The following is a 56,354-nucleotide window of genomic DNA, read 5'->3' as shown; positions in this document are numbered from 1 at the left end:
GCGGTGTATCAGGCGACGCCGCTCTTCGTCACCGTATTGGCGATTCCGCTGCTGGGCGAGATGGTCGGCTGGCGGCGCGGGATTGCCGTCGGTGTCGGCTTTATTGGCGTACTGCTCGTCTTGCAGCCTGAAGCCGGCGTGTTCACCGCACCGGCGCTGATCGCACTGGCGGGGAGTACGGCTTATGCTCTGATGATGATTGTGACCCGGCAGCTGCGTGCGGCCGGCAGTCTGTCCCTGATCGTCTATCACACCTTGGCTGTCGGCTTGGCCGGATTGCTGACCCTGCCCTGGGGCTGGGCCGAGATCGATCTGTTGCAGACCGCCTATCTGGCGCTGATCGGTGCCGTGGCGACAATCGCCCATATGAGCGTCAATCAGGCGCTGCGGCTGGCTCCCGCCGCCGTCGTCGTGCCCTATACTTATACCTCGCTGCTGTGGGCGATTTTGCTCGGTTGGCTGTTCTTTGCCGACCGGCCGACGCCAGTCATGCTGCTGGGAGCCGGCATCATCGTCGCCAGCGGGTTGTTCGTCTTCTATCGGGAACAGAAAACGCGAATCAGCTTGACGTCCTAGGGAGAAAGACATGGCCGATAACCAGAAAAAGCGGCTGCGCAGCCGTGAGTGGTTCGACAATCCCAACGATCCAGGCATGACGGCGCTGTATCTTGAGCGCTATCTGAATTTTGGCCTCACTTTAAGCGAACTGCGCAGCAACAAGCCGATTATCGGCATCGCGCAATCGGGCAGCGACCTGTCACCCTGCAACCGTCATCATCTCGAACTCGCCGCACGGGTGCGCGATGGCATCCGCGATGCCGGCGGCATTCCGTTCGAGTTTCCCACCCATCCGATCCAGGAAACCGGCAAGCGGCCGACCGCAGCGCTTGATCGCAACTTGCTTTATCTCGGTCTGGTGGAACTGCTCTACGGCTATCCGATCGACGGCGTGGTGCTGACGACCGGCTGTGACAAGACCACCCCGGGCATGCTGATGGCGGCCGCTGCCGTCGATATCCCGGCCATCGTGCTGTCTGGCGGTCCCATGCTGGATGGCTGGTATAACGGCAAGCGCGCCGGCTCGGGCACTGTTGTCTGGTATGCGCGTCAGGAACTCGCGGCCGGACGGATCAATTACGACGAATTCCTGGAGATGGTCGCTTCTTCGGCGCCAAGCCCGGGTCACTGCAATACCATGGGCACAGCACTGTCGATGAACAGCCTGGCCGAAGCGCTTGGCATGTCGCTGCCCGGCTGCGCCTCGATCCCGGCACCCTATCGCGAGCGGGCGCAGATGGCCTACGAAACCGGCCGCCGCGCGGTTGAGATCGTGCATGAAGACCTGCGGCCGTCAAAAATCCTGACCCGCAAGGCCTTCGAAAATGCCATCGTGGCCGCAAGCGCACTGGGTGCCTCCACCAATTGTCCGCCGCACATCAACGCCATCGCGCGCCATATCGGGGTGCCGCTGGAAGACAAGGACTGGGACAAGATCGGCTATCACATTCCGCTGCTCGTGAATTGCATGCCGGCGGGCGAGCATCTGGGCGAAGGCTTCCACCGCGCTGGTGGCGTGCCGGCGGTGCTGCGCGAGCTGCTGGAAGCCGGCAAGCTGCATGCCGACGCCTTGACGGTGAACGGCAAGACAATTGGCGAGAATGTCCGCAATGCCGAATGCAAGGATCGCGACGTGATCCGGCCCTATGCGAATCCGCTGCTGCCGGAGGCCGGATTTGCCGTGCTTTCGGGCAGCCTGTTTGATTCAGCCATTATGAAGACCTCGGTGATCTCGCCCGAATTCCGCGAGCGTTACCTGCGCCGCCCTGGCGACGAGGGTGCTTTTGAAGGCACGGCCATCGTTTTCGAAGGGCCCGAGGATTATCACGCCCGGATCAACGATCCCTCGCTGCCAATCGATGAGAACAGCATCCTGGTGATCCGCAATAGCGGACCGATCGGCTATCCCGGCGGCGCCGAGGTGGTCAACATGCTGCCGCCCGATCGCCTGGTGAAGAAGGGCATCCTGCAACTGCCCTGCATTGGCGATGGGCGCCAGAGCGGCACGTCAGGCAGCCCGTCGATCCTGAATGCCTCGCCCGAGGCGGCGGTCGGCGGCGGGCTGGCGCTGCTGCAGACCGGCGACAAGATTCGCATCGACCTGAATAAGCGCAGCGCCGATATTCTCATTTCCAAAGAGGAACTGGAGCAGCGTCGCAAGGCCTGGACGCCGCCGAAGCTGGTCAACCAGACGCCGTGGCAGGAGTTGCAGCGCAAGTATGTCGGCCAGCTGACGACGGGTGCCTGCCTGGATTTCGCGGTGGATTACCAGCGTATCGCTGAGACCTTCGGGGTTCCCCGGCACAATCACTGACGTACAACAGTCGTCACGCAACGCTGACAGATGGGCGGCGCGATTATCGCGCCGCCTTCACACAGTCACCTGCAGCAGCGGCAAAACCGCCAATTATGGCTTGGCAACATCCCTGACCGATGGCTAAACTGATATATAAGATGTTACACGGGGAGCTGGCGGCGCAGTCATAACGCGAAAACCATAGCGGTCCGGCAGGGAGGACTAGGATGCATAAAGCATTGGGAATGGCATCGGCGGGCGCAATGCGGGCGATCATGCCGCAGGCCTTTGCTCAGGAGGAGCGCATGGTCTGGTGCAACAAAGGCTTTTCCCTGGCCGGAGGCATCGATTTTCGCGCCGCTGGTCAATGGGCCAGTGAAGGCAAGCTTGAGGACACCCGCTACATCGCCGAACCGCTGAAGGGCAACCTGCTGCCTGGCGCGGCCTATCTGCTCGAGCCGGATGCCGGTTGAACTCGCAATGGCCGCTGATCCTGACCATGACCACCTTTGCTTCACCCTATGTGATCTGGGGGATGAAGCGGTATGCTCACAAATTCCCTTATGAACTGGAGCGGAGCCGCGAAGATCGATGGCGCCAATTCGTTCCGGATTATTCGCCTGATCCATTTGCCGCTGATGATGCCGGCGCTGATGGCAATCGGAGCTTATGCCCTGCTGCTTTCCGCAGATCGCGAGATCACGCCGGCGGCGGCGCTGAGGCTCTTCCTGACCACGGACGACACGCCGTTCAATGTCCTCATGGCGACGGGGGCTATCTATGCTTTGCCCCCGGCGGCGGTATACTACATCTTCAAAAGATGCATGGTCCGGGCCCATGGCGGGGCAGTGAGGTCCTAATTATAAAAAACAAGACAGGGAGTAGGGTATGGCAAGTGTGAGCGTGGAGGCAGTGCGCAAGACATACGGCGCTCTTGAAGTGATCCATGGCATCGACATTGCGATTCCAGATGGCGAGTTCGTCGTGCTGGTGGGGCCGTCGGGCTGCGGTAAATCAACCCTGCTGCGGATGATCGCCGGACTGGAGGCGATCTCCGCCGGCACGATCCGGATTGGCGACACCGTGGTGAATGAGATCCCGCCCAAGGATCGCGACATTGCCATGGTGTTTCAGAATTACGCACTGTATCCGCATATGACGGTCCGCGAGAATATGGGCTTCTCGCTGAAGCTTCGGAAAGCCGAGCAGGCGGTGATCAACGAGCGGGTACAGAAGGCCGCTCAGATTCTGGGTCTGACACCGCTCCTGGACCGCTATCCCAAACAGCTTTCGGGCGGTCAGCGCCAGCGCGTCGCCATGGGGCGTGCCATAGTGCGCAACCCGCAGGTCTTCCTGTTCGACGAGCCGCTCAGTAACCTGGATGCCAAGCTGCGCGTCCAGATGCGGACCGAGATCAAGGCGCTGCATCAGCAACTCAAGACCACCTCGATCTACGTGACCCACGATCAGATCGAGGCGATGACCATGGCGGATCGCATCGTCGTCATGCATGACGGCATCGTCGAACAGATCGGCACGCCGCTCGAACTCTATGACAATCCGGCCAATCTTTTCGTGGCCGGGTTCATCGGCTCGCCGGCGATCAATCTGATCCGCGGCGTGCTGCGCCGCAGCGGCAATCGGAACTGGGTGGCAACGGAGGCTGGCATCGATCTGCCACTGGGCGAAGTAACCGCGGGACGGGACGGTCAGGAGGTGGTTTACGGCATCCGGCCAGAGCATCTGACGCCGTCGAATGGCAGCGGCCTTCCGGTCAAGGTTGAAGTCGTCGAGCCGACCGGCGCCAACACCTTCGTCTATGCCGAACTTTCGGGTGCGCAGATTTGCGGTGTCTTTTCCGAACGCCAGGGCTTTACGCCCGGCAGCATGCTGCATCTGTTGCCGCAGCTTGATCGTGTCCATCTGTTCGACGCGGAAACCGGGCAGCGTTTGGTGGCGTAGCCGCTGCGGCGCCTGAGCCATGATCGGCATCGACTGGGGCAGCAGCGGCTTTCGCGCCTATCTGTTCGACGACGATGGCGATATCCTGGAGATACGTCAGGCGCCGCGCGGCATCACCACCCTGCGCCCCGATGATTATGCAGCCGTCCTGCAACAGGAAATCGGCGCGTGGCTTGATCAAGGCAATGAGACGATCCTGCTGTCCGGCATGGTAGGCAGCCGCCAAGGCTGGCGCGAAGCCGGCTATGTCGATTGTCCAGCACGGCTGGAAGACATCCCCGCGAAACTGCTGCCCGTGGAGATCAGCGCCGGGCGCAACGCCTTAATCGTACCCGGCCTTGCCTGCCGCACCGCCGATGGCCTGCCCGACGTCATGCGCGGCGAGGAAATTCAAATCTTTGGCGTCATCGAAGCGGCGGAAACCGGCATGCATTGCCTGCCAGGCACGCATAGTAAGCATGTGACGGTCGAGGAGGGGAGCATCCGTAGCTTCACGACTGCAATGACGGGCGAAGTTTTTGCCTTGATGCGGCGCGAAGGCCTGCTTGCGGCCATGCTGCCGTCTCGGCCCGTCGCCTTCGATGCCGAAGCCTTCCGTGCTGGTGTTGGGCGCTCCGGTCAAGCTGGCGGTTTGCTGCATCATCTGTTCGGCATTCGCACGCGGCGGCTGTTCGACGAGCTTGCCCCTGATGCTGCGCCGGACTATTTCTCAGGTATCGTCATCGGCCACGAGCTTCGTGGCACAAAATGGACCGGCAGCGTTTTTATTGTCGGGGCGCCTGATCTGGCGGAGCGGTATCGGATTGCCTTCGACTGCCTTGGGATCACGGCAAAGATCGCACCGGAACATGCCGCCGCACGCGGACTTCATCGCCTCGGCCGACTGCTGGCAGGAGGACGTCCATGATGAAGGATATGTCGCCATGGCTGAAGAATTGTCCGATGATCGCGATCCTGCGCGGCATCAAGCCGGAAGAGGCGGTCGCGGTTGGCGAAGCCCTCTATGCCGCCGGTTTCCGCGTCATGGAAGTGCCGCTGAACTCGCCGCGTCCTCTGGAAAGCATCGCTGCCCTGGCCAAACGGTTCGGCGATACCGCGCTGATTGGCGCCGGCACCGTGGTCGATCCGATCATGGTCAAGCAGGTGGCGATCGCAGGCGGCCGGATGATCGTCTCGCCCCATGCCGATACCGGTATCGTGCATAAGGCCAAGATCCTCGACATGGTCGCCGTGCCGGGCTTCGCCACGCCGACAGAGGCGTTTGCCATGATTGGTGCTGGCGCAGACGCATTGAAGCTGTTTCCCGCCGAGGCCTTCACCCCCGCCATATTGCGCAGCCTGAAGGCTGTGCTGCCCGAACATATTCCGGTCTTGCCGGTCGGTGGCATCCGGCCGGAGACGATGGCGGAATGGTATGCCGCCGGCGCCGCCGGATTTGGCATCGGCTCCTACCTCTACAAGCCCGGCATGACCCCGGCCGAAGTGGAGGAGAGGGCGCGCAGCCTGGTATCGGGCTGCCGCAGCGCCGTGCCCGCACTCTGTTGCGAACCAGCCCCCGCATAAGACTGGCGCGCGCATAGAAACCGGAGCGCTGTCATGCGAGAATAGGTGCATGACAGAGACGATGCTGGTTTTTGACCGCGCCGCCAAGCGCCGGCAGCGGCAGCGTGCAGCGCTCCATGCGCACGACTACGACTTTTTGCGAGACGCGGTCGCAGACCGACTGCTCGACCGTCTGGACGACATCCGCCGCAGTTTTCCGACCGCTTTGGTGCAAGGCTGCGATGCGGCCTGGCTGATGCGGCGGCTGAATGGCCGCGGCCAGATCGAAACGCTGGTGTCGCTCGACAGCACCGCCGGGCCAGGGCTGCATGTGATTGGCGACGAGGAATTCCTGCCTTTCGGGGCTGGCCGTTTCGACCTGGTGATCGCGCTGCTCAATCTGCACTGGATCAACGATTTGCCCGGGGCGCTGGTCCAGATCCGTCAAAGCCTGAAGCCTGACGGGCTTTTTTTGGGCGCGATGCTGGGCGGTTCCACGCTGACCGAGTTGCGGCAGTCCTGGCTGGCGGCCGAGGCAGAGCTGGAAGGTGGTGCCAGCCCGCGGGTCTCGCCAATGGCTGAAACCCTGGATGGCGCCGCGCTGCTGCAGCGGGCCGGTTTTGCTCTGCCGGTGGCCGATAGCGAGCGCATCACGGTCACCTATGGCGATGCCTTCCGCCTGATGCGCGATCTGCGCGGCATGGGAGAGACCAATGCCACCCGCGATCGCCGCAAGTCTTTCACCCGCCGCGCCACGCTGTTCCGTATGGCGGAGATCTATCAGCAGCGCTTTGCCGGGCCCGATGGCCGCATCCCGGCAACCTTCGAGATCGTCACCCTGACAGGCTGGCACCCGCACGAAAGTCAGCAGAAGCCCCTGCGCCCCGGTCAGGCTGCGCAGCGCCTGGCGGCCGCTTTGGATACGCAGGAATACCGGCTGGGTGACAAGCCGAAGCCGTAGGGTGCGCTATAATCAGCGCTCAGGATCAAAAAGCAGTTCGAGAATCCGTTTCAGCGCCGCATCCGCCGCCTTGCGTGCCGCAGCTTCATTCTCCGCCTCGGCGAGCCAGAGTGCGGCTTCATTCATCGCGCCGGTCAGCAGGTAGGTCAGCGCATCGGCCGAGAGACGCTGCGCTTTCGGCAAGGCTTCCAATGCAGCTTCGATGCCCATCCGCAGCGAGCCGCCGCCATAGCGCGCATCGATCTCGCGCCACCGTTTCCAGCCCAGCACAGAAGGCGCGTCAATGAGGAATATCTGCCGCGCCGCCGGTTCCAGGCAGGCATCGAGGAAGGCAGTGGTGCCTTTTATCAAGGCCTCTGCCGGGGTCTTCGCTTGGCCGGCGGCGGCCTCGATGGCGTTCAGCACTTCCTGCGCCACGCTTTCCACCACCGCTTCGAACAAGGCGCGCTTGTCGGTGAAGTGATAGTAGAGGGCGCCGCGGGTCACCCCGGCCTCGGCCACGACCTCCTCGGTCCCCGTCTCCGCATAGCCTTTGGCCGCAAAAAGCCGCCGCGCTGTCGCCAGCAGGGCGGCGCGGGTGATTGCATGCTTCTCGGCTTTGCTCTGTCGCCTTTTCTCTTGCATACATACAGCCTGTATGTTTGTATAACGCCAAGCCCGGCCCGGCAAGCCCGAATCGCCGAACTGCCTGATCAGGGCCGGATGATGCCGAAAGGAGGCCCGCGATGAAACTGACCCAGTATTACCCGGTCATCTGCACCCAGGACGTGGCCGCCACGCGGGCTTTCTATGAGCAGCATTTCAACTTTGCCCCGGCCTTCGAGAGCGACTGGTATGTCCATCTCACCAGCAAGGTGGATCCAAACACCCATCTCGCCGTGCTGGATTGCCGTCACGAGACGATTCCGGAGGGATATCGCAAGCCGGCCCAGGGCGTGCTGATCAATTTCGAGGTCGAGGATGTCGACGCGGAATACAGCCGGGCGAAGGATGCAGGCCTCAATATCCGCTTGGATCTCCGCGATGAGGCTTTCGGCCAGCGCCACTTCATCGTCGCCGATCCGAACGGCATTCTGATCGATGTGATCAAGCCGATCCCGCCTTCCGCGGAATTCGCCGCTCAGTTCAGGGAGGGAGTGCTGGAACGCGACCTGAACTAATCGAGCAGGTCGCGCAGCATCGCCACCAGCGGCTTATCGGCTGGCGGCATTTCAAGCTGGTTCATCTTGATCGGCCGCACCCATTTCATCGCTTGGCCTTCGCGCGGCTGCGGCTGGCCGGCCCAGCGGCGGCAGACATAGAGCGGCATCAGCAGATGAAAGCTTTCATAGGCGTGGCTGGCGAAGGCAAATGGCGCCAGGCAGGCAGCACTGATGTCGAGATGCAGTTCTTCATGCAGCTCGCGGATCAGCGCAGCTTCCGGCGTTTCGTTGGGTTCGACCTTGCCGCCGGGAAACTCCCACATCCCGGCCAAGGCTTTGCCTTCCGGGCGCTGGGTCAGCAGCACCCGGCCATCGGCATCGACCAACGCAACCGCCACCACCAGCACGACCGGCTTCGGTGCCAGCAATGCCGCGGCATCACCGGGGCACAGGTCGTCCTTGATGGGATCAGCTCCGGTAGTCGGCATTGATGTCGATATATCCATGCGTCAGGTCGCAGGTCCAAACCTTGGCCGTGCCCTTGGCCACGCCCACATCGACGCTGATCTGCACGTCGCGGCCTTTGAAATGCTTGGTCGCATAGGCCTCGTCGTGATCGGGCCGCACCATGCCATTGCGGGTCACTGGCTTGCCGCCGATCTTGATCACCAGCTTGTCGCGATTGGCGGGCTCAGCCGATTTGCCGACCGCCATGATGATGCGTCCCCAATTGGCATCGCCGCCGGCAATTGCGGTCTTCACCAGCGGTGAATTGGCAATCGCGCGCGCGATGACGCGGGCGGATGCATCGTTCTTGGCGCCGGTCACTTCGATGGTCACCAGCTTCTGCGCGCCTTCGCCGTCGCGGGCGATAAGCTGCGCCAGTTCTGCCATGACCTCGGTGAGGGCGCGGCGGAAATCCGCCAGGCGCCTATCGGTTGCCTTGGTATAGGGCGTGTTGCCGGCCTGTCCGGTAGCGAAGAGCAGCACCGTGTCCGACGTCGAGGTATCGCCATCGACGGTCAGGCAATTGAAACTCTGGTTGTTCGACGCCTTCAGCAGGGCCTGCAAGGTATCGGCCGGCAGCCTGGCATCGGTCACCAGGAAGGCCAGCATGGTGGCCATGTCCGGCGCGATCATCCCCGATCCCTTGGCAAAGCCATTGATCGTCACCGGCTTGCCGTCGATCTTGCAGCGCGCGGTGGCGAGCTTGGGGAAGGTGTCGGTGGTCATGATCGCCTTGGCGGCGGCCAGCCAGTTATCGTCGCTCAGTGCCTTCTTCATCTTCGGCATCTTGGCAACGATCTTCTCGGCCGGCAGGATCTGGCCAATCACGCCGGTGGAGGCGAGATAGACTTCCGCCGACTTGCAGCCGAGCGTCTTCGCCGCGCCGTCCGCGGTCAGCTTCACTGCCCGCTGGCCGGCCTTGCCGGTGAACACGTTCGAAATGCCGGCATTGACGACCAGGGCCCGCGCCTTACCGTTCGGCAGGATCTTGCGGCACCAATCCACCGGCGCGCCCGGCATCGAGGATCGGGTGAAGACGCCCGCCACCGTGGTGCCGGCAGCAAACTCAACCATCAGCAGATCGTCGCGGCCCTTGTAGCGCATGCCGCTCAAGGCGGTGGCAAGACGGGCGCCGGCGATCGGCGGCAGTTTCGGAAGCTTCTTGGGCGCCAGCGGCGAAACGGAATGCGCAGCCATGGTGTAATCTCGACTTCGTCTACGTCTTCTTGGTCTATTTCTTCTTGGGTGCGGCTTCCGCCGGTGCGATGGTCGGCAGTTGCCCCGCAGGCGGCTGCCAGTCGTATTTCTCGATCTTAGCGGACTTGCGCAGCTCTTCCACCGTCTGCTCGACCACTTCGTTGCTCATGATCTCATAGACCTGCTCGCGTACGTCTTCAAAGCGCGGCGGCTCGGCCTTGCGGCGGGCTTCCACCTTGATCACATGCCAGCCGAACTGGCTCTTCACCGGCTTCTCGCTCACTTGGCCTGGCTGCAGCGCAAAGGCGGCCTCGGCGAATTCCGGCACCATCTTGTCTTTGGTGAAAAAGCCAAGATCGCCGCCGGTGGTCGCCGTCGGGCCGATCGAGCGCTTCTTGGAGACTTCAGTGAAGTCCACGCCCTTCTTCACTTCGTCGAGGGCGGCCTGCGCATCGGCCTCGGTAGCCGTAAGGATATGGCGCGCATGAACCTCTTCCTGCGGCGGCTGGGCCTTGATGAGTTCTTCGTAGCGCGCCTTCAGCTTGGGCTCGGTCAAAGCGGTCTTCATCTGGCGGTCCAGATAGGCCTGCTGCAGCACCTGTTCGCGCGCGGCCTGCAACTGGCTTTTCACCGCCGGATCATCGGCCAGCTTGGCCTTCTCGGCGGCTTCGCCCAGCAGCTTGCGGGCGGTCAGCTCGTTGATGATGCCAGGCACGAGCTGCTCAAGCGGGATCTGGTTCATCGGTGCCGGCAACTGGTTGTAGAAGTCGATCACTGCTGAACGGGTGATGGGCTGGCCGTTGACGCGCGCCACCACGGGATCGTTGCCGACGGCCTTGTTGGCCGGCTGGGCATGGGCAATCGACAATTGGCTGGTGGCCGCAATGGCGGCTGCCAGGAGGATGGAACGAATGGGATGGATCACGGATGGCTCGCGCAGTTGTTCAGGGCTGCCGAGCATACGCTTTTTCCATAGCGCGACAAGCGGCGGTCAGGCGTTCCTGACGGCGATATCGTCCAATTCCCGGCGCAGTTCCTCGATCAGCTCGCGGCTGACGGCCAGATTGGCCGCCTCGCGATCCAGGATCATGCGGAAAGCCTTCAGCTTCAGCGCCTGGCGGTCGATCTGCACTTCCGCCTCCCGGCCCACCGCGGCGTCGTAGACGATGTCGATCAGCCGGTCGGCGGCATGCAGCCGGCCCCAGAGATAATCGTTCTCGCGATGCGCCCGGCTGAAAAAGCCGCCGAACCGTCCAAGATGAATACCCTTCAGGGTATTCTCGCGGCGGATCGCCACCGCATCCTCGGGGCTGATGCGGTCGATGCGGATTTCGTTGAACTCGCCCAGATCGCGCCAATTGGTGATCGTGAAGGTCAGCACGTCCCAGAAGGGGAAGCCGATATAGCTGACCAGCAGGTCGCGCCGCGCCAGGATGCTCCAGTCTTCCGGCTGCATGTTGGCGAACAGGGCATCGAGCTGGCCAGTGGTGCTGTCCAGATTGATGTCCTTCGCCAGGGCATCGATCAGCGCATCGATGTCGCGCAAATGGCCTGAGGCAAAAGCAGCAGCCTCCGCCGCCAGCCGCTCGGGTGTCTGCGGCGCGATAGGGCGAAAGAACAAGGCCGTTGCCTGTGCCTTGGTGCTGTCCGAGAAGCCGTTGCCGTTATCGAAGCGCCGCAGCGCATCCAGCGCATCATAAAGCGAGCGCTTGAGCGCATCGAGTTTCGCGGCCTCCAGGCCCTTGTGTTCCGGATCGCCCAGCTTGCCGTAAAGCTGGTTGAGGCGCTGCAGCAGGAAACGCAGGCGGCGCTGCCGGAACGCCACATCGAAGCGCAGCAGGAAACGCACCCAGGGGGGCAGCTGATCGACGGGCGTTCCCGGCGGCGCGCGCTCGAAACGGACCGCCGTGTGGCAGACCTGGCGGTCCTCCGCCCAGCGCAGCAAGACCTGCCGCGTCCATTGCGCCTCGGTGGAATGCTCTCCGAAATGACAGGCAGAGCAGACCAGCTTGGTCACAAAGTCCAGCACCGCGCCCAGCTTGAGGCGGACATAGCCTTCATAGGCAAAGCCGGCTTCCTGGACGGCGCGTTCGCTGGCGTGGATGCGCCATAGCCGGATTTCCGACTCGCTCAGCGGCGCATCCAGATTCTGCGGCGCGCTTTCCGCCACCAGTTGCGCGATCTGCGGCTGGGTGGCGTCGATCACGCTGCGCAAATGGCGAACCCGCTCGTTGAAGCGGTTCGCCCAGATCAGTTCGTCGGCGATCGGCTCGTTGCGCGGAATGTCGCTCAGCGCGCCTTTGAGGACGCGGAAGAAACCCGGCACGCGGCCCGTCGGCGGCGGGGCTGGCCGCAGGGGCTGCGGGTCGATATAGACGAGGCGGCGGTCGACCTGGCGATAGGCGGGCCGTCCGCGGATCGCTTTCATCGCGGCAGCAAACGGCTTGTTCGCCAGCACGCCGCCGTCGAGGAAGGAGGTATTCTCCGGATCGAGCTCGGCGCGGATATAGTCGCGGAAATTCTTTTCCACGAATTTCTGCTTCCGCTCCCACTGGCGGCCCTGTTCATCCAGCAGGCGATCGATGTCGCTCAGCTGCGTGGGTGGAAAAGCGCCGGGGAAAGCCGAGGTGGCGCGGCCTGCAAAAGCCAGCGCCGGGGCATCGGCACGGGTGAAATCCGAATCCTCTTCGCCATTCGGCCAGCGCCGGTAGGAGAAGCGCAGCAAATGGCGATGCTCGCGGTCATGCACCAAAGGTGGATCGTGGATCGGGATATGCTTCAGATAGCCGTAGAAGTCGGTAAGCGTAACGAACAGATCCAGCGTAAGCTGGCTCGGCATCAGCGACTGGCCCGGCTTCTGCGGATCGCCCATGGCCTCCAGCCCCGCCAGCAATTGCCGCGACAGATGCTGGCCGTCGAAAGGCGGCTCGAACCAGCGCGAGCGGGTGAATAGCGAGATCTTGTCGCGCACCTCCCGGTCCAGCAGCACGCGCCCCAGTTTCGAGCGTGATGCCAGCCACAGAAGCGGCCGCATGTACATCTTGCTGAGCTGGCCGGCCTTCTTTTCCGGATCGAGCAGACGCGACACATCCGCCTCGCGCAGCCACAAGTCCCGGAAATGATCGATGCGCAGGTCATGGGCCAGCGCCCGGGCAAGGATGATGCCGTTGATGCCGCCGGCCGAGGCGCCGGACACGACATCGACCACCACCCGCAGGTCGACATACCGGCCGAGTTCCTTCAGCAGCTCGAAATAGGCGTGTTCGCTGTCGTATTCGGTATCGCCCGGGCGGATGTTGTCGCCAAAGCGCGCAGCCTCGCGCGCCGGGCCTTTGGGGATGTCGTGGTAGGCTTTCGAGGCGCGGACCAGCTTCAAGACTTCCTTGACCACGCCATGCATATAAATGGCGAGGGATACGCCGCCGAAACAGACCAGCGCCAGGCGTAACTCTTTCTCCTGCACGCTCTGCCTCCCCCCCAAAATGCCGCGACGAGTCTGCCGCCTGCGGCGGCCCGGCTCAAGTATTCGCCATGAGCTTTAGCGATTAGCGCTGACAAATCACCCGTTTCCGTGTCGTCAGCCTAGTCAGTCGTGCGCCCGGTCACAGTCCAAGCGCCTTGCCGATCCTCTTTCAGCGTCGTACACCGGGCGGGCTATGTCCGATTTTGAGCAGCAAGCAGCGGCGATTGCCGTCGACCGTGCCGGCCATGAACTCCGCCGCGGCCGGCCCATTTTGTTGACCCTGGGGCAGGAGCGGGCCTTGGTCCTGGCGGCCGAAACGCTGACCGAGCCGGTCCTGGCGCAATGCGCTGCGCTCAGCGCCGATGCAGCCCTGGTGTTGACCGCCTCGCGTGCGGCCGTGCTGCATATCGGGCCGACCGGTCATGACCCCATTCTTTTGCCGCTGGCAGATCTGCCGGCTCCACCGGAAGAGCGCGCCACGCTGATCCGCGATCTCGCTGATGCCAGCCGCGATCTGGCGGCGCCGCTGCGCGGTCCGTTCACGCGGATCAAGGCCGCGCCGCCCGAAAGCGCCGCTGTGGCAATCAAGCTGGCCAAGACCGCCTTCCTGCTGCCGGCGGTGGTGCATGTTCCGCTCGCCGCCGAGGCAGCCTTGCCGCCCGGCATGCTCGAAGTACCCGCTGCCGCTGTGCAGAGCTATGACCGCATCGCTGCCGAGACGCTGGTTCCGATCAGTCAGGCACGTTTGCCGGTCGCCGATGCGGAAAACGCGCGGCTTTATGCTTTCCGTCCCGCCGATGGCCGGCAGGAGCATTTCGCGCTGGTGATCGGCGAGCCTGACCCGACTGCGCCGGTTCTCGTCCGGCTGCATTCCGAATGCTTCACTGGCGATCTGCTCGGCAGCCTGCGCTGCGATTGCGGCGAGCAGTTGCGCGGCGCCGTGCGCACGATCAACCAAGCTGGTGCTGGCATTTTGCTTTATCTGGCGCAGGAAGGCCGCGGCATCGGGCTGGTCAACAAGCTCCGTGCCTATCAGTTGCAGGACCAGGGCTTCGATACGGTTGAAGCCAATCAGCGGCTCGGCTTCGATGCCGACGAGCGGTGGTTCCTGCCCGCGGCCAACATGCTGCGGAGGCTCGGTTTCACCCGGGTGCGGCTGCTGACCAACAACCCGGAAAAGGTCAAAGGCCTGGCTGCCTGCGGCATCGAGGTGGTCGAGCGGGTCGCCCATAAATTTCCCCCCAATGCCCATAACGAGGCCTATCTGGCGGCCAAGCGGAAGAAGTCGGGCCACTATCTGTAAGTACCCGGCAGGATTTGCCCAGCTTCCCGGATCTCGCAATATTAACGTATTGATTTATATGGGCTGATTTCTGGCCCGTGGCTTGCACCGCCCTGGTCCGTAACGACCAAGGCGGTGCTGTCTTGAACGATCTGGTGCTCGATTTTCCCCGGCAGACAAGCCGGTTGCCGACCGAACAGGCGACGGCAGCCGAGGGGAAGGCGCGTGCATCGGACGGCCTGTTTGGCAAGGACGGTTTCTCGTTCTGGGATTTCCTCGACATCATCAACCCGCTTCAGCATATCCCGGTGGTCTCGACCGTTTATCGGGCGATCACGGGCGATACCATCGATCCGGGCGCCCGGATCGCCGGTGGTGGCCTGTTCGGCGGACCTATCGGCGTCGCCATCTCGCTGATCGGCGCGATGGTGGAGGAAAGCACCGGCAAGGATCCCGGCGAACATGCGCTGGCCATGCTGGGCATTGATATCGGTCCGACGGACAAATCCGAACCGGCTGTCCAGGTGGCCGAAGCGCCGCCGACAGATCGGGTGCCGCCTGAGCTGACCGCGGCGATTCAGCCGCCGTTGCCGCAAAGCGACATGAAACTCACCGTCCGGCGCCGCGAGGAAGAAGGTGAGTCCGAGCAGCGCAGGCGCGGCGAAGAGATGGCCAATGAGACGGCCGAGATCGAGTCTCAGCACAGAAAGTCCCGGCGCCGGGCCAATAGCGATGCCGCGCAATTGACCGATCCCTCCGCGATCCTGGCCGCGCATGCGCGCCGCTTGCAGGGGAATGTCGCCCCAGCCAAGGCCACGCCGGCTGTTGCTTCGGATACCGCCGACGGCCGCACCTGGTTTGCGGCTTTCCCGCAAGGCGGCGGAACCATAACCCGCGGCGTCGGCACCCAGCCGGTCACCCGCCAGCATGCGGTCAGCAAGTTTGGCATCCACGCTGCTCCGGCCGCGCAAGGTACGGCTCGCCGCGGTGAAACGCCGAGTTCCGCCGAATGGGCCGAGCGTGCCGCCGCTGCCTATCAGAAATATTTCGACATGCAGCAGCAGCGCGAACGCCGCTCCGGCACGGCTTCTCAGGTGGATCAGCGCTACTAAGGCTTGCGCTGAGGCGGCGAATCCCGCTTCATCGCATCATGATCGATATCCTGGTGACCTCCGACGGCTGGCTGCGCTTCGGCGGATTGCGCTTTCGTTGCGCGCTGGGCAAAGGCGGCTGCAAGCCCGAGGCGGATAAGCGCGAAGGCGATGGCGCCACCCCGCTGGGACGTTATCCTTTGCGGCAGGTCATGTATCGTCCTGACCGGTTGCAGGCGCCGGCAACACGATTGCCGATCCGTCCACTCGATCCGCTCGATGGCTGGTGCGACGATCCGGCCGATCCCGCCTATAACCGGCCCGTGAAGCTGCCTTATGCCGCAAGCCATGAGAAGCTTTGGCGAAAGGATCACGTCTACGACATCATCGTCGAACTGGGCCATAACGACGATCCTCCGATTCCGGGCCTGGGCAGCGCCATTTTCATGCATGTCGCGCGGCCGGATTACACCGGCACAGAAGGCTGTATAGCCTTGGCGCTGCCCGATCTGCAGGCATTGCTGGCGGCGGTGCCGGCCAGGGCCGCCGTGCAAATCCTTCGGGCGTGATCAGCCGCTGCGCTTGACCGAGATCAAGGCGCTATAGGGCCGGACAAGAGCCTTATTCTGCGACGCCGACCTCTGCTATAGATCGGCGAACAAAAGCCGCAGAAGCAGAAAGCGGCGTTAGTCGGGAGGAACACATGGCAAGCCAGTATGATCAGGTTTATGCCGCCGCTATGGCGGACCCGGAAAAATTCTGGGCCGACGCGGCCAGTCAGCTGCATTGGTACAAGACCTGGGACCAGGTGCTGGATGCCGGCTCGCCGCCGTTTTACCGGTGGTTCGTCGGGGCCGAGACGAATACCTGCTATAATGCGCTGGACCGGCATATCGAGGCAGGCCATGGCGACCGTGCGGCGCTGATCTACGATTCGCCGGTTACCGACACGATCCGCACCTACAGCAACACCGAGTTGCGCGATGCCGTCGCCAAGCTGGCGGGCGCGATGAAGGCGCGCGGCGTGACCAAGGGCGATCGCGTGATCATCTACATGGCGATGACGCCGGAAGCGGTGATGGCGATGCTGGCCTGCGCCCGCATCGGCGCCATCCACTCGGTGGTATTCGGCGGTTTCGCGCCACGCGAACTCGCCACCCGCATCGACGATTGCAAGCCGAAGATGGTGATCGCGTCGTCCTGTGGTCTCGAGCCGGGGCGTGTCGTCGAATACAAGCCGCTGCTCGATCAGGCCATCGCCATAGCGACGCATAAGCCGGAATGCTGCTTCATTTTCCAGCGCCCGATGTATCAGGCGCCGCTGCAAGAAGGCCGCGATTTCGATTTCGCGTCGGAGGTTGAGAAGGCCGCTCCGGCCGATTGCGTTCCGGTTGCCGCTACCGATCCGCTTTACATCCTCTACACCTCCGGCACCACGGGTGTGCCGAAGGGCGTTGTGCGCCACAACGGCGGCCATATGGTGGCGCTGCATTGGTCGATGAAGAACGTCTATGGCATGAAGCCGGGCGAGGTCTATTGGGCGGCTTCCGATGTCGGCTGGGTGGTTGGTCACTCCTACATCGTCTATGCGCCGCTGCTCTACGGCTGCACGACGGTGCTGTACGAAGGCAAGCCGGTCGGCACGCCGGATGCCGGCGCCTATTGGCGCGTGATCGAACAGCATAAGGTCGCGGCCTTGTTCACGGCGCCGACCGCCTTCCGTGCGATCAAGAAGGAAGATCCGAAGGCCGAACTGCTGAAGAAATACGATCTCACTCAGTTCCGGACGCTGTTTCTGGCCGGCGAGCGCGCCGATCCCGATACCGTGCGCTGGGCGGAAGACAATCTGAAGCGGCCGGTGATCGATCACTGGTGGCAGACCGAAACCGGCTGGCCGATTGCCGCGAACTGCACGGGCATCGAGCTTCTGCCGGTCAAGCATGGCTCGCCGACCAAGATCGTGCCTGGCTACGATGTCCGCATCCTCGATGATGATGGCCAGCCGGTGAAGCCGGGCGATATCGGCAATATCGTCATCAAGCTGCCGCTGCCGCCGGGCTGCCTGCCGACCTTGTGGAACAACGACGAGGGCTTCAAGAAGAGCTACCTCACGCGTTTCCCCGGCTATTACAACACCGGCGATGCGGGCTACATCGATGAGGACGGCTATATCTTCATCATGAGCCGCACCGACGACATCATCAATGTCGCCGGGCACCGGTTGTCCACCGGCGGCATGGAGGAAGTGCTGGCCTCGCATCCCGATGTGGCCGAATGCGCCGTGGTTGGCGTCGCCGATCAGCTCAAGGGGCAGGTGCCGCTCGGCTTCGTGGTGCTCAAGGCCGGCGTGTCGCGGCCGGAAGATCAGATCGTGCAGGAACTGGTCCAGCTCGTCCGCGAGAAAATCGGTCCCGTGGCAGCATTCAAGCAGGCCGTGGTGGTGAAACGGTTGCCGAAAACGCGCTCCGGCAAGATACTGCGCGGCACCATGCAGAAGATCGCCGACGCGCAAGAGTATCGCATGCCCGCCACCATCGATGATCCCGCCATCCTGAGCGAGATCGGCGAGGCGCTGAAGCCGCTCGGCTATGCCAAGCGGCCGTAAATAGTGGCGGTTCAGCGCCTGCGTGACTGGCTTGCGGCTTTCGCGGTCTACCGCGATCGCCGCGTGCTGGCCATCGCGGTCCTCGGCTTCGCGTCGGGACTGCCTCTGGCGCTGACCGGCCAGACCCTGCAGGCCTGGCTCACCGAATCGGGCGCGTCCCTGCAATCGATCGGCCTGTTCGCGCTTGTCGGCGTACCCTACACGCTGAAATTCCTCTGGGCGCCTTTGGTCGACCGGCTGCCTTTGCCGGGGCTGACGCGTCTGTTCGGCCGTCGCCGCGGCTGGCTGATCTTCTCGCAAGCCTTGCTGATGCTGGCGATTGCCGGACTGGCGGTCAGCAATCCAGGCGAGGCGCTGATGCTGACGGCGCTTTGCGCGGTCGGTGTTGCCTTCATGTCGGCCACGCAGGATATTGTGATCGATGCCTGGCGCGTGGAAATCCTGGAAGAGCGCCAGTTGGCCGCCGGCGCTGCCGCCATCGTCTTCGGCTATCGCATCGGCATGCTGGTCTCCTCGGCCGGCGCGCTGTATCTCGCGACGCTTCTCGACTGGTCGCTGGTCTATTTCGCGATGGCGGCATTGCTGGTGATCGGCGCGGTCACTGTTCTGCTGGTGGGAGAGCCGGCCGCCAAGCCGCGCGGCGATGCCGAGCGGCGCTTTGCCGAGGCCGAGGCTTGGCTGGCGGAACGTCCGCATCTGTCGGGCGCTGTCGCCAGGGTGATGGCCTGGCTTTATGCCAGCGTCGCCGGGCCGTTGCTGCAATTCATGACGCGCAAGGGCTGGGTCGGCATCCTGTTGTTCGTGATGCTGTTCAAGCTGGGTGACAGCCTGGCCGGCGTGCTGGCCACCAGCTTCTATCTGAATATCGGCTTCACCAAGGCGGAGATCGCCGAGGTCAGCAAGCTTTACGGCTTCGTCGCCACCATGGCGGGCCTGTTTTTGGGCGGCTGGCTGATGCAGGCGGTCGGGCTGTATCGCTCGCTATGGGTCTGCGGCATCCTGCAGATGATCTCCAACCTTCTGTTTGCCGTGCTGGCGATGCAGGGCAACGACCTGTGGTTCCTGGCGCTCACGGTGGGCGTGGAAAACCTCGCCGGCGGCATGGGCACGGCGGCTTTGGTGGCTTATCTCTCGGCGCTTTGCGATGTTGCCTACACGGCGACGCAATATGCGCTGTTGTCCTCTCTGACGGCGGTGGCGCGGACGGTGCTGTCGTCCTATGCCGGCTTCATCGCCGAGCCGCTGGGCTGGCCGCTTTTCTTTGTCGCCACCACTATCGCGGCGATCCCGGGACTGCTTCTGCTGGCCTGGCTGACGCGGCGTGGGGCGGCGACACGGGTAGCTGAAACGCGCCCCGGCCAGACGCTTCTGGCGGAAGACTGACATTATACGGATTAAAACTGTCCTCGCGCCGTCAATCGGTTATGTGACAGGCGTCGCCCCATATCTTGGGGTGAGAGCTGGACTTTACTCGCTAGATATTTTATTGCGGACGAGATTTAGCAAATCTGTCATATATTTGACACCTTTGCTACACAGTGTATGGCCATAGTCGGAGCATGAACATGCAACTGCCCCTCTCCGTTCCTTCGGCTGTACCTGCGTCCCGTTTGCCACGGAGTGGCTGGCAGTGCGTGTCCGCCGATGGACGCTTCGAGGTGCGGCTGACCCGGAGCCCCGAAGACATCGCGGCCGCGCAGCGTCTTCGGTACCAGGTCTTCTACGAGGAAATGGCGGCGAAGCCTTCGCCTGAGATGGCGCGGCTGGGCCTTGACTTCGACCAGTTCGACACGCTGTGCGACCACCTGATGGTCTTCGACCGCTCGCGTCCCGATGGCGACCGGGCGGTTGGCACCTACCGCCTGCTGCGCCGCAGCGTGGCGGAGATGCATGGCGGTTTCTATTCGGCCTCCGAATACGATCTGCAGCCGATGCTGGATTATGTCGGTGCCAGCGGCGGCCTGCTGGAGCTTGGCCGTTCCTGCGTGCACCGCGACTATCGCACCAATGCGACAATCCAGCTGCTGTGGCGCGGCATCTCCACTTACGTCGCCGACCATGGCATCAGCTTCATGTTCGGCTGCGCCTCCTTCCCGGGCACCGATCCGCAGGAGCATGCGCTGGGCCTAAGCTATCTCCATGCTCATCACCTGCCGCCGGAAGAGTGGCGCGTGCGCGCGCTGCCCGAGCGGTATCAGCCGATGAACCTTCTGCCGCCCGACCAGATCAACCTGCGCGCCGCGCTGCATGCGCTGCCGCCGCTGATCAAGGCCTACCTGCGGCTTGGCGCCTATATCGGCGATGGCGCGGTGGTCGATATGCAATTCGGCACCACGGATGTGTTCATCCTGCTGCCGGTGGAGCGGATCGCGCCGAAATACCATAACCGTTTCTCGCCCGACGAAGGCCTGGTGCAGACCGAATACCACGCCTGAACGTCCGGGCTTTTCAGCCTCGCCGTCTTACGCGTAACATTCTTCCCGAGGAAACGAAAAACCCGGGAAGACGATGAATATCGCGTATCTTTTGCATCGCGCGGCCAAGACCTGGGCTGAGCGCCCGGCGCTGTCGGTCGGCCGCGACATTCGCCTCTCATACGGTCAGATGGGCCAGCGCGTGCCGAAACTGGCGGGCGGCCTGATCGCAGCGGCCAACCTTCAGCCCGGCGACCGCGTCGCACTGTTTCTGAAGAACACGCCCGAATACTGGGAGCTGCTGTTTGCGGTCTGGCATGCGGGGCTGGCGGCGGTGCCGATCAATGCCAAGCTGCATGCGCGCGAGACGGCCTGGATCATCGAAAACTCTGAAGCCAAGCTGGCCATCGTATCAGCAGAACTGGCCGAGGATCTCCTGCCGCTGACAAAGGACATCAAGACACTGCAGCGCGTGATCGTGATGGGCGAGCGCGATTACGCCAAGCTTTATGAGGCAGACGCAGTTCCGTTCAACGACGGGATCAGCCCTGATGCGCTGGCCTGGCTGTTTTATACTTCAGGCACCACGGGGCGGCCCAAAGGCGCGATGCTGACGCATCGCAATCTGTGGTCGGCGACGATGAACTATTTCGCCGATGTGGACCGCGTCGATCCCACCGACTGCATCATCCATTGCGCCGCGATCAGCCATGGCTCGGGGCTGTATGGCCTGCCGCATGTCGCGCGCGGCGCCAATCAGATCGTGCCCGATAGCGGCGGCTTCGATCCGGCCGAAACTTTGGACCTGATCGCGCATTGGAGGCATTGCAGCTTCTTCTTCGCGCCGACCATGGTGCATCGTCTGATCCATGCGCCGCAGATCGCAACGGCCAAGACCGACAACCTGAAAACCATCGTCTATGGCGGCGGGCCGATGTATGTCGCCGATCTGGTGGATGCGATGAACGTGCTGGGGCCGAAGCTGGCGCAGATCTACGGCCAGGGCGAGGCGCCGATGACCATCACCGGCATGGACAAGCAGATGCATCTCGATGACGGGCATCCGCGCTATCGCGAGCGGCTGGGCTCGGCCGGCGTGGCGCGTACGGATGTGGAAGTGCGCGTGGTCGACGCCGACGACAGGCCTTTGCCGCCGGGGGAGATCGGCGAGGTGATCTGCCGCGGGCCTGTGGTGATGGCGGGCTACTGGAAGAACCCGGAAGCGACCGCGCAGACCTTGCGCAATGGCTGGCTGCATACCGGCGATATGGGCAGCTTCGACGAAGATGGTTGGCTGACGCTGAAGGATCGCTCGAAGGACATGATCATTTCGGGCGGCAGCAACATCTATCCGCGTGAGGTGGAGGAAGTGCTGCTGCAGCATCCCGATGTCAGCGAGGTCTCCGTCGTCGGCAAGCCGCATCCCGACTGGGGCGAGGAGGTAGTCGCCTTCGTGGTGCCGCGCAACGGCGCGGCGCTGACGCCGCAGATGCTGGACAGGCTTTGCCTGGACAACATCGCGCGCTTCAAGCGGCCGAAGCAGTACCGCTTCATCGACGCTCTGCCGAAGAACAATTACGGCAAGGTGCTGAAGACGGAGTTGCGCGCGGCGCTGCAGAAAGAAGGGGTGTAAGACGCCAGACGTCATGCCCGTGCTTGGCCCGGGCATCTCCCGCCGATTTGCGAAAGGCCCGCGGACCAAGCCCGAGCATGACGATCAGGTCAGGAGCCGATCCCTGGCGCGCCTTTCGAGGTGGAATACTCGAAATGAAGCGGCTTGCCCTGCAGCATGGGATAGATCGCATGCGCGGCGGAGGCCGCTTCGGCAAAGCCGGTGAGGATCAGCTTCAGCTTGCCGGGATAGGTCGCCACGTCGCCGATGGCGAAGATGCCGCTTTTGCTGGTCTGGCAGGTGGACGGATCGACCGGCAGGTGATGCAGCGCCAGCTCCATGCCCCAGTTCGCGATCGGCCCAAGATCGCTTTTCAGCCCGAAGAAGGCGAGCAGCGCATCGGCCTCCAGCCGCTTCACGTCGCCATCCAGCGATCTGACGATCACGGCGCTGAGCGTCGCGCCATCGCCGTCCAGCGCGTCGAGCTGATAGGGCACGACGATATCGAGGCCCTGGCCGTTCAGCGCGCGCAGGCGGCTGACGTTTTCCGGCGCGGCGCGGAACTGGTCGCGCCGATGCACGAAATCGATATGCGCGGCCACGCCATGCAGCGCCAGCGCCCAGTCGACGGCGGAATCGCCGCCGCCGGCGATGACGATACGCTTGCCCCGGAAATCCTCGGCGCGGCGCACCAGGTAATGCACGCCGGTACCGTCCCTGCGGCCTTCATAGGCTTCAATGCCGGCAAGCGGCGGGCGGTTGGGCCCGAAGGCGCCGGCGCCGGCGGCGATGATCACCGCGCGCGCCTCGATTACGGTGCCTTTTGAGGTCGTGAGGCGGAAATTCCCCGCTTCGCCTTCCAGCTTCTCGACGCGCTGCCCCAGATGGAAAACCGGGTGCATGGGGGCGATTTGCTGCTCAAGCTGCGCGATCAGCTCGGCGCCGGAGATCCGGGGGAAGCCGGGAATGTCGTAGATTGGCTTTTCTGGATAAAGCGCGCTGCATTGCCCGCCGATGGCGTCCAGCGCATCGATCACATGGCAGCGCAGGCCGACCATCCCGCATTCAAAAACGGCAAACAGGCCGACCGGCCCGGCGCCGATCACGGCAATATCGGTTTGATGGCTCATGCGTGAGACTCAACTGACGGAAGGGGCGGGTTTTTGTAGCGGCTTCACCCGGCAAGAGCCAGTCATGGGGCCAGACATGGAGGGCAGGCATGGGGGCTGTTTCATGCCGGCCGGTTAGGCCCCGGCGACCGCCTTGGCTTAAGTTATTGATATATCTTGTATGTCCCGGCCATGGGAGCCATTCGGTGCCACTGAAGGCGAGCTGGCGGCAGTTCCGAGCCAGTTTGAGTCCGATTCAGGCCAACTGAGGCCAATTTCCCGGCCCGCTGTTCAATCGGTAGTTGTTGCCAGATTGGCGATGTCCGACAGCCGGAGAGGAGGTAAGAATGCGGCCTCTAATGACGCTACCGCCCACCGCTTGGCGAAGTGGTTTTCGTTCGCACAGAAAGCGCCTTCGGCGCGGAAGGAGATGCGAAAACCGAAGCACGGATTGCCAGGCTCATTGAGAATGGTGGAGGCCGCATGGAAAACGATCCAACATAGGCATGAACGATACTGACGACCAGGAACCAGGATGACCGCCTATCATTTTTATGAACCGCGCCTCGGCCATGGCCTGAAGCACGATCCGCTCAACATGATCGTGGCACCGCGGCCGATCGGCTGGATCTCATCGCTTTCGGCCAAGGGTGTGCGCAATCTTGCACCCTACAGCTTCTTCAATCTCTTCAATTACAAGCCGCCGATCATCGGCTTTTCCTCCATCGGCTGGAAGGACAGCATTGCCAATGTAGCCGAAACCAGGGAATTCGGCTGGAGCCTGGCGACGCGCAGCCTGGCTGAGCAAATGAATGCCAGCTGCGCCGAAGTCGGCCCTGAGGTGGACGAGTTCGCCCTGGCCAAGCTGACGCCAGCGCCGTCCAGGCTGATCAAGGCACCGCGCGTCGCCGAAAGTCCTGTCTCGTTCGAATGCAGGCTGACGCAGCTCATCAAGCTGCAGACTGCCGAGGGCGGCGAGATCGAGACCTGGGTCGCCTTCGGCGAGGTGGTTGCCGTCTATATCGACAAAAGCCTTTTGAAGGACGGCATCTACGACACCGTCGCGGCCGATCCGATTTCACGCGGTGGCGGGCCGGCGGATTACTTCACCATCACCGAGGCCAATCGTTTCCAGATGTACCGGCCAGGCGCGAAAGTTGCGGCGGAGTAGCGACGTGCGCGGCGGGGCGGCGTTTGGCTTTGGCCGGATAACGGCGTGTCATAATGGCGATAACCTGTCCCGTCATCCCGGGTCTGCGGTGCGCCATTGCATGCTGCGCGCCCGGGATGACGAGGAGGGAATGGATGCGTGCGGGGTAACGGCTATGCCGTTTTCTTCGTGGTCTTCTTCACACTTTTCTTCTTCACATTCTTGCTCGGCACCTTCGCCGCCGGCTTAACCCGCCGTGCCGTCTCCTTCAGTTCGATCCAGACCGGCGCGTGGTCGCTGGCTCTTTCCCAGCCGCGCACTTTGCGGTCCACGCCGGCGGCTGTAAGGCGGCGTGCGACTTTCGGGCTGAGCAGGAAATGGTCGATGCGCAGGCCGGCATTGCGCGGCCAGGCATTCCGGAAATAGTCCCAGAAGGTATAGATGCGCTCATCCGGATGCAGCTTGCGGATCGCGTCGGTCCAGCCCTGGCCGACAAGCTTATGGAAGGCGGCACGGCTTTCCGGGCGGAACAGCGCATCGTCCAGCCAGCGTTCGGGCTTGTAGACGTCGAGCTCCGTCGGCATCACGTTGTAGTCGCCGGCCAGGATCACCGGCAGGCCGGACTCCATCAGCGTCGCCGCATAGGCCGTGAGCCGCCGAAACCAGTCGAGCTTGTAGTCGAATTTCGGCCCCGGGGCCGGATTGCCGTTGGGCAGATAGAGGCAGCCGATCAAAAGGCCGTTGACCGCCGCCTCGATATAGCGGCTCTGGACATCGTCAACGAACTTGCCGCCTTTGATGCGCGGCAGGCCACGGCGGGTTTCTTCCGGTGTTGCGTCGCGCTGCAGGATGGCGACGCCGTTCCAGCTCTTCTGGCCCAGCCAGATCGCGCCATAGCCCGCCTTTTCGATGGCGGCCAGCGGGAATTTCTCCTGCGGCGCTTTCAGTTCCTGCAGACAGGCAACATCGGGCGCGATTTCCTCCAGCCAGCGCAACAGCACCGGCAGGCGGCCATTGATGCCGTTGACGTTGAAGCTGGCGATGCGCATCGCTGCGGCAGGCGATTGATCAGTTGCGGAAGCTGGGATCGATGCGGTCGAGCTTGCGCAGCAGGGCGGGCCAGGCGAGCGCGCCACCCAGGCCTCGGGTCACCTGCTTGGCCTGCGCCATGATGCCGTCGACGATCGGCTGCGGCACATGCTGCAGCCTGCCGCCGCCCGCCTGCGCTGCGATCTGCATCGCGCAGGCGCGCTCCAGGGTGTAGATGTTGAGGAAGGCATCAGCGACCGTCGGCCCCAGCGCGAGCGTGCCGTGATTGCGCAGCAGCATCACATTGCTGCGGCCCAGATGCGCCACCAGGCGCTGCTTCTCCTCCGGGTTCAGCGCCACGCCTTCGTAATCGTGATAGCTGATCTGCGCGAGCGGAAACAGTGCGGTCTGGCTGATTGGCAGCAGGCCATCCTCCTGGGCGGAGACGGCAACGCCCGCCGTGGTGTGCAGATGGATGACGCAGCCTGCATCGGGGCGCGCCTCGTGCACGGCGCTGTGGATGGTGAAGCCGGCGGGGTTGATCGCGTCCGGCTCGTCGTCGATCACCGTGCCGTCGAGGCCGACCTTCACCAGGCTCGAGGCGGTGATCTCTTCGAACATCAGGCCATAGCGGTTGACCAGGAAATGATCGTGGCTGCCGGGCACGCGGGCGGAGATATGGGTGAAGATCAGATCGTCCCAGCCATAAAGCGCCACCAGGCGATAGCAGGCGGCGAGATCGATGCGAGTCTGCCACTCGGCCTCCGAGCAGCTGTTGCGGCGATCAAGCTGAATGACATTCTCCGCCATGGCGATCCTCCCTTTGTCTTATGGGAGGATGATAGGGCGGGAGGAGGGCGGAGTCTGCGATATTTTGAGGGGGGAGCTCCTCACCGCTAAACGTCATGCCGCGGCGGAAACATATCTCAGGCGGCGGCATGACGTTTTGAAACCGGCAGGTGTGGCGATCCCAGCCTTACGCGGCCTTGTTGGCGCGGAGCTTGTTCTGCAACAGCGCCGCGAGACGTTCGATGCCTTCCCTGATCCGCGCGGGCTCGCCCAGCGAGAACGAAAGCCGCGCGGTATTCTTCTTCGGCTCGTTGGCATAGAAGGCGGAGCCGGGGACGAAGGCGACCTCGGTATCCTTGATCGCTTCCTCCAGAAGCTGGGTGCCGTCGATGCCTTCGGGGAATTCCAGCCAGATGAACATGCCGCCATCGGGCCGGGTGAAGCTGACTTCCTTGGGGAAGCTCTGCTCCAGCGCCGCCAGCATGGCGTCGCGGCGCTCCTTGTAGACCTTGCGCAGCTTGACCACCTGGCTGGCATGCGAGGATTTCGCCAGCTCGCAGGCGATCATCTGGTTGATGGTGCTGCAATGCAGATCAGAAGCCTGCTTGACCAGCACCAGCTTATTGATCAGCGCCGGATCGGCGGCAATCCAGCCGATGCGCAGGGCGGGGGTGAGGATCTTCGACAGGCTGCCGACATAGATCACCAGGCGGCGCTGATCGGCGCCCGGCTGCTTCAGATACTCGGCCTCCAGAGCCGAGAAGCTGGGGATGCGGGGATTCTCGTAGCGCAGCTCCTCATAGGGGCTGTCTTCCACGATGTAGACGCCGTACTGATGCGCGAGCTTCAGGATCGCCTGGCGGCGTGCCAGCGAAGTGGTGACGCCGGCCGGATTGCAGAAGTCCGGGGTCAGATAGAAGAATTTCGGCTTCTCTTTGAAGACGGCTTCGAGCTCGTCGAGCAGCACGCCTTCATCGTCCATCGGCACCGAATGGAAGCGCGGGCGATAGGTGCCGAAGACCTGGATGGCGCCGAGATAGCTCGGCGCCGACATCACCACGCCATCGCCTTCCTCGATAAAGGCGCGGCCAAGGAAATCCAGCGCCTGCTGGGCGCCGGAGGTGATCAGGATCTCTTCCGGCCTGGCGGCGATGCCATGGCCTGCGAGATAGCCCTGGATCCACTCGCGCAGCGGCGGATAGCCTTCGCTGATCGAATACTGGAACGCGACCTGCGCAGCAGAGGGATCGCGCAGCAGGGCCTCGTAGGACTTGGTGATGGCGTCCAGCGGGAACATCGCCGGATCGGGGATGCCGCCGGCGAAGGATATGATCTCCGGCCTGGCGATGAGTTTGAGCAATTCGCGGATTTCCGAGGCGCGCAGCTCGGCAACGCCTTGCGCGAGGCCGGGAAGAGAAGAATCGGACATGATATGAGCTCGGGGCTATCTCAAACGAGTGCCGCCCAGCTTAGCGCAGCCGGGCGGCAGGGGGAAAGCATAGAGACGGAAGCGTTACCGGAATACTACCGGAACGGCGCCGTCAGGAATTCGGCGTAAACAGGATTTTTCCCTTGCGGCCTTCGCGGGCGGCATGGCTGAGCGCCTCCTTGTAGCGCTCCAGCGGATAGGTCGCCTCCACCGCCACATGGATGGTGCCGTCGGCCACCAGCCTGGTCAGCTCGGCATAGGTCTGCTGCAATTCCTGCGGCGCGGCGGTGGCAAACCAGCGCGCCAGCCAGAAGCCGCGCAGCGCGACGTCACGGAACACCGTCTCGGCCGCATCGACCATGCAGGGCTGGCCGGACAGGAGGCCGTAATTGACGATCACGCCGCCATTGGCCAGGGCATGGCCGATGCGGCGCGTGCCCTCGCCGCCGATGGCGTCGATGCCGAGCCTGGGCGCCGCATCCTTGCCGGTGATCGCCTTGACGCGCTGGCCAAGATCGGGGCCATCGACCAGCACCTCGTCGGCGCCCTGCTGCTTCAGCTCGTCGATCAGTGACGCGCGGCGGACGATGTTGAGGCTGCGCAGGCCGAATTTCTTGGCCAGCACGATGACATTGTGGCCAACGCCGGAATTGGCGGCATTCTGGATCACCCAGTCGCCGGGTTTCAGATCGATGAAGCTTTTCAGCATCAGCAGCGCTGTGGCGGGATTGACCGTCAGCATGGCGAGCTGCAGCGGATCGGCCTTGGGCAGCGCAAACAGCTTCGCCGCCTTGGCTTTGACCTGCTTGCGCCAGTTGCCGCGGCCGGCAAAGAGCAGCAGCACGCGGTCGCCGGCCTTCAGATGCGACACGCCGGGGCCAAGCTGGCGCACGATGCCAACGCCTTCGCCGCCGCCGATGGCGGGCAGGGGCGGCGGCTCCACGCCGTAGCGGCCTTCAAGCTGCAAGAGATCGGCCGGGTTGATCGCGCAAGCCTCGACATCGATCAGCACTTCGCCCTCGCCGGGCTGGCCCGGATCAGGGAGATCGACCAGTTCGGCCGCCTCCCAGGGTTTGCCGAAACGGGCATATTGGATCGCTTTCACCATGATTGTTTCCTCTCAAATGGCGCGGCCTAGATGGACCGGCCGGCCTTTTCCCAATAGGGCGCGCGGAGCTTGCGCTTGAAAATCTTGCCGGAATCCTCGCGCGGCAGGCTGGAGACCACCTCAACGATCTTCGGCACCTTATACTTGGCGACATGCTGGGCCAGGAAGCTGCGCACCGCATCGGGCGAGGGCGCAGCGGCCATGTCGTCGGGCTCGATATAGGCGCAGAGGCTTTCGCCGAATTCGTCATCGGGAATGCCGAAGACGGCGCAGTCCTTCACGCCCGGCATGCCGATCAGCACGGCCTCAATCTCGGCCGGGTAGATGTTGACCCCGCCGGAGATCACCATGTCGCGCTTGCGGTCGCAGAGATAGACGAAGCCCTCCGCATCGACATAGCCGACATCGCCGACCGTCACCAGTTCGCCGCGCGCCACTTCGCGGCGCTTGTCGTCGAGCTTGTTGTAGGTGAAATCGGGGATGTAGGGCGCGCGGATGTAAAGCTCGCCGATCTCGCCCGGCGGCAATTCGCGGCCGTCATCGCCGAAGGCCTTCACGGTGCAGCCCGGCAGGATGCGGCCGACGCTGCCGGGTTTCCGGAGCGCATCGGCAGCCGACAGCCACACGGCAATGCCGGTTTCGGTGGAGCCGTAATATTCGTTGATCACCGGTCCCCACCAGTCGATCATCGCAAGCTTCACGTCACGCGGACACGGCGCTGCGCCATGCACGACGTTGCGCAGGCTGCTGAGATCGTATTTGCGCTTTACGGCTTCGGGCAGCTTCAGCAGCCGCACGAACATGGTCGGCACGATGTGCATGTGGGTGATGCGGTGCCGCTCGATCATCGCCAGCATGTCTTCCGCATCGAAGCGCGGCTGCAAAACGATGGTCGCGCCCTGGCGCGCCGCCATCATGCCGTAGGAATTCGGCGCCGAGTGATACATCGGGCCGTTCATCAGGATGACTTTTTCCTCCTGCGGATCGAGACCAAAATAGGTGGAGGCGGCGACAATATTGCCGGCGGCCTGCTCGGGTGTGGGCGCTGCGCGGCGCACGCCTTTCGGCCGGCCGGTGGTGCCGGAGGTGTAGATCATCGCGTTGCGCGGCGGCGGCGTATCCTCGCGCAGGGGCGTCTGCGCCAGCAGCCAGTCTTCCCATTGCGTCAGCTTTGCGGCCTCGGGCGGCAGGATGTCCGCCACGCCATAGGCGGCGGCAATCTCCGGCGGTGTCGGCACGATGAAGACGCGCACGTTCTCCGGCACGATGCCGGCAATGCGCGGCCACAGATCGCCGTGCACGACGAGAACCTTGGCCTCGCTATCCTGCAGGATATAGGCGGTTTCCTCGGCAGTGAAATGCCAGTTGATCGGCGTGGCATAGGCGCCGGCAAGGCCCGCGCCCAGAGATGCCTCGAAGAAGGCGAAATCGTTGCGCATGTAGAGCGCAACCACATCGCCGATGCCAATGCCAAGCGCACGGAAGCCGCCTGCGGCTTTCGCCGCCCGTTCCTGCAGCGCAGCCTGCGACAGCCGGCGGTCGCCGGAGATGAGCGCGGACATGTCCGGGTCCGGTTATTCGGCGGCGAGACTGGCCGGCAGCGCCGTCAGCTTGGCGCGGGCGGCGTCGTATTCGCGCTTCAGACGGGCAACCAGTTCCGAAACGCTGGGGATGTCATGGATGCTGCCCACGCCCTGGCCGGCGCCCCAGATGTCGCGCCAGATCTTTGACTTCGAGCTGCCGCCCGAGCCGAAGCTCATGGTGCTCTTGTCGGCTTCCGGCAGGTTGTCGGGATCGAGACCGGCCTTGGCGATGGAGGGCTTGAGGTAATTGCCATGCACGCCGGTGAACAGCGAGGAGTAGACGATATCGCTGGCGGAGGTGTCGACCAGCATCTGCTTGTATTCCGGCTGGGCGTTGGCTTCCTTGGTGGCGATGAAACGCGTGCCCATATAGGCGAAATCGGCGCCCATCGCCTGGGCAGCCAGAATCTGGTTGCCGTTGGTGATCGAGCCTGACAGCACAACCGGGCCGTCGAAGAACTGCCGCACCTCCGAGACCAGGGCAAAGGGGCTGAGCGTGCCGGCATGACCGCCAGCGCCGGCGCAAACGAGGATCAGGCCATCAACGCCGGCTTCCAGCGCCTTCTTGGCATGGCGGATGTTGATCACGTCATGCAGCACGATGCCGCCATAGGAATGAATCGCCCCCACCACTTCGTCCGGCGCGCGCAGGGAGGTAATCACGATCGGCACCTTGTATTTGACGCAGACTTCCACGTCGTGCTTCAGGCGGTCGTTGGAGTGATGCACGATCTGGTTGACGGCAACGGGCGCCACCGGCTTGTCGGGATTCTGCGCGCGGTATTCGTCCAGTTCAGTGGTGATGCGCTTCAGCCATTCCTCCAGCATCTCGGCCGGGCGGGCATTCAGCGCCGGAAAGGAGCCGACGATGCCGGCCTTGCATTGCGCGATCACCAGTTCGGGGCCGGAGACGATGAACATCGGCGAAGCGATGACCGGCAGGCTGAGTTTCCCCTTCAGGACGGCAGGTATGGACATGGACGTTTCCTTTCGTTTCTAACTTTATGCGCGTTTGCGTCGGCGCATTGGTTTCGCGTCGGCCTTGGGCGCTGCGCCCTTGGCCAGAAGGCGCATGGCAGCCCGGTAAAGATCGTGAAAATCCAGCCTGGCATCGATCCGGCCGGCCAATTTCAGCATGATCAGGCCGTGGGTGGTAGCCCAGAAGACGTGGCCGAGAATTTCCGGATCACCTTCCAATTCGCCTTCGGCCACCAGGTCTTCGATATAGGCGGTCATGGTGCGGCGCGAGCGGGCCTGCGCCTTTGCGAGTTCCGGAAAACGCTGTGGATCGGTTTCCGCGGCGTCATTCATCAGGCGATAGCTGTCGGGATTTTCCAGGGCAAAGCGGATATAGGCTTCACCCACGGCGCGACCGCGCTGACGTGCATTGCCCTTCGAGCGAAGCGCTGCCTCCAGGCTTTCGGCGAAGCGGTTATGAGCTGCCGTGCGCACGGTGGCGACGATCTCGTCCTTGTCGCGGAAATAGCGGTAAGGGGTCATGGCGCTGCAGCCGAGATCCTCGGCCAACTGGCGCAGCGAAACGCCCTCGACGCCGTATTGGGCAAAGCGCCGCTCGGCTGCCGCGCAGAGCTTGGCGCGGAAGGCATCGATCTCGGCCTGGGAGAGCGTCTTCGGCATTAATATACACTGTAAATAAAAGACGCCGCCTTACAAGCCCCATTTTCAGCGGCACCAAAATCAGCGGTTTCCGGCCAGAGCCGTCAGTCCAAGGATTTCCCGCAGCGCACCAAGGCCTTGGATGGTCACAGAACAAGTCCGGGCACGGATGCTATTTTCTACGAACTTCTCGATCCGCTTGTCCAACAATGCTCTGCTTCCATGAAACGAAGCGATATGGCCTGCGCGCGACAGAAGGGCAGTGGCCCCGCCCGCCAAACCTACCCGCTTAACCCACGCGCGATGGGCCAGTCACAGGGCTTGTCTGCAGCCCCTTCTTATCTCTCCTTGGGTGAGGTTGATGAAATCCTTCGGACTTGGCATGGCGCTAGGTGTGGCCGCAGTGATCGGTGGCTTGGGCATATTCTATGGCGGGTTGGCGGCATTTTTCCCCGAGCATTTCCCGGCCCCGCCGATCTCACGCTTTGCGGCGCTGGATGAGAAGCTGCGTTTCCACCGTGAACATCCCGATTTTCAGCCGACTCTGATCAGCGTCGGTTCCTCCGTTGCCTGGCGCCAGATCGCCGGCGACATCTATGCTGAATATGCGGGCGGAAAAACGCGGTTTCTCGATGCCAGCATCGTGCATCTGAAAATCCATCAGACCCGCGCGATGCTGGATTTCTACCTCGATCATTTCCAGCAGGTGGATCATATCGTCATGATCACCAGCCTGCCGGATTACGAAAACTGCACGACCGAGCCGCGGGAATTGTTCAACGCCTCCGAGGCGGCGGCCTATGCCTTCGGACAATGGCCTGCGGCGTATTTCTATCTGCGCTATTTCGCGCCGCGGCGTTTCGTCCAAACCGCGCTGTCGCGGGAGGCGAAGACGCAACCCTTCCTGGGCGACATGTATATCGACGACTGGGGTTCCGGTCCGCTGCAAGTTCCGGACAGCATGAAGCGGGGCCTGCGGTACGGCACTATCGAGGTCGACAAGGCCTGCGTGCAGGAACTTGGCAGGCTGATCGGCGATGTCGCGGAACGCGGCAAGCACCTGACCATCGTTTTTCCGCCGATCCATCCGGAATACCGGAAGCAATATCCTCAATCGATAAAAACCCTGTCGCAGATCATTCAGCATGCGCGCGAGGTTGGCGCCCGCCATGGCGCGCGCGTCATCGACCTGCATGCCGACGATGCCTATGGGGACAAGGATTATTTCGACGCGCTGCACTTGCAGTATCCCGCGGTGCGGCGGCTATCGGCGCAGGTGGTCGAGCGGCTGGGGCAGCGGTCGGTCGCGGGCAAGTTTGCCGTCAGACATCCGCAAGATGGCCGGTTGCAGGACAGCCGGCTGCAAGACGGGCGGCCGCAGGATGGCCTGGGGAGCGGCAGGACGGTGATGGAATAGATTGCAGGCAAGCCATAGCCGCCCGGCAAGGCATTACCGGGAGACGCATTACCTGCTATTGACGGCCTGTTATTCGCAGTTGGGCGGTTCGATGACAGGCCGATTACCGGAAAGTAATTCAGTGCGCGCGCCGTTCTGATGTCTGATCCCAGTTCTTCGTTTCGAGTAGATCAATGTTCAAGTGGCGCCCCACGATGCCCCAGCCCAACGCGTCCGAGCTGACCGTAGCCCATCCAAAGCTGCAGGCTCTGCATCGCTTCTGGGAGGAGAAACGCAGCGGCCGCCCTGCGCCGTCACGCGCTGAGCTTGCCGTCGAGGAGCTTCGCCCCTGGCTGGGTCATCTCATGCTGCTGGATTGCATTGCCGGCGACGATTTCCGCTACCGCGTTTACGGGACCGATCTGGTCAGCCTGTTCGGCTTCGACCTGACCGGCATGACCACCTTGGAAGCCATTACGCTGGTGGGCGAGAAGCCGCTGCTGGAATACCGCCAGGTGCGGTCCGGCGTTGCGCCGCTTGGCGTGTCGCGCCAATCGCCATCGGCCCGGAAATACCTGACGGTGGACAAACTGGCCCTGCCGCTGATGGAGAACGGCGAGGTCAACAAGATTCTCGCCGCGATCTACCCGACAATCGGCGCGTAGGCTGGGCTTCCTAATACGGCGTCACGGCTTTCAGCAGCGCTTCCTCCAGCTCGCGGCGCAGATCGCTGGGCGGACCCTTGTCGAGAATGCCGAGCCAGACCTGACCTTTTTCTTCCCAGGCGCTGGCGCGGATCGGAGATGCCGGCGGTGCGGCGACCGGCAGCGGATCGCTGGCCGGCGGCGTGATGGTCGCGGTGGTAACCCCGCCGATCTCTGAAATCCGGCCCAGACTGCCGAGCTTCTCCCGTTTGACGATGGCGGCAAAGCGTTCGAAAGCCTGGCTGGCCGGATAGGGGCTCTGGCGGGCGCGCAAATCCTTGCCCGGTGGCGGTCCCAGCCGCTGGTCATAGGCGCCGGCGATGCGCCGCGCCAGCATGGTCAGATCCAGCCCTTCCTTGTTGGCCAGCAAAACGACGTCGAGCCGATCCTCTGGCGCCGTGAAGCGGCTGAGAAACGCGGAGTGACCGCTGGTACTACCGGCCGCGTACATCAGGCCTTTGCGGCCGGGAAAGCGCCAGGGACCATTGACCGGCAGGCTGCGCCCATCGGGCAGCAGCACGGGGCTGAGCAGCGCGCCGCGCAAATCCGCATCCTTGATCAGCATGTCGCTGCTCAAGGCCATGGCCCAGCGGCCAAGATCGGCAACAGTCGCGAAGATGCCGCCGCTGCCCGGGCGGGCAGATGGCGGCGCAAGACCGGCCGGCGCGCCGTCACGATAGCCGGTGGCGCGGCGTTCGGTGATATCGCCGCGAAGCTCATCGGCGAAGACGATGTCGCGTAAGCCCAAAGGTTCGAACTGATAGCGGCGCAGGAAATCATGGAAGGGCATGCCGCTTGCCTGTTCGACGATCATGGCCAGCAGCAGGTAGTCGGTGGCGCTTCTGGCGACATCCATGCCGGGCTTGAATGCGAAAGGCTTGGCGGCGACAAGCGCGATCAGATCTGCCGGCGTTGCCGCGCGAATCGGGTCGTAATCCGCCTCACGCATGTAATCTGGCAGGCCCGAGGCATGTGCCAGCAGGGCATGGATGCTGAGCGGCTGCCAGGTCTTGGGCAGGTCGGATAGATGCTTGCCCAGCGTGTCTTCCAGTTTGAGCTTGCCGGATTCGATCAGCTGCATCACAGCAACCGCCGTGAAGGCTTCCGCCATCGGGCCAATATCAAACAGGCTGTCTATGCCGGTGAGCGTCTTGTTGTCGTCATCAGCCAGGCCGTAGGCGGAAAGCCGTGTCATGTGGGAGCCTTGCAGAACCGCCAGCACCATGCCGGGTACCATGTTCTCGGCCATGTAGTCGGCGATCATTGCATCGACGGTCTGGCCGCCGAAACTGAGATCGGGATTGCCGCGCTGGGCGAAGGCTGGCGTGACGATACAGAACAGGGCAATGAACCCGAGCAACGGAACGATAACTAAACGCAGCATTGCAGACATCCTCCCATCACCAGCATAAGCAGGCTGCGGTGGTCGAACTGTGACAATGCGGATAAAGGAGCAGCAGCCTTCAGCGGCCCGATGGGCGAAGGCCTTTGCGGTATTCAGAAGGACTGACACCGGTGGCACGGCGGAACAGCCGCGCAAAATGGCTGGGGCTGGAAAAGCCGACAAGCAGACTGAGTTCGGTGACAGCGATATCGCCTTCGGCCAGCAATTGCCGCGCTCGCGCAATGCGACGGCTGGTGATGAAGTCCAAAGGCGTCTGGCTGATCGTGGCCTGCAGGGCGCGATGGAAATGGCCGACCGACAGGCCTGCAATGGCGGCCAGATCGCCAACCTGAATCGGCTTGTCGAGATGAGCCTCGACGTAATCGGCGATGCGGCGCAGGCGCCAGGGCGGCAGCTTCCAGGATGCGGGATTGCGCAAGGCGCCATGGGGAAAGGCGCGGCCCTGGCCGTAGCGCGTCATCAGATGCCGGGCCAGCGCGAGGGTCATTGCATCGGCATAAGAAGCATCAATGCTGTCGCTCTCCTGTCGCAACTGGGCGAAGGAAGTCAGCATGCCGAAAATCAGCGGATCGCGTACATTCGTGAAGGCCGGGATCTCGATAACGCCGTCACCTTCCGCGTTCAGGATGGACAGGTCCAGCAGATCGGGCCTGAGAGATATCGAGGCCCATTCGCTTTGCACGTTCTGCAGCATGACGTGGCGGCTGCAGCCAGCAGGAATGAAGGACACTGCACCGGCGAAGTCCTCGCCGTCATAACGATGGCCGCATTCCGTTGCGACCTGGCAGCGCCGCGCGCCGCCGGACAGCGTCACCAGGATGAGGTGATGGTTGATGGCGATGCGGCCTCCGGCTTCCTTCGCGAAGGGACGACGCGCCATGTCGAAGCGGCCGCTGGACCAGGCAAAGCTCTGCCAGGCGACGGGCAGCGGATCGATCCTGCGTCCCTGAAGAATATGCCCGTGTTCCTGCATATGTCTGTCCCATCAGGAGCCGCACCCCGATCAGACTATCGCAAGGGGGCACGCGGGGGCAGTGATCCCAGTCACATCTGCCGCTCTCTGCAGTTTTGATCAGGAATGCGCTCATCCGGTCAGGATCGCGCGCGCATCCGATGTGCGGCTTGTCTATCGTTCCCGCGCATCGCAGCAGGCCAAGAGGGATAAGAGCCATGCAGAGAGAGCGTTTTTTGACTAACCGGCGGAAGCTGATGCAGGGCGCCTTGGGCCTTGGCGTGACGGCGGCCATGCCGGGCTTGCTGGCCGGCGCGGCCCGCGCGCAGCAGCAATCAGGCATCATCACGCGCACCATCCCCCGTACCAATGAGGCTTTGCCGGCGGTGGGGCTTGGCACGTTCCTCGTTTTCGATGTCATCCCCGGGCAGAAGCGAGATCATCTGCGCGAAGTCATGCGCCGCTTCTTCGATGGCGGCGGGCGGGTGATCGACACCTCGCCGCTCTATGGCACCGGCGAAATCACCGTTGGCGACCATGCCGCCGCACTCGGTATCAGCGATCAGCTTTTCATCGCCAACAAGATCTGGTCAACCGGCGAATATCTGATGGATGAAAGCCATGCGCGGCGCAGCCTGCAGCAATCCGAAAACAGATTGTGGCGCGAGCGCATCGACCTGATGCAGGTGCACAGCCTGGTGAATGTCGATGTCATGGTGCCGTATTTGCGCGCCTGGAAAAAGGAGGGCCGCATCCGCTATCTCGGCGTGACGCATTTCGAGAATGCCTATATGGAGCCGCTGACCAATTGGGTGGAGCGCGGCAACCTTGACTTCGTGCAGGTCAACTACTCGATCTTCAACCGGCAGGCCGAGCAGCGGCTGCTGCCGATGGCGGCCGAGCGCGGCACGGCGGTGCTGACCAACATGCCATTCGAGAAGTCACGGCTGTTCAAGGTGGTGGAGGGGCGTCCGCTGCCTGATTTTGCCCGCGAGATCGGTGCCGAGACCTGGGCGCAGTTCTTCCTCAAATGGGTGATCTCGCATCCCGCCGTCACCTGCGCCCTGCCGGCGACGTCGAATCCCGATCATGCGGCGGAAAATATCGCAGTGCTGCGCGGGCCGCTGCCCGATCGCGAAATGCGGGCCCGTATGGTGCGGCATATGGAAAGCATCCCCGGCTTCGACAAGATCGCGGAAATGCCCTGGTATCCCGACAAGCGCTATCCCGGCACGATCGCGCGCGGTCAGGCCGAATTGCGGGCGAGGACTTAAAAACTAGCGAGCGAAGGCCATGCGGCGGTAGCTGAGCGCTTCCGCTACATGCGGGCGACGGATGACCTCGCTGTTGTCGAGATCGGCAAGCGTCCGCGCAACACGCAGCACGCGGTGATAGCCCCGCGCGGTCAGATGCATGGCGCTGGCGGCTTGCAGCAGCAGGTCGCGGCCGCCAGTATCGGGTATTGCGACCTGTTCGAGGATTTCACCATCGGCCTCGGCATTGGTGCGGATGCGGCCATCGGCCACCGCGGCATAGCGTTCGCGCTGGATCGCGCGCGCCTTGGCGACACGGGCGGCGACTTCGGCGCTGCCCTCGCGCGGGGCTGGTGCTGCGAGATCGCTGGCGCTGACGGCGGGCACTTCGAGCGTGATGTCGATGCGGTCGAGCAAAGGGCCGGAGAGACGCGCCTGATATTCGCCGGCGCATTTCGGTGCGCGGGCGCAGGCCAGCGCCGGATCACCGAGATGGCCGCAGCGGCAGGGATTCATCGCCGCGACGAGCTGCACGCGGGCGGGATAGGTGACATGCGCGTTGGCCTGCGCCACCACGGCCATGCCGGTTTCCAGTGGCTGGCGCAGGCTGTCGAGCGCCTGGCGATTGAATTCCGGCAGTTCATCAAGGAACAGCACGCCGAGATGCGCGAGACTGACCTCGCCTGGCCTGGCGCGCAGCCCGCCGCCGACCAAGGCCGCCATCGAGGCGGAATGGTGCGGCGCGCGGAAAGGCCGGCGTCGCATCAACCGCCCGTCGCCAAGCTGCCCCGCCAGCGAGGCGATCATGCTGGCTTCCAAAATCTCGGCCGAATCCAGCGGCGGCAGAATCCCGGGCAGGCATTGCGCCAGCATCAATCTGCCGGCGCCTGGCGGAGTGATGAAAAGAAGATTGTGGCTGCCGGCCGCGGCGACTTCCAATGCGCGCTTGGCGCTTTCCTGTCCCTTGATGTCGCGCAGATCGGGCAGCGTTTCGGTATCATCTTCGGCGATGCGCGCCACCGGTGGCGAGAGCGCCTGCGCGCCCTTGAAGTGATTGATCAGCGACAGCAGCGAAGGCGCGGCCAGCACGCGGCTGGCATCGCCGGCCCAAGCCGCTTCGCCGCCGCAGGCCGCCGGGCAGATCAGGCCGCGATCCTGTTCATGCGCAGCCAGCGCAGCGGGCAGGATGCCGGCAACGGCGCCGATGGCGCCATCCAACTCCAGTTCGCCCAGAGCAACGAAATCGTCCAGCGCATCCGGAGGCAGCACGCCCATGGCTGCCAGCAGCGCCAGCGCGATCGGCAAATCGAAATGACTGCCTTCCTTCGGAAGATCGGCCGGCGCGAGATTGGCGATGATGCGTTTCGGAGGAAGCGACAGGCCGATGGCGTCCAAGGCGGCGCGCACGCGCTCCCGGCTTTCGCCGACCGCCTTATCCGGCAAGCCCACCACGGCAAAGGCCGGAAGGCCGTTTGCCAGATGGACCTGCACCTCGACGGGCATCACTTCGATGCCCTGAAACGCCACCGTTCTGCAGCGCGCGACCATGGCTCCCATCTGCCTGCCAGGTTTTCATTTCGATCCCTACGCCGCCCGAAAGCGGAAAGCAATATTGCAGAGGGATCCAGGCAATAAGATTATTCTTGCATGCAGGGTATGTGTTCAGCGCGAAAGAAACGGAATCATGCGCGCCGCCAATCCGTCGCGCCGGATCACCGCATGCCACAGCACAGCAAAAACATGCAGCACCAGCGTGAAGAGGAAGATCATGGCGACGGTTTCATGGATCTCCTCCATGCCTTCATGCAGCCAGTCCGTTGGGGCAAGCGACGGTAGAGTGAACAAGCCCAGCACTGAGAAGTCGCGGTTGCCTGTCGTAACGGCAACCAGGCCCGTAACCGGCATGATCAGCATGGCAGCGTAAAGAACGATATGCGCCAGTTTGGCCAGCATCGCCTCCATGGGCGGCATGTTGCGCGGCAGAGGCGGTGCGCCGGTCCAGCGGGCGAGCAAGCGCGCAATGATCAGGACAGCGATGCTCAACCCGAAGAGCACATGCCAGCCCATGACAGTCACCTTGGCCGGTCCGCGCGGCATGTCATCCATTACCTGAGCAAGAACAAAGGCTGTGATCATGGCGATGGCCATCAGCCAATGCAGGGCAATCATAAGCACAGAATAGCGTTGCATTTGCGACTCCCTTGCAGCAGCAGACTGGTTGCGTCTTCTGCTGCTGTGCAAGTCTTGCACGCATGCGGCTTTTGCTCTCTGCGCCAGATCAACGAAGACGCAGATCGTGCGCGACGGATTGCCGCTGCCTCGCTTTGTCGCTTCGTCTGACGATGGCTTGTCAGCTTTCGCGATCTGGGATAGATCTTCCGGCGCACCCTTTGGGGAGTAGCCGCCCGCCTGGCTTGGGAGAGCCGTGAGCGGGGGAGGCGTCAACAGACTAGGCGTCGGGCGACCAGCCCTGCCGCCTTGGCGCCTCCGGGCTTGGAGCGGGATCTCCAGCGCTTGGCGAGACCTTAGGCTTGTACTCTCGACACCCGGGCCGGGCGGCGAGGGGCACGCCTTTGGTATGTCGCCGTCCGGCCCCGCGAGTTATTCCCTTGCTCACGTCCTTTCTGACCACGACCGGCCTGGTCGCCATCGCCGAGATCGGCGACAAGACGCAACTGCTCAGCCTGCTTCTGGCGGCGCGGTTCCGCCGACCACTGCCGATCCTTGCCGCGATTTTAGTGGCGACGGTTGCCAATCACCTGCTGGCGGCTGCGCTGGGCGTCTGGCTCGACGATCTGCTGGGCGACGAAGTGCTGCGCTGGGCGCTCGGCGCGTCCTTCATCGCCATGGCGGTCTGGACATTGATTCCCGACAAGCTGGATGGCGAGGCCGTGACCTTCCAGAAATGGGGCGCTTTCTTCACCACCCTGGTCGCCTTCTTCATTGCCGAGATCGGCGACAAGACCCAGCTTGCCACCACGGCCCTGGCGGCTCGTTACAGCTCGGTCGTGCTGATCACCATGGGCAGCACCCTGGGCCTGTTCCTGGCCAATGCCCCGGTCGTGTTCCTGGGCGACAAGCTGGTGGCGCGCCTGCCGATGACCCTGGTGCGGCGGATCGCCGCGGTTTTCTTCCTGATCCTGGGAATCCTGAGCTTTCTGGGGTGGTGACGAAAGGCGGGCCGCATGAATAATAGAGGGTGATTCCACTCCCTGTTGCGCCATGCCACCGGTCAACGGAAAAACCTACACCAAGGCGGAGATCGAAACGCTGCTGGTCGCGCTCGAGCGGCAGACCAAGCGCGCGCGCAAGATGGCTGAAGATGCCATCGAGCGCATCACCCATTCGGCCTTCGAACCTTATTACGAATATCGACAGGCGCTGACCGAGATCGAAGGCGTGCTGGTGCTGATCGAGGATCGCATGCAGCATGCCGAACCCGGCGTGCTGGCGCAGCTTAAGGATTACCACAGCCAGCTCATCATCGATCTGCTGCGCATGAAGATCGATGTGGTGCTGCAGGTATTTCCAGCACTGGAAGTGACGAACGCGCTGCCGATCGGCGTGCAGCAGGTGTTTCTGGCGACGATCTGGGAATTGAAGGAAACGGTCGAGCGGATCGACTGCGAGCATATCGAGGGCGTGCTGGACAATGATGCCCGCAAGCGGCTGACGGTGGCAGAGAACATTCTGCGCGAGGTTTCCGAACGTGCCCCGGCGCTGATGGAACTGGCCGAGCAGCAGGCCAAAATTGCCTGAACCCGAACGCCGGGGCCGACGTTATCTTAAAGACGTTATCTTTAAATTCGCCCGCTGCGGCGAATTGACCATTGCACTCCCCCAGTGAGTCCGAGTAGAAGGGCGGCGGGACACGCCCCCCCAACGGGGCGCAACTATCTGGAAGGATAGCAGACATGGCTAAGCCTGCTGCGCGGCCGAAATCCGCGCATTTTTCATCCGGCCCCTGCGCCAAGCGCCCCGGCTGGACCCCCGAAATCCTCAAAAACGCTCTGGTTGGCCGTTCGCACCGCTCGAAGGAGGGCAAGGCGCGCCTGGCCGAGGCGATCGAGCTGCATCGCAAGCTGCTCGGCATTCCCGCCGACTACAAGATCGGCATCGTGCCGGCTTCCGACACTGGCGCCGTTGAAATGGCGCTGTGGTCGCTGCTTGGCGCCCGCGGCGTCGATGTGCTGGCCTGGGAAAGCTTCGGCTCCGGCTGGGCCTCCGACATCAACAAGGAGCTCAAGCTCAAGGATGTCCGTACCCTCAAGGCGGGCTATGGCGAGATCGTCGATCTGAAGCAGGTCGACTGGTCGCGCGACGTGGTCTTCACCTGGAACGGCACGACCTCGGGCGTGAAGGTGCCCAACGGCGACTGGATTGCCGACAATCGCGAGGGCCTCGCGATCTGTGACGCCACCTCTGCCGTCTTCGCGATGGAGCTGCCCTGGTCGAAGCTCGATGTCGTCACCTGGTCGTGGCAGAAGGCGACCGGCGGCGAGGCCGCGCATGGCATGCTGGTGCTGAGCCCGCGCGCCGTGCAGCGCCTGGAAACCTACACGCCGTCCTGGCCGCTGCCGAAGATCTTCCGTCTGGCCAAGGACGGCAAGCTGATCGAAGGCATCTTCAAGGGCGAGACGATCAACACGCCGTCCATGCTCTGCGTCGAAGACATCATCGACGCGCTGAAATGGGGCGAAAGCGTCGGCGGCCTGCAGGGAATGATCAAGCGCTCGCAAGCCAATCTGGCGGCCTTGACCAAGTGGGCCGAGAAGACCGACTGGGTGGATTTCCTCGCCAGCGATCCGGCGATCCGCTCGAATACCTCAATCTGCCTCAAGGTGGTCGATCCCTGGTTCACCGCGCTGAGCCCGAAGGACCAGGAAGCCGCCGCCAAGCAGATCGCCGCCATCCTGGAAAAGGAAGGCGTGGCGATGGATATCGGCGCCTATCGCGACGCGCCGCCGGGCCTGCGCATCTGGGGTGGCGCCACGGTCGAGACTTCGGATATCGAAGCGCTCTGCCCCTGGCTGGACTGGGCCTTCAACGAAGTGAAGGCCAACTACAAGCCGGCTGCAGCCTGACATTGCTTTGACGGGCGCGCATGGTCGCGCCCGTTTCTTCCATTTTCCGAAATTCGAGGATCATCATGGTCAAGGTTCTGATCTCTGACGAACTGAGCCCCGCCGCTGTCGAAATCTTCAAGAACCGCGGCGTCGAGGTCGATATCAAGACGGGCCTGAAGCCCGAAGAGCTGATCGCCATCATCGGCGAGTATGACGGCCTGGCGATCCGCTCCGCCACCAAGGTCACGGCCAAGGTGCTCGAAGCGGCGAAGAAACTGAAGGTCGTCGGCCGCGCCGGCATCGGCGTCGACAACGTCGACATCCCGGCGGCCACGGCGCGTGGCGTCTGCGTGATGAACACGCCGTTCGGCAATTCGATCACCACGGCCGAGCATGCGATCGCCATGATGATGGCGCTGGCCCGCGAGATTCCGCAGGCCGACCGTTCGACCCAGGCCGGCAAGTGGGAAAAGAACCGCTTCATGGGCGTCGAGCTTTACGGCAAGACGCTGGGGCTGATCGGCTGCGGCAATATCGGCTCGATCGTCGCCGACCGCGCCGTCGGCCTGAAGATGAAGGTGATCGGCTATGACCCGTTCCTGACGCCGGAACGCGCGACGTCGCTCGGCATCGAGAAGGTCGAGCTGGACGACCTGCTGGCGCGGGCCGATTTCATCAGCCTGCATACGCCGCTGACCGAGCAGACCCGCAACATCCTGGATGCCAAGGCCCTGGCGAAGACCAAGAAGGGCGTGCGCATCATCAACTGCGCCCGCGGCGGCCTGGTCGACGAAGCGGCTCTGAAGGAGGCACTGGATTCCGGTCATGTCGCCGGCGCTGCCTTCGACGTTTTCGTCACCGAGCCGGCGAAGGAAAACGTGCTGTTCAACCATCCCAAGTTCATCGCCACGCCGCATCTCGGCGCCTCCACGACGGAGGCGCAGGAGAATGTCGCGCTGCAGGTGGCCGAGCAGATTTCCGATTATCTGCTGACCGGTGCGGTGACCAACGCGCTGAACATGCCGTCGGTCTCGGCGGAGGATGCGCCGAAGCTGAAGCCCTACATGAAGCTGGCCGAGCAGCTTGGCAGCTTCCTTGGCCAGCTTGCGGAAGCGAGCCTGACCAAGGTCATCGTCGAATATGAAGGCCATGTCGCGACCCTGAACACGCGGCCGCTGACCGCCATCGTGCTGGAAGGCCTGCTGCGCCGCCAGCTCGACAGCGTCAACATGGTCAATGCACCGCTGGTCGCCAAGGAGCGCAACATCGAGGTCTCCGAGGTCAAGCATGAGCGCGAAGGCGATTACGCCACGCTGATGCGCGTCACCATCCATGCCGACAAGGTGCGCCATCTGTCGGGCACCCTGTTCGCCAACAAGAAGCCGCGCGTGGTGGAGATCAAGGGCATCGACATCGATGCCGAGCTTGGCCCCAACATGCTGTACGTCACCAACGAGGACAAGCCGGGCTTCATCGGCCGTCTGGGCAGCCTGCTGGGCGATGCAGGTATCAACATCGCTACCTTCCATCTGGGGCGCGCCGCTCAGGGGCAGGAGGCGATCTGCCTGGTCGAGGTGGACGGCCCGATCCCCGATGATGTCGCCGCGAAGGTCAAGCAGATCCCCGGCGTGCGTCAGGCCACCCCGCTGACCTTCTGAAGGTTCGGCGTTTCAGGATTGGTTTGATTCTGCACTTTACCCAGGCCGGGCGAGCCGCTTAACTGGCGGTGACCCGAGATGAGGAGCGTTGTCATGGCCCGCTCGGCCTATTTCTCTCTGGCGCGTCTTGTTCTCATGCTGGCCCTGCCGCTGATGCTGGCGGCCTGCGGCCCGCCATCGACGGACGAGGCCTTGCGCAAATCGGAAGGCGCGAGAACCAAGGGTGAGCTGGAAAAGGCTCTGGGACGGCCCACCGAAATCCAGAAACTCGGTCCGATCGAGCAATGGACCTATAAGACCAGCGATGGCTCCGTCACTTTCGTCATTGCCGGCGAAACCGTGACGCTTGCGTCGGGCGGCACAACGAAGAAGAACTGAAGTCCTGCCGATGAGATGCCCGGGGAGATGCTCCGGGCCTGGCCCGGGCATGACGTTTATTTTCAGATCGGATAGAGTCTCAGGCCGGATAGCTGCGTCCGCCGAAGATGGCGCTGCCGACCCGCACATGGGTGGCGCCAAGCTGCACGGCTGTTTCGAAATCGCCGCTCATGCCCATGCTGAGCTGATCAAGGCCATTGCGCTTGGCGATCTTGTTCAGCAGCGCGAAATGCGGCGAAGGCTCTTCCGCGGCCGGCGGGATGCACATCAAGCCGACGATCGGCAGTTTCAGGCGGTCGCGGCAATCGGCGATGAAGGCATCGGCCTCCTGCGGCGCACAGCCGGCTTTCTGCTCCTCCTCGCCGGTATTGACCTGGATGAAGCAGGGCAGACGCCGGCCCGATTTCGCAAACTCCTTGGCCAGTTCCTCGGCGAGCTTCGGCCGGTCCACGGTATGGATCACGTCGAAATGCGCCACCGCCTGCTTGACCTTGTTGGTCTGCAGCGGGCCGATCAGATGCAGCACCAGATCGCGATAGCGCTCGCGCAGGGCCGGATATTTCGCCATGCCTTCCTGGACGCGGTTTTCGCCGAAATGGCGCTGGCCGGCCGACAGGGCAGCCTCGACAGCCTCGGCCGGGAAAGTCTTCGCCACGGCGATCAGGGTGACGGATTCGGGCGCGCGCTTGACCTCGGCGGCGGCCGTCGCAATGCTCTGGCGCACCGCGGCGAGATTGGCGGCAATGTGAAAGGCTTCCGGGGCGGCGTCGGTCATGGCACGGTCAAGCTATGCTACGGAAACAGACCCGCACGCTAGCAATCCGTCCCGCGATGCGAAAGCCTTCCCGGCCGCCGCCGGTTCCGCTGCCCTTCGTGTGGCTGGTCACGGATGCGAAACGGCTGCCCGATCCGCTGCCATCCGTGCTGCGGCTGCCGCGCGGCAGCGGCGTGCTGCTGCGGCATTACGAATGGCCGTTTGCCAGGCGTCTTGCGCTGGCAAGGCAGTTGCGGGTGATCTGCCGCGAACGCGGCCTTGTGCTGCTGGTGGCGGGCGATGCCCACCTGGCGCTGGCTTGCGGCGCGGATGGCCTGCATCTGCCGCAGGGCCTGCTGGCGAAGGCGGTGGGCGTGAAGCGACGATATCCCGGATGGCTGGTGACAGCGGCGGCGCATGACGCCGCGGCGATTGCTCAGGCCGCGCGCAATAATGTGGATGCCGTACTGATCTCGCCGGTCTTTGCCACCGCGAGCCATCCTGGCGCGACGGGGCTAGGCGTGGTGCGGTTTGCCGCCTTGGCGGTGGCGGCGCGGCGCTGGGGCCTGGGTGTCTATGCTCTGGGCGGGGTCGATGCGGCAAGCAGCCGGCGCATCGCGCATGTCCCTAAAAACGGAACCGCCGCCATCCGGGGGATGGCGGCGGTCTGAACGCTTGCTCTATTCAGAGATTAGAAGCTGTAGCCGTAGCTCAGCGAGAAGACGGCGGCCGGGCGGCAGCCATCGTCGCACTGGCTGCTGCTGATGTTGTTGTCGACGTACTGGACGCCGGCGGTGAAGCCCCAGTAGGAGGCGAACAGGCCGACATTCCAGTCGACATAGTCCTTCAGGCCGAACTTGTCGTTGTCGTCGACATACTGCTTGCCGATATTGGCGACGAGCTGCGGCTCGAACTGGGTGACCGGCAACGGAACCGTCACACCGGCGGTGATGTAGTAGGCATCGCCGCTGTCATACGGGAATTCCGGGCTGTAGTAGACGCCGGCGGTCGGGATGACGAAGCCAAGATCATAGCTGCCGACCAGCTTGAACTCGGTATAGTTCAGGTCCTCGCCGGCCGGCTTGTCGGCATAGAGGTACTGGATGATGCCCAGGTCGAGGCCGAGCTTGTCGTAGGTGGCGCGGATACCGGCGGTCAGGTCGACCTCGGCGTCGGTGCCATTGTTGAAGTCGACAGTGCTGCCCCAGACGCCGGCATAGAGGGCGTAGGTGTCGTTGATCGCGTAGCCGAGCTCAGCGCCAGCCTGGACAGCCGGGTTGTCGTCGCTCTGGCTGATGCCGCGGAAGAAATACTCAGACACCACGCCAGCGGTCACGTCCAGGCTGAACGGGCTCTTGTCCTGCGCCAGGGCCGGGGTGGCCATCAGTGCGGCTGCCATCGCGGCGCCGAACACAACTTTCTTCATGGGGAGTACCTCCAAAATGAAATCCCGACGGGAGATAAGCAGTCCCGCCATTCTGTTACAAACGGTTCTATAACATAATGAAACCAGAAGTTGGCGAGTGTGGCTCTTCGGTTACACTCCTGTAATGATCCGGGCAGACTGCGTAAAAACTGTGCAGGTCGCGCGCTTCCCATCAGCCTTGATGAAGGGTGGTGAGCCGTGAGAAACCATCCAAAAAAACCAGTGCCGAGGAACGCTCATGAAGGATTCTCAACCCCCGGTTTTGACCGAATCGCCCAAGCCTGAGCTGCGCATCATCCGCCTGAACAACCCGGCAAAGCGCAACGCCCTGTCGCTGGATCTGCGGGCGGCGCTGATCGCCGCCGTGAAAGACGCCATGGCCGATGATGCCGTCCGCGCCCTGGTGCTGACCGGCAGCGGCGGCGCCTTCTGTGCCGGCGGCGACATTTCGTCCATGCACAATGTCGCCGGCGTGGCCGGCCGGCAGCGGCTGGCAAACCTGCATGAGCTGGTCCGCCTGATGGTCGCCGGGCCGAAGCCGGTGATCGCCGCCGTGGAGGGCTACGCCTATGGCGCGGGGATGTCGCTGGCGCTGCTCTGTGATCAGGTGGTTACCGCCAGCGACGCCAAGTTCTGCTGCTCCTTCAACAAGGTCGGCCTGATGCCCGACATGGCGGCGCTGTGGACGGTGCCGCAGCGGGTCAATGCCGGCTGGACGCGGCGTCTGCTGATGCTGGCCGAAGAGATCGACGGCGAAACGGCAGGGCGGATCGGCCTTGCCGACCAAGTGGTCGCACCGGGTGAGGCTCTGGGCGCGGCGCTTGCGCTGGCAGATCGTTTCGCCTCGCTGGCGCCTTTGCCGGTCGGCTTCATCAAGTCGACGCTCGCCCGCGGCCCGCAGCCGCTGGAGGCTTTGCTGGCCCAGGAGGCGGATGGCCAGGCGCTGCTGTTCAACAGCGCGGATTTCGCCGAAGGCCGGGATGCGTTCCTGGAAAAGCGGCAACCGGTCTTCAAGGGGCGGTGAAACGGGGCGCTGAAGGGGGAGGCGCTGAAATAGCCGTTGACGCCGCGTCAGCCATGCGCAGCATCTGCCCGGCTGCTTGCGGCGGTTTTCAACGCTCCGTAGACTGCACACCGAAAGCAATACCATTAAGCGTTCCGTGGGAGGAAAGACATGCAGGGCCTGATACAGGACCGTCAGCTTCTGATTTCATCGTTGATCGAATTTGCCGCGCTGTATCACGGCGACACCGAGATCGTGACGCGCACCGTCGAGGGCCCGATCCATCGCTACACCTATCGCGATCTGCACGACCGCTCCAAGCAGCTGGCCAATGCGCTGACGCGGCTGGGCGTGAAGCATGGCGACCGCATCGGCACGCTGGCCTGGAATACCTATCGTCATTTCGAGCTGTATTACGGCGTCTCCGGCATGGGCGCTGTGCTGCATACGGTGAACCCGCGCTTGTTCCCCGAGCAGATCGACTACATCGTCAATCATGCCGAGGATCAGTATCTCTTCTTCGATCTGACCTTCGTGCCGCTGGTCGAGAAGCTGGCGCCGCAACTCAAGACGGTGAAGGGTTTCGTGCTGATGACCGATGCGGCGCATATGCCCAAGGACAGCAAGATCCCGAACCTGCTCTGCTACGAAGACCTGATCGGCAAGGAAAGCAAGGAATTCACCTGGCCGGAATTCGACGAGCGGACGGCGTCTTCGCTTTGCTACACCTCAGGCACCACCGGCAATCCGAAGGGCGTGCTGTACTCGCATCGCTCGACCGTGCTGCATTCCTATGCCGTCTGCCAGCGCGACGGCCTCAATCTCGGTTCGGCCGATACGGCTCTGGTGATCGTGCCGCTGTTCCACGCTAATGCCTGGGGCGTGCCTTATGGTGCCTGCATGAGCGGCGCCAAGCTGGTCTTCCCCGGCCCGGCGCTGGACGGCAAGAGCGTCTATGAGCTGCTGCGCGACGAGAACTGCAACTTCTCGCTCGGCGTGCCGACGGTCTGGCTTGCCTTCTTCCAGTATATCGACCAGAACGCGGCCTCTTTGGATCTGAAGAAGGACATCAAGCTTGAGCGCTGCGTGATCGGCGGCTCGGCGGCGCCGCGCGCCATGATCGAGCGCTTCGCCAAGCAGTTCGACTGCTTCGTCATCCATGCCTGGGGCATGACCGAGATGTCGCCGCTGGGCACCACCGGCAATCTGCTGAAGAAGCATGCCGGTCTGCCGCTGGAGAAGCGCCTCGACGTGCAGGCCAAGCAGGGCCGCACGGTTTACGGCGTCGAGATCAAGATCACCGACGACGAGGGCAAGGAACTGCCGCGCGATGGCAAGGCCTTCGGCAACGTCAAGGTGCGCGGCCCCTGGATCACGTCAGGCTACTTCAAGGGCGAGGGCGGCAAGATCCTCGACGATGAAGGCTGGTTCACCACCGGCGACGTCGCGACCCTGGACCCCGACGGCTACATGCAGATCACCGACCGTGCCAAGGACGTGATCAAGTCGGGCGGCGAATGGATTTCGTCCATCGATCTGGAAAATGCCGCGGTAGGTCATCCGGCCGTGCAGGAAGCGGCGGTGATCGGCGTTCCGCATGCCAAGTGGCAGGAACGTCCGCTGCTGCTGGTGATCAAGAAGGCCGGCCAGGAAACCACCAAGGAAGAGCTGCTGGCCTTCCTGGAAGGCAAGGTTGCCAAATGGTGGCTGCCGGACGATATCGTCTTCGTCGACGAACTGCCGCACACCGCCACCGGCAAGCTGCTCAAGACCAAGCTGCGCGAGCAGTACAAGGATTACAAGCTGCCGACGCCCGGCGCGTAAGGTCAAACACGCAGAGTTGCGGGCACTGAAACCCGGCGGCGCAGTCCGCCGGGTTTTTTCTTTGCCGGATGTCCAGTGATTGACCTTGGTCAAGGCCATAGTGGGATAGAGTACAGATACTTGAATTGACTGGATTGCCGGTCATTCGTCGCTCCAGAGGCTGATGGAGAACGTCATGAATGCCGTTTCGCGACTGCGACTCATTTTTATCGCCATCATTCTCGTCGTGGCAGCCTCATGGCTTATCAGCATTCCAGCGGAAGCGCTGACTTCCGGTTTCTGGCGGCTGCGCAGCAGCATCGTTTATTTCACCGGCATTCTGGCGATCGGCAGCATGTCGATCGCGGTGATCCTGGCGTCGCGTCCGGTTCAGATTGAATCCATTCTGGGCGGCCTCGATAAATTCTACCGCCTGCATAAATGGCTCGGCATCGCTGGCGCGATATTCGCCATTCTCCACTGGCTGGCCGAGAACGCGCCGCGCTGGGCGGTGCAGCAGGGCTGGCTGGAGCCGCGGCCGCGCTCCACAACGCCGCGCGCCGCGGCGGCAACGGGCTTGGATCCTTTCCGCGATTGGCGCGGCATAGCCGAGGATATCGGCGAGTGGGGTTTTTACGTCCTGCTGGTGCTGGTGGCGCTGGCTTTGTGGAAACGGGTTCCGTATCGCGCGTTCTTTCAGGCCCACCGGCTTTTGTCCGCAACCTATCTGGCGCTGATTTTCCATTCGGTCATCCTGATGGATCGGAGCTACTGGTCGGAGCCTGTGGGATGGCTGCTGGCCGCGCTGATGGGACTTGGCGCAGCGGCAGCATTCATCTCACTGTTCCGCCGCATCGGTGCGGATCGCAAGGCCGCGGGCGTCATCGAGACGCTGCATTATCACGAGGCCAACGGCGTGCTGGATGTCGGAATTCGTCTGGCCACGGCCTGGCCGGGGCACGATGTCGGGCAGTTCGCCTTCGTCAATTTCGGCGGTCCGGAAGGCGCGCATCCATTCACGATCACCTCGGCCTGGCAGCGCGACGGGCGGCTCAGCTTCAGCATCAAGGGTTTGGGCGATTACACGAAGACCCTGCCCAAGCGTCTCTTCGCCGGCCAGAACGTCACCGTTGAAGGCCCCTACGGGCGGTTCAATTTCAAGAGCGGCCGCGAGCGGCAGATCTGGATCGGCGGCGGCATGGGAATTTCGCCGTTCATTGCAGGGCTGCATGGGCTGGCCAACCGGCAGATCGCCGGACAGGTGGATCTGATCTACACGACCCGCGCGCCAGCGGAAGCCTTCATTGACAATATCCGGCAACTCGCCGAACAGGCAGGCGTGCGCTTTCATCTGATGGTCGAGCAGCAAAGCGGCAGACTGACGCTGGACCGCCTCGAAGAGATGGTGCCCGACTGGAAGGAAGCCGATATCTGGTTCTCTGGACCGGTCCGCTTCGGCGATGCCATTCGAGATGCCGCCGTTGCCCGCGGCTTCCCGCTCGATCGCTTCCATCAGGAGCTTTTCGAGATGCGCTAGCGCTGGTGCCTAAAATGCGGCACGGCAGTCGGGTGTGGCAACATGTTCAGGCCGTGGTCCAACGGCGACAAGACGCGCCAGCAAACGCTGCAGGGTCGGCACCGCATCGACCAGGCGCAGCGGCAAAGGCGCGCGGATTGGTCCGGCCATTTCCGCCGGCAGCGATAGATACCGTTCGGCCAGGGTGTTCTGCACGGCAACCTGACCCGCCTGGATCAGCTTGGTGGGCCATTCCCGCCGTTCCTGCACCCGCGCCGCCACAGTATCGAGATCTTCACCGGCAGAGATGCCGCGATACAGCAGATTGGCGGCGGCCACCGCATCCTGGATGGCCAGGTTGACGCCCACGCCGCCAACCGGCGACATGGCGTGGGCGGCATCGCCGATGCAGAGCAGGCCTGGCCGGTGCCACTTCTGCAGCCGGTTGACCTGCACGGTCAGCAGCTTCACTGCCTCCCAATCCGTCAGGGCTGCGACGCGCCCGGCCATGAAGGGCGCGAGTGCGGCAATGCCGTCCTGCAGTGCGCCGATGCCTTTCGCCTGCAATGCCGGCAGACTGTCCTTGGCTATGATATAGCCGCATTGAAAATAGTCGCCGCGCGCGATCATGATGAGCGCACGCCCGGCGGCAACGCATAGTCCGACTGAGCTCGGATCCTGCGCCTGACGCGGCAGGCGGAACCATAACGCGTCGATGGCGGCGCCACGCTCGATCTTTTCCAGATCACCGCGGCCGATCATCTGGTCGCGCAGCGCCGAATGGCGGCCATCGCAGGCAACAACCAGATTGGCTCGTATGTCTTCAGGCGTGCTGCCGTCAGCCCAGCGCGTCTGCACACCGCAGACGCGCTCACGATCATCGAAAAGAAGGCTCTGCGCCTTGCAGGACATCCGCAGGTCAAAACCCGGATAGCGGCGGCCCTGTTTGGCCGTGAAATCGAGGAAATCCCACTGCGGCATGATCGCCACGAACTTGCAGCGCGCTGGCAGACGGCTGGTGTCGCCGAGCACCATTTTGTCCTTCCCGAAGGCGGCTTCCAGCCGGGTGATGCGCTGATGCGGCAGCTTCAGGAATGCCTCCAGCAGACCCAGCTCATGCATCAGGTCGAGCGTGGAGGCGTGGATGGTGTCGCCGCGAAAGTCGCGGAGGAAATCGGCATGCTTTTCCAGCACAATGACCCGGATGCCGGCGCGGGCCAGGAGGAAGCCCAGCATCAACCCCGCGGGGCCGCCGCCGACGACGGCAATATCGCAGTCTGATGCCGCAGCCATGATCGGCTCCTACCTGGAGAGCGGGGTTAAGGCAAATGATACACGGCAGTTTCGCTCACTTGCCCATCCGCTTTCACGCGCCCCTCGGCCGCCATATGGATCAGATGCGCCAGCACGGAACGGGCGGCAGCAGGATGCAGATAGACCGGCACGTCGGCATACATGGCGGCAACCATTTGCGGGATGCTCTGCGGGCCGTTGCGCTTGAGGCAGTCGACGATCTGCGCCTCGCGGGCCTCGCGATGCTGAAGCAAAGCCTGCACGAAATTCTGCGGCTGAACACCGGTGGTGCCTTCATCGACCGGCGCGCCATGGGTCGGGTAGAAGCGCCGCTCCTCGCGCGGCAGCAGGCGGCGCAGGCTGGCGTAATACTCGGTCATGCTGCCGTCGGGCGGGGAGATCACCGTGGTTGACCAGCCCATCACATGATCGCCGGAGAACAGTGCCTGCTCTTCCTTCAGGGCGAAGCAGAGATGGTTCGAAATATGCCCCGGCGTATGCAGGGCGGTCAGCGTCCAGCCGGCCCCGCTGACCGTGTCGCCGTCACTCAAGACGTGATCGGGCGTGAAATCATGGTCGCCGCCTTCTTCGACAGCGAGGCCGCCCTTTGGAACCGGGTGCGGGCCGAAGCCATAGGTCGGCGCGCCGGTGATGCGCTTGAGCAAGGCTGCGGCCGGCGAGTGATCGCGATGGGTATGCGTGATCAGGATATGCGTAACGGTTTCGCCATCCAGCGCGTCGAGCAGCGCCCTGACATGCGCTTCGTCATCCGGGCCGGGATCGATTACGGCCACATCTTTGCCACGGCCCACGATGTAAGTGCCTGTACCATGGAAGGTGAAGGCGGAAGGGTTGCGGGCCACGATGCGCCGCACACGGGGGCTGAGTTCAGCAGCCTGTCCGTAGGCGAAATCGAGCTCTTTGACGAAGGGGATGGCCATGCCTGCTCCTTAGGCATCGAAATGGTGAAAATTGACGTAACGTCAAGTGATTAGCGTTCATCCGAGCGTGAAACCGATTGACCGCGATGCGACCTCTTCCTAATGTGCCAGCACTTCATGGCGACACCAAAGAATCGCCTAGACATGGGGAGGAGGGCAACCTGTCTGAGTTTGTCCAATTGCTGCTGAACGGGCTGGCGGCCGGCTGCATTTACGGCCTGATCGCCCTTGGCTTCGTGCTCATCTACAAAGCCACCGAGATGGTGAACTTCGCCCAGGGCGACCTGCTGATGCTGGGCGCCTTCGTGGCCTTCACCCTGATCGAAATGATGGGCTTCAATTACTGGCTTGCCTTCATTGGCGCCGTGCTGTTCATGGCGGTATTCGGATATGTGCTGGATACCATCGTGCTGCGCCAGGTGATCGGGCAGCCGCAGTTCGCCGTGGTGATGCTTACCATCGGCCTTGGCTTCATCTTCCGCGCTGCCGCCTCGATGATCTGGGGCACCGAGACGCGGGCTTTCGCCACGCCGTTTACCGATGGCGTTACCCGCATCGGCGGTTTCGTCATCGCTGATGTGAATGTCTCCATCGTGGTCGGCACCGCGCTGCTCTGCGCCGCGCTGTATGCCTTCTTCCGCTACACCCGGATCGGCATCGCCATGCAGGCGGCTTCGCAGAACCAGCTCGCCGCCTATTACATGGGCATCCCGGTGAAGATGATCTTCTCGCTGATCTGGGCGATCTCCGCCGGCGTTGCCGCGGTGGCCGGCATCCTGCTGGCGCCGGTGGCGCTGATCGATGTCACCATCGGCCTGCTGGGCCTGAAGGCCTTTGCTGCCGCGGTGCTGGGCGGTTTCGGCTCGATCCCGGGCGCGGTGATCGGCGGCCTGGTGATCGGCGTGATCGAACAATTTTCCGGCGTCTACATGGCTGAGGGCTTCAAGGACGTAGCGGCTTACGTGGTGATCCTGGCTGTGCTGTTCCTGCGCCCGCAGGGACTGTTCGGCAATATCGGCCGCAAGCGGGTCTAGGCGAGGCTTCAGGCAATGCGTTTCTTCTTCAAGACCCATTACAACCAAGACATCAACCTGTTCCGCGACAATGTCGACCGGTTCTGGTACGGCCTGCTGATCGCCGCCCTTCTCCTTGCCCCGCTGGTGCTGGAGAATTTCTGGCTCGGCGAGATTTCCTATGTGCTGATCCTCGCCATCGTCGGCATCGGTCTGATGCTGCTGACCGGCTTCACGGGGCAGGTCTCGCTCGGCCATGCCGCCTTCCTCGGCATCGGCGCCTACACCCATGCGGTGCTGCTCAAGATGGGCGTGCCCTTTGTGCTGTCGGTGCCCGCGGCAACGCTGCTGTCGGCCTTCATCGGCGCGGTGATCGGCTTCCCGGCGCTGCGGCTGACCGGCATTTATCTGGCCATCGCCACGCTGGCCTTCGCCTTCATCATCGAGCAGATCCTGATCCGCTGGGAGGACGTCACGGGCGGCTTTGCCGGCTTCCCGGTCGACCGGCCGGAAATCTTCGGCATGTCGATCACCGATGACGTCTTCTTCTACTATCTCTGCCTCGGCGCGCTGATCCTGGCCGTGCTGGCGGCGCTGAACCTTCTGCGCTCGCCGACCGGCCGCGCCTTCATCGCCATTCGCGATTCCGAGATCGCGGCACAGTCGATGGGCGTGAATCTGTCGCTCTACAAGACCCTGGCTTTCGCCATCTCGGCCGGCTTCACCGGCTTCGGCGGCACGCTGTTCGCCCACAAGATCGGCTATCTGGCGCCGGATGCCTTCAACATCCTGCTGTCGATCCAGCTTCTGCTGATGGTCGTGGTCGGCGGCCTGGGCTCGATCCATGGCGCCATCTACGGCGCGATCTTCGTCGGCTCGCTGCCGCAGCTGATTGCCATCATGCGCGATTACCTGCCTGACAACATCGCGCGGCAGCCGGGTCTGGAGCCCGGATTATTCGGCGTGATCCTGGTCTTCTTCATCCTGTTCGAGCCGCTCGGCATCTATGGCCGCTGGCTCAAGGTGAAGCTCTATTTCTCGCTCTTCCCGCTCTACAAGAAGGCCACCTTCAAGCGGCAGAAGACCTATACCAAGTCGGAGCGCTTCCGGTGATGCTGTTCCAGGCCGACAACCTCGCCATCAATTTCGGCGGCATCAAGGCCGTCGACGGCGTCAGCTTTGGCATCGAGAAGGGCCAGGTCTTCACCATCATCGGTCCGAACGGCGCCGGCAAGACGACGGTGTTCAATCTGATCAGCCGCATCTACAACCCGACCGAAGGCCGGCTGATCTTCGAAGGCAACGACATCACCACCGTGCCTCCGCACAAGATCGCGGCACTGGGGATCGCACGGACCTTCCAGAATATAGAGCTGTTCGAGCATGCCACTGTGCTGCAGAACCTGCTGCTCGGCCGCCATGCCCATCGCGGCGGCAATGCCATTGCCGACATGCTGTTCCTGCCCAGCGTGCGCAAGCGCGAACTGGAGCACCGCGAGAAGGTCGAGCATGTCATCGACTTCCTCGATCTGCAGCATTACCGCGACACGCTGATCGTCAATTTGCCTTACGGCGCGCGCAAGGTGGTGGAACTGGCCCGCGCGCTATGCAGCGAGCCGAAGCTGCTGCTGCTGGATGAGCCGTCCTCCGGCCTCAACACGGAAGAGACCGAGGACATGGCCTGGTGGATTCAGGACATCAAGAACGAGCTTGGGATCACGGTGCTGATGGTCGAGCATGATATGGGACTGGTGAACGAGGTCTCCGATCGCGTGCTGGCGCTCAATTACGGCCGTGTCCTGGCGCTCGGCACCCCGCAGGAGGTGCAGAGCCATCCCGAAGTCATCA

At 63.2% G+C, this 56,354-nt stretch carries 53 protein-coding genes (2 of these 53 cut by a window edge); 32 read left to right on the top strand and 21 right to left on the bottom strand.

The genetic code is table 11. From position 1 onward, the window contains the following. The 8 genes from Q0603_RS12550 to Q0603_RS12515 form a co-directional block, all read left to right on the top strand. Positions 1–576: the 3' portion of a DMT family transporter gene (locus Q0603_RS12550; protein WP_298726142.1), read on the top strand. It extends 348 nt beyond the left edge of the window; only the last 576 of its 924 coding nucleotides appear in the window; its start codon lies beyond the left edge, outside the window; its stop codon occupies positions 574–576. Between the two features lie 10 nt (positions 577–586). Next, positions 587–2,371: an IlvD/Edd family dehydratase gene (locus tag Q0603_RS12545; protein WP_298726140.1), complete on the top strand. Its 1,785-nt coding sequence runs from the start codon at positions 587–589 to the stop codon at positions 2,369–2,371. Positions 2,372–2,616: 245 nt separating this feature from the next. Further along, positions 2,617–2,826 (top strand): hypothetical protein, encoded by a 210-nt coding sequence (locus tag Q0603_RS12540; protein WP_298726138.1) that lies wholly within the window; start codon positions 2,617–2,619, stop codon positions 2,824–2,826. 90 nt (positions 2,827–2,916) lie between these two features. Continuing rightward, on the top strand, positions 2,917–3,213 hold the full coding sequence (locus Q0603_RS12535; RefSeq protein WP_298726137.1) for a hypothetical protein: 297 nt from the start codon (positions 2,917–2,919) through the stop codon (positions 3,211–3,213). 28 nt (positions 3,214–3,241) lie between these two features. Next, a complete protein-coding gene (gene ugpC / locus Q0603_RS12530; RefSeq protein WP_298726135.1) occupies positions 3,242–4,315 on the top strand; it encodes a sn-glycerol-3-phosphate ABC transporter ATP-binding protein UgpC in 1,074 nt (357 codons plus the stop codon). A 19-nt stretch (positions 4,316–4,334) separates the two neighbouring features. Next, positions 4,335–5,222: a 2-dehydro-3-deoxygalactonokinase gene (locus Q0603_RS12525; protein WP_298726133.1), complete on the top strand. Its 888-nt coding sequence runs from the start codon at positions 4,335–4,337 to the stop codon at positions 5,220–5,222. Then, a complete protein-coding gene (locus tag Q0603_RS12520; RefSeq protein ID WP_366132650.1) occupies positions 5,219–5,878 on the top strand; it encodes a 2-dehydro-3-deoxy-6-phosphogalactonate aldolase in 660 nt (219 codons plus the stop codon). Before Q0603_RS12525 ends, Q0603_RS12520 begins: the two co-directional genes overlap by 4 nt. 49 nt (positions 5,879–5,927) lie before the next feature. Beyond that, on the top strand, positions 5,928–6,818 hold the full coding sequence (locus Q0603_RS12515; RefSeq protein ID WP_298726131.1) for a methyltransferase domain-containing protein: 891 nt from the start codon (positions 5,928–5,930) through the stop codon (positions 6,816–6,818). 12 nt (positions 6,819–6,830) lie between these two features. On the opposite strand, the gene Q0603_RS12510 is transcribed toward Q0603_RS12515, so the two are convergent. Then, positions 6,831–7,442 (bottom strand): TetR/AcrR family transcriptional regulator, encoded by a 612-nt coding sequence (locus Q0603_RS12510; protein WP_298726129.1) that lies wholly within the window; start codon positions 7,440–7,442, stop codon positions 6,831–6,833. A gap of 101 nt (positions 7,443–7,543) precedes the next feature. Between Q0603_RS12510 and Q0603_RS12505 the strand changes: the two genes are divergently transcribed. Further along, entirely contained in the window at positions 7,544–7,978 is a 435-nt protein-coding gene (locus Q0603_RS12505) for a VOC family protein (RefSeq protein WP_298726126.1), read from the top strand. Here the strand turns inward: Q0603_RS12505 and Q0603_RS12500 are convergent. Genes Q0603_RS12500 through Q0603_RS12485 form a run of 4 tightly spaced genes read right to left on the bottom strand, consistent with a single transcriptional unit; the run spans position 7,975 to position 13,127 of the window. Further along, positions 7,975–8,448: a (deoxy)nucleoside triphosphate pyrophosphohydrolase gene (locus Q0603_RS12500; RefSeq protein ID WP_298726124.1), complete on the bottom strand. Its 474-nt coding sequence runs from the start codon at positions 8,446–8,448 to the stop codon at positions 7,975–7,977. The genes Q0603_RS12505 and Q0603_RS12500 overlap by 4 nt on opposite strands. Further along, on the bottom strand, positions 8,429–9,664 hold the full coding sequence (gene argJ, locus Q0603_RS12495) for a bifunctional glutamate N-acetyltransferase/amino-acid acetyltransferase ArgJ (RefSeq protein WP_298726121.1): 1,236 nt from the start codon (positions 9,662–9,664) through the stop codon (positions 8,429–8,431). The genes Q0603_RS12500 and argJ overlap by 20 nt, the downstream gene beginning before the upstream one ends. Positions 9,665–9,698: 34 nt before the next feature. Continuing rightward, complete coding sequence (locus Q0603_RS12490; RefSeq protein WP_298726119.1) at positions 9,699–10,625, bottom strand: peptidylprolyl isomerase; 927 nt, start codon at positions 10,623–10,625, stop codon at positions 9,699–9,701. A gap of 30 nt (positions 10,626–10,655) precedes the next feature. Next, the gene (locus tag Q0603_RS12485; RefSeq protein ID WP_298726117.1) at positions 10,656–13,127 is read right to left on the bottom strand and encodes a patatin-like protein; all 2,472 of its coding nucleotides are present in this window, start codon (positions 13,125–13,127) and stop codon (positions 10,656–10,658) included. 193 nt (positions 13,128–13,320) lie between these two features. Between Q0603_RS12485 and ribA the strand changes: the two genes are divergently transcribed. From ribA to Q0603_RS12450, 7 genes are all read left to right on the top strand, one after another. Next, the gene (gene ribA, locus Q0603_RS12480; RefSeq protein WP_298726115.1) at positions 13,321–14,430 is read left to right on the top strand and encodes a GTP cyclohydrolase II; all 1,110 of its coding nucleotides are present in this window, start codon (positions 13,321–13,323) and stop codon (positions 14,428–14,430) included. Between the two features lie 77 nt (positions 14,431–14,507). Continuing rightward, entirely contained in the window at positions 14,508–15,521 is a 1,014-nt protein-coding gene (locus Q0603_RS12475) for a hypothetical protein (RefSeq protein ID WP_298726114.1), read from the top strand. 38 nt (positions 15,522–15,559) lie between these two features. Further along, entirely contained in the window at positions 15,560–16,069 is a 510-nt protein-coding gene (locus Q0603_RS12470; protein ID WP_298726113.1) for a L,D-transpeptidase family protein, read from the top strand. A gap of 134 nt (positions 16,070–16,203) precedes the next feature. Next, a complete protein-coding gene (locus Q0603_RS12465; protein WP_298726111.1) occupies positions 16,204–18,105 on the top strand; it encodes a propionyl-CoA synthetase in 1,902 nt (633 codons plus the stop codon). 3 nt (positions 18,106–18,108) lie between these two features. After that, positions 18,109–19,488, top strand: a complete 1,380-nt coding sequence (locus Q0603_RS12460) for an AmpG family muropeptide MFS transporter (RefSeq protein ID WP_298726109.1) — start codon at positions 18,109–18,111, stop codon at positions 19,486–19,488. 251 nt (positions 19,489–19,739) lie between these two features. Then, positions 19,740–20,540: a GNAT family N-acyltransferase gene (locus Q0603_RS12455; RefSeq protein ID WP_298726107.1), complete on the top strand. Its 801-nt coding sequence runs from the start codon at positions 19,740–19,742 to the stop codon at positions 20,538–20,540. A 73-nt stretch (positions 20,541–20,613) separates the two neighbouring features. After that, positions 20,614–22,152, top strand: coding sequence for a long-chain fatty acid--CoA ligase (locus Q0603_RS12450; RefSeq protein ID WP_298726105.1), 1,539 nt, complete (start codon positions 20,614–20,616; stop codon positions 22,150–22,152). A gap of 89 nt (positions 22,153–22,241) precedes the next feature. Here the strand turns inward: Q0603_RS12450 and Q0603_RS12445 are convergent, their stop codons facing one another. Beyond that, complete coding sequence (locus tag Q0603_RS12445; RefSeq protein ID WP_298726103.1) at positions 22,242–23,261, bottom strand: NAD(P)/FAD-dependent oxidoreductase; 1,020 nt, start codon at positions 23,259–23,261, stop codon at positions 22,242–22,244. Between the two features lie 514 nt (positions 23,262–23,775). Between Q0603_RS12445 and Q0603_RS12440 the strand changes: the two genes are divergently transcribed. Beyond that, positions 23,776–24,411, top strand: a complete 636-nt coding sequence (locus Q0603_RS12440) for a flavin reductase family protein (RefSeq protein WP_298726101.1) — start codon at positions 23,776–23,778, stop codon at positions 24,409–24,411. Between the two features lie 152 nt (positions 24,412–24,563). Here Q0603_RS12440 and xth read toward each other — a convergent pair whose 3' ends face one another. The 7 genes from xth to Q0603_RS12405 all read right to left on the bottom strand — a co-directional run bounded on the left by xth (position 24,564) and on the right by Q0603_RS12405 (position 31,966). Next, positions 24,564–25,439, bottom strand: coding sequence for an exodeoxyribonuclease III (gene xth, locus Q0603_RS12435; RefSeq protein WP_298726099.1), 876 nt, complete (start codon positions 25,437–25,439; stop codon positions 24,564–24,566). Positions 25,440–25,458: 19 nt separating this feature from the next. Beyond that, complete coding sequence (locus Q0603_RS12430) at positions 25,459–26,229, bottom strand: class II aldolase/adducin family protein (RefSeq protein ID WP_298726097.1); 771 nt, start codon at positions 26,227–26,229, stop codon at positions 25,459–25,461. Positions 26,230–26,395: 166 nt separating this feature from the next. Next, the gene (locus tag Q0603_RS12425; RefSeq protein WP_298726095.1) at positions 26,396–27,637 is read right to left on the bottom strand and encodes a PLP-dependent aminotransferase family protein; all 1,242 of its coding nucleotides are present in this window, start codon (positions 27,635–27,637) and stop codon (positions 26,396–26,398) included. 112 nt (positions 27,638–27,749) lie between these two features. Continuing rightward, positions 27,750–28,745, bottom strand: a complete 996-nt coding sequence (locus Q0603_RS12420; RefSeq protein ID WP_298726094.1) for a zinc-dependent alcohol dehydrogenase family protein — start codon at positions 28,743–28,745, stop codon at positions 27,750–27,752. Positions 28,746–28,771: 26 nt separating this feature from the next. Then, entirely contained in the window at positions 28,772–30,307 is a 1,536-nt protein-coding gene (locus Q0603_RS12415; RefSeq protein ID WP_298726092.1) for an acyl-CoA synthetase, read from the bottom strand. A 12-nt stretch (positions 30,308–30,319) separates the two neighbouring features. After that, positions 30,320–31,306, bottom strand: a complete 987-nt coding sequence (locus tag Q0603_RS12410; protein WP_298726090.1) for a nitronate monooxygenase family protein — start codon at positions 31,304–31,306, stop codon at positions 30,320–30,322. Between the two features lie 24 nt (positions 31,307–31,330). After that, positions 31,331–31,966 (bottom strand): TetR/AcrR family transcriptional regulator, encoded by a 636-nt coding sequence (locus Q0603_RS12405; protein ID WP_298726088.1) that lies wholly within the window; start codon positions 31,964–31,966, stop codon positions 31,331–31,333. 340 nt (positions 31,967–32,306) lie between these two features. Between Q0603_RS12405 and Q0603_RS12400 the strand changes: the two genes are divergently transcribed. Both Q0603_RS12400 and Q0603_RS12395 read left to right on the top strand, forming a co-directional pair. Beyond that, positions 32,307–33,362: an SGNH/GDSL hydrolase family protein gene (locus tag Q0603_RS12400; protein ID WP_298726085.1), complete on the top strand. Its 1,056-nt coding sequence runs from the start codon at positions 32,307–32,309 to the stop codon at positions 33,360–33,362. Between the two features lie 194 nt (positions 33,363–33,556). Beyond that, positions 33,557–34,006, top strand: a complete 450-nt coding sequence (locus Q0603_RS12395; protein ID WP_298726083.1) for a PAS domain-containing protein — start codon at positions 33,557–33,559, stop codon at positions 34,004–34,006. 10 nt (positions 34,007–34,016) lie between these two features. Here Q0603_RS12395 and Q0603_RS12390 read toward each other — a convergent pair whose 3' ends face one another. Together Q0603_RS12390 and Q0603_RS12385 are read right to left on the bottom strand one after the other, a co-directional pair. After that, entirely contained in the window at positions 34,017–35,429 is a 1,413-nt protein-coding gene (locus tag Q0603_RS12390; protein ID WP_298726081.1) for a serine hydrolase domain-containing protein, read from the bottom strand. A 79-nt stretch (positions 35,430–35,508) separates the two neighbouring features. Further along, positions 35,509–36,423 (bottom strand): AraC family transcriptional regulator, encoded by a 915-nt coding sequence (locus tag Q0603_RS12385; protein WP_298726079.1) that lies wholly within the window; start codon positions 36,421–36,423, stop codon positions 35,509–35,511. 236 nt (positions 36,424–36,659) lie between these two features. Between Q0603_RS12385 and Q0603_RS12380 the strand changes: the two genes are divergently transcribed. Beyond that, on the top strand, positions 36,660–37,676 hold the full coding sequence (locus tag Q0603_RS12380; protein WP_298726077.1) for an aldo/keto reductase: 1,017 nt from the start codon (positions 36,660–36,662) through the stop codon (positions 37,674–37,676). Positions 37,677–37,679: 3 nt separating this feature from the next. Here Q0603_RS12380 and Q0603_RS12375 read toward each other — a convergent pair whose 3' ends face one another. Next, positions 37,680–39,203: a YifB family Mg chelatase-like AAA ATPase gene (locus Q0603_RS12375; protein WP_298726075.1), complete on the bottom strand. Its 1,524-nt coding sequence runs from the start codon at positions 39,201–39,203 to the stop codon at positions 37,680–37,682. 114 nt (positions 39,204–39,317) lie between these two features. Next, on the bottom strand, positions 39,318–39,845 hold the full coding sequence (locus tag Q0603_RS12370) for a cytochrome b (RefSeq protein ID WP_298726073.1): 528 nt from the start codon (positions 39,843–39,845) through the stop codon (positions 39,318–39,320). A 419-nt stretch (positions 39,846–40,264) separates the two neighbouring features. Here Q0603_RS12370 and Q0603_RS12365 point away from each other — a divergent pair, with 419 nt between their 5' ends. From Q0603_RS12365 to Q0603_RS12345, 5 genes are all read left to right on the top strand, one after another. Further along, entirely contained in the window at positions 40,265–40,825 is a 561-nt protein-coding gene (locus Q0603_RS12365) for a TMEM165/GDT1 family protein (RefSeq protein ID WP_298726071.1), read from the top strand. Between the two features lie 52 nt (positions 40,826–40,877). Beyond that, a complete protein-coding gene (locus Q0603_RS12360) occupies positions 40,878–41,414 on the top strand; it encodes a hypothetical protein (protein WP_298726069.1) in 537 nt (178 codons plus the stop codon). Between the two features lie 155 nt (positions 41,415–41,569). Next, positions 41,570–42,739 carry a phosphoserine transaminase gene (locus tag Q0603_RS12355; RefSeq protein WP_298726067.1) on the top strand — a complete coding sequence of 390 codons (1,170 nt, stop codon included), beginning with the start codon at positions 41,570–41,572 and terminating at the stop codon, positions 42,737–42,739. Between the two features lie 65 nt (positions 42,740–42,804). After that, a complete protein-coding gene (serA, locus tag Q0603_RS12350) occupies positions 42,805–44,379 on the top strand; it encodes a phosphoglycerate dehydrogenase (protein ID WP_298726065.1) in 1,575 nt (524 codons plus the stop codon). Positions 44,380–44,472: 93 nt separating this feature from the next. Beyond that, entirely contained in the window at positions 44,473–44,757 is a 285-nt protein-coding gene (locus tag Q0603_RS12345) for a hypothetical protein (protein WP_298726063.1), read from the top strand. 79 nt (positions 44,758–44,836) lie between these two features. Here Q0603_RS12345 and Q0603_RS12340 read toward each other — a convergent pair whose 3' ends face one another. Beyond that, the gene (locus tag Q0603_RS12340) at positions 44,837–45,532 is read right to left on the bottom strand and encodes a YggS family pyridoxal phosphate-dependent enzyme (protein WP_298726060.1); all 696 of its coding nucleotides are present in this window, start codon (positions 45,530–45,532) and stop codon (positions 44,837–44,839) included. Positions 45,533–45,588: 56 nt separating this feature from the next. On the opposite strand from Q0603_RS12340, the gene Q0603_RS12335 reads away from it, so the two are divergent. Beyond that, positions 45,589–46,182, top strand: coding sequence for a thiamine phosphate synthase (locus Q0603_RS12335; protein ID WP_298726059.1), 594 nt, complete (start codon positions 45,589–45,591; stop codon positions 46,180–46,182). A 20-nt stretch (positions 46,183–46,202) separates the two neighbouring features. Here Q0603_RS12335 and Q0603_RS12330 read toward each other — a convergent pair whose 3' ends face one another. Continuing rightward, positions 46,203–46,937, bottom strand: a complete 735-nt coding sequence (locus Q0603_RS12330; RefSeq protein ID WP_298726058.1) for a TorF family putative porin — start codon at positions 46,935–46,937, stop codon at positions 46,203–46,205. A 238-nt stretch (positions 46,938–47,175) separates the two neighbouring features. Between Q0603_RS12330 and Q0603_RS12325 the strand changes: the two genes are divergently transcribed. The 3 genes from Q0603_RS12325 (at position 47,176) to Q0603_RS12315 (ending at position 51,280) form a co-directional block, all read left to right on the top strand. Further along, positions 47,176–47,961, top strand: coding sequence for an enoyl-CoA hydratase-related protein (locus Q0603_RS12325; protein WP_298726057.1), 786 nt, complete (start codon positions 47,176–47,178; stop codon positions 47,959–47,961). Between the two features lie 150 nt (positions 47,962–48,111). Further along, positions 48,112–49,764, top strand: a complete 1,653-nt coding sequence (locus Q0603_RS12320) for a 3-(methylthio)propionyl-CoA ligase (RefSeq protein ID WP_298726056.1) — start codon at positions 48,112–48,114, stop codon at positions 49,762–49,764. A gap of 175 nt (positions 49,765–49,939) precedes the next feature. Further along, positions 49,940–51,280, top strand: a complete 1,341-nt coding sequence (locus tag Q0603_RS12315) for a ferric reductase-like transmembrane domain-containing protein (protein ID WP_298726054.1) — start codon at positions 49,940–49,942, stop codon at positions 51,278–51,280. Between the two features lie 9 nt (positions 51,281–51,289). On the opposite strand, the gene Q0603_RS12310 is transcribed toward Q0603_RS12315, so the two are convergent. Together Q0603_RS12310 and Q0603_RS12305 are read right to left on the bottom strand one after the other, a co-directional pair. Further along, positions 51,290–52,552: an FAD-dependent oxidoreductase gene (locus tag Q0603_RS12310; RefSeq protein ID WP_298726052.1), complete on the bottom strand. Its 1,263-nt coding sequence runs from the start codon at positions 52,550–52,552 to the stop codon at positions 51,290–51,292. Between the two features lie 26 nt (positions 52,553–52,578). Then, positions 52,579–53,493, bottom strand: a complete 915-nt coding sequence (locus tag Q0603_RS12305) for an MBL fold metallo-hydrolase (RefSeq protein WP_298726050.1) — start codon at positions 53,491–53,493, stop codon at positions 52,579–52,581. Between the two features lie 179 nt (positions 53,494–53,672). Here Q0603_RS12305 and Q0603_RS12300 point away from each other — a divergent pair, with 179 nt between their 5' ends. The 3 genes in view from Q0603_RS12300 to Q0603_RS12290 are tightly spaced (at most 15 nt apart) and all read left to right on the top strand, a layout consistent with a single transcriptional unit that may run on beyond the window. Beyond that, the gene (locus Q0603_RS12300; RefSeq protein WP_298726048.1) at positions 53,673–54,527 is read left to right on the top strand and encodes a branched-chain amino acid ABC transporter permease; all 855 of its coding nucleotides are present in this window, start codon (positions 53,673–53,675) and stop codon (positions 54,525–54,527) included. A 15-nt stretch (positions 54,528–54,542) separates the two neighbouring features. Beyond that, positions 54,543–55,619, top strand: coding sequence for a branched-chain amino acid ABC transporter permease (locus tag Q0603_RS12295; RefSeq protein WP_298726045.1), 1,077 nt, complete (start codon positions 54,543–54,545; stop codon positions 55,617–55,619). Then, positions 55,619–56,354: the 5' portion of an ABC transporter ATP-binding protein gene (locus tag Q0603_RS12290; RefSeq protein WP_298726043.1), read on the top strand. Its footprint extends 20 nt past the window's final position; 736 of the gene's 756 nt are visible here — the first part of the coding sequence; the start codon lies at positions 55,619–55,621; its stop codon lies beyond the right edge, outside the window. Before Q0603_RS12295 ends, Q0603_RS12290 begins: the two co-directional genes overlap by 1 nt.

Source organism: uncultured Ferrovibrio sp. (assembly GCF_937960835.1).
Lineage (GTDB): Bacteria > Pseudomonadota > Alphaproteobacteria > Ferrovibrionales > Ferrovibrionaceae > Ferrovibrio.
Note: the sequence above shows the minus strand (reverse complement) of the source record. Positions and strands in the feature narration are given on the sequence as shown.

Excerpts from the sequence above, each read along its gene's own strand:
- Q0603_RS12545 (WP_298726140.1), top strand. The coding sequence starts at position 587 with ATGGCCGATAACCAGAAAAAGCGGCTGCGCAGCCGTGAGTGGTTCGAC.
- Q0603_RS12540 (WP_298726138.1), top strand. The coding sequence starts at position 2,617 with ATGCGGGCGATCATGCCGCAGGCCTTTGCTCAGGAGGAGCGCATGGTC.
- Q0603_RS12535 (WP_298726137.1), top strand. The coding sequence starts at position 2,917 with ATGAACTGGAGCGGAGCCGCGAAGATCGATGGCGCCAATTCGTTCCGG.
- ugpC (WP_298726135.1), top strand. The coding sequence starts at position 3,242 with ATGGCAAGTGTGAGCGTGGAGGCAGTGCGCAAGACATACGGCGCTCTT.
- Q0603_RS12525 (WP_298726133.1), top strand. The coding sequence starts at position 4,335 with ATGATCGGCATCGACTGGGGCAGCAGCGGCTTTCGCGCCTATCTGTTC.
- Q0603_RS12520 (WP_366132650.1), top strand. The coding sequence starts at position 5,219 with ATGATGAAGGATATGTCGCCATGGCTGAAGAATTGTCCGATGATCGCG.
- Q0603_RS12515 (WP_298726131.1), top strand. The coding sequence starts at position 5,928 with ATGACAGAGACGATGCTGGTTTTTGACCGCGCCGCCAAGCGCCGGCAG.
- Q0603_RS12510 (WP_298726129.1), bottom strand. The coding sequence starts at position 7,442 with ATGCAAGAGAAAAGGCGACAGAGCAAAGCCGAGAAGCATGCAATCACC.
- Q0603_RS12505 (WP_298726126.1), top strand. The coding sequence starts at position 7,544 with ATGAAACTGACCCAGTATTACCCGGTCATCTGCACCCAGGACGTGGCC.
- Q0603_RS12500 (WP_298726124.1), bottom strand. The coding sequence starts at position 8,448 with ATGCCGACTACCGGAGCTGATCCCATCAAGGACGACCTGTGCCCCGGT.
- argJ (WP_298726121.1), bottom strand. The coding sequence starts at position 9,664 with ATGGCTGCGCATTCCGTTTCGCCGCTGGCGCCCAAGAAGCTTCCGAAA.
- Q0603_RS12490 (WP_298726119.1), bottom strand. The coding sequence starts at position 10,625 with ATGCTCGGCAGCCCTGAACAACTGCGCGAGCCATCCGTGATCCATCCC.
- ribA (WP_298726115.1), top strand. The coding sequence starts at position 13,321 with ATGTCCGATTTTGAGCAGCAAGCAGCGGCGATTGCCGTCGACCGTGCC.
- Q0603_RS12470 (WP_298726113.1), top strand. The coding sequence starts at position 15,560 with ATGATCGATATCCTGGTGACCTCCGACGGCTGGCTGCGCTTCGGCGGA.
- Q0603_RS12465 (WP_298726111.1), top strand. The coding sequence starts at position 16,204 with ATGGCAAGCCAGTATGATCAGGTTTATGCCGCCGCTATGGCGGACCCG.
- Q0603_RS12450 (WP_298726105.1), top strand. The coding sequence starts at position 20,614 with ATGAATATCGCGTATCTTTTGCATCGCGCGGCCAAGACCTGGGCTGAG.
- Q0603_RS12445 (WP_298726103.1), bottom strand. The coding sequence starts at position 23,261 with ATGAGCCATCAAACCGATATTGCCGTGATCGGCGCCGGGCCGGTCGGC.
- Q0603_RS12440 (WP_298726101.1), top strand. The coding sequence starts at position 23,776 with ATGACCGCCTATCATTTTTATGAACCGCGCCTCGGCCATGGCCTGAAG.
- xth (WP_298726099.1), bottom strand. The coding sequence starts at position 25,439 with ATGCGCATCGCCAGCTTCAACGTCAACGGCATCAATGGCCGCCTGCCG.
- Q0603_RS12430 (WP_298726097.1), bottom strand. The coding sequence starts at position 26,229 with ATGGCGGAGAATGTCATTCAGCTTGATCGCCGCAACAGCTGCTCGGAG.
- Q0603_RS12425 (WP_298726095.1), bottom strand. The coding sequence starts at position 27,637 with ATGTCCGATTCTTCTCTTCCCGGCCTCGCGCAAGGCGTTGCCGAGCTG.
- Q0603_RS12420 (WP_298726094.1), bottom strand. The coding sequence starts at position 28,745 with ATGGTGAAAGCGATCCAATATGCCCGTTTCGGCAAACCCTGGGAGGCG.
- Q0603_RS12415 (WP_298726092.1), bottom strand. The coding sequence starts at position 30,307 with ATGTCCGCGCTCATCTCCGGCGACCGCCGGCTGTCGCAGGCTGCGCTG.
- Q0603_RS12410 (WP_298726090.1), bottom strand. The coding sequence starts at position 31,306 with ATGTCCATACCTGCCGTCCTGAAGGGGAAACTCAGCCTGCCGGTCATC.
- Q0603_RS12405 (WP_298726088.1), bottom strand. The coding sequence starts at position 31,966 with ATGCCGAAGACGCTCTCCCAGGCCGAGATCGATGCCTTCCGCGCCAAG.
- Q0603_RS12400 (WP_298726085.1), top strand. The coding sequence starts at position 32,307 with ATGAAATCCTTCGGACTTGGCATGGCGCTAGGTGTGGCCGCAGTGATC.
- Q0603_RS12395 (WP_298726083.1), top strand. The coding sequence starts at position 33,557 with ATGCCCCAGCCCAACGCGTCCGAGCTGACCGTAGCCCATCCAAAGCTG.
- Q0603_RS12390 (WP_298726081.1), bottom strand. The coding sequence starts at position 35,429 with ATGCTGCGTTTAGTTATCGTTCCGTTGCTCGGGTTCATTGCCCTGTTC.
- Q0603_RS12385 (WP_298726079.1), bottom strand. The coding sequence starts at position 36,423 with ATGCAGGAACACGGGCATATTCTTCAGGGACGCAGGATCGATCCGCTG.
- Q0603_RS12380 (WP_298726077.1), top strand. The coding sequence starts at position 36,660 with ATGCAGGGCGCCTTGGGCCTTGGCGTGACGGCGGCCATGCCGGGCTTG.
- Q0603_RS12375 (WP_298726075.1), bottom strand. The coding sequence starts at position 39,203 with ATGGTCGCGCGCTGCAGAACGGTGGCGTTTCAGGGCATCGAAGTGATG.
- Q0603_RS12370 (WP_298726073.1), bottom strand. The coding sequence starts at position 39,845 with ATGCAACGCTATTCTGTGCTTATGATTGCCCTGCATTGGCTGATGGCC.
- Q0603_RS12360 (WP_298726069.1), top strand. The coding sequence starts at position 40,878 with ATGCCACCGGTCAACGGAAAAACCTACACCAAGGCGGAGATCGAAACG.
- Q0603_RS12355 (WP_298726067.1), top strand. The coding sequence starts at position 41,570 with ATGGCTAAGCCTGCTGCGCGGCCGAAATCCGCGCATTTTTCATCCGGC.
- serA (WP_298726065.1), top strand. The coding sequence starts at position 42,805 with ATGGTCAAGGTTCTGATCTCTGACGAACTGAGCCCCGCCGCTGTCGAA.
- Q0603_RS12345 (WP_298726063.1), top strand. The coding sequence starts at position 44,473 with ATGGCCCGCTCGGCCTATTTCTCTCTGGCGCGTCTTGTTCTCATGCTG.
- Q0603_RS12340 (WP_298726060.1), bottom strand. The coding sequence starts at position 45,532 with ATGACCGACGCCGCCCCGGAAGCCTTTCACATTGCCGCCAATCTCGCC.
- Q0603_RS12335 (WP_298726059.1), top strand. The coding sequence starts at position 45,589 with ATGCGAAAGCCTTCCCGGCCGCCGCCGGTTCCGCTGCCCTTCGTGTGG.
- Q0603_RS12330 (WP_298726058.1), bottom strand. The coding sequence starts at position 46,937 with ATGAAGAAAGTTGTGTTCGGCGCCGCGATGGCAGCCGCACTGATGGCC.
- Q0603_RS12325 (WP_298726057.1), top strand. The coding sequence starts at position 47,176 with ATGAAGGATTCTCAACCCCCGGTTTTGACCGAATCGCCCAAGCCTGAG.
- Q0603_RS12320 (WP_298726056.1), top strand. The coding sequence starts at position 48,112 with ATGCAGGGCCTGATACAGGACCGTCAGCTTCTGATTTCATCGTTGATC.
- Q0603_RS12315 (WP_298726054.1), top strand. The coding sequence starts at position 49,940 with ATGAATGCCGTTTCGCGACTGCGACTCATTTTTATCGCCATCATTCTC.
- Q0603_RS12310 (WP_298726052.1), bottom strand. The coding sequence starts at position 52,552 with ATGGCTGCGGCATCAGACTGCGATATTGCCGTCGTCGGCGGCGGCCCC.
- Q0603_RS12305 (WP_298726050.1), bottom strand. The coding sequence starts at position 53,493 with ATGGCCATCCCCTTCGTCAAAGAGCTCGATTTCGCCTACGGACAGGCT.
- Q0603_RS12295 (WP_298726045.1), top strand. The coding sequence starts at position 54,543 with ATGCGTTTCTTCTTCAAGACCCATTACAACCAAGACATCAACCTGTTC.